The organism is Streptomyces kronopolitis (assembly GCF_050953795.1).
Taxonomy (GTDB): Bacteria; Actinomycetota; Actinomycetes; order Streptomycetales; family Streptomycetaceae; genus Streptomyces; species Streptomyces kronopolitis_A.
Map to the genome: position 1 here is coordinate 1,706,847 of NZ_CP191850.1, position 56,661 is coordinate 1,763,507.

Sequence of the window (56,661 nt, forward strand, 5' to 3'; positions counted from 1 at the left end):
CACCAGGCCGTCGGTCGGCTTGATGCCGATCTTCGGGTTCAGGCCCGCGCCGATCAACGCCTTGGCGGTGCCCTCGACCTCGACGCGGCTGCCGACCTTCTGCCCGGCGACCGCGGCCAGCACCTTCGGCGGGAGCTGCTGCTGCTGAACCTGGTCGTTGATCTCGGTGACGATCTGCGGACGCGGGCCACCGGGCTTGGCGCCCGGCTGCGGCGTCCAGCTGCTGCCGAGGTTCTGGCCCTTCATCGACTGTCCCGAGTAGTCCAGCCGGACCAGGTCACCCTTGTTGACGGTGGCGCCCTTGCCCTCGCTGAGGGTCTTGGTGACGACCTTGTCGGCCGGTTTGGCGCCCTTGGGCACCGTGATCTTGGGCTTCGCCCCTGCCTTGCCATCGACCTTGACGACCGCGTCGCCCGCCGAGCCCTTGCCGTCGTCGTTCCCGCAGGCGGCGGTGAACAGCAGGACGGGCACGGTCAGCGCCGCCGCGGCGGCGCGGCAGGTGTTCTTCGTGAGGTTCATCAGTCCAACTCGGGCTCGTGGGGAAATGGGCAATGCCCGCCACTCTACGACCTGTGTCGCCGGGCACCTCCCGGCACAACAGAGCAATGTGCCGGGAGCCGCGAGGGCTCCCGGCACACCTCCGCATTCCCCGCGGGTCACATACCGGCGATCAGCTTTTCCACCCGGTCGTCGACGGACCGGAAGGGGTCCTTGCACAGGACCGTGCGCTGCGCCTGGTCATTGAGCTTGAGATGCACCCAGTCGACCGTGAAATCACGGCGTTGCTCCTGGGCACGGCGGATGAAGTCGCCGCGCAGCCGTGCGCGGGTGGTCTGCGGGGGCACCGACTTGCCCTCGAAGATCTTCAGGTCGTTGCAGATCCGCGCGGCCTGTCCCTTCCGCTCCAGGAGGTAGTAGAGCCCCCGGCGGCGGTGGATGTCGTGGTACGCGAGGTCTATCTGCGCCACCCGTGGGTGGGACATGGTGATGTTGTTCTTTGTCCGGTACCGCTCGATGAGCTGATGTTTCATCACCCAGTCGATCTCGGTGGAGATGCGGTCCAGCTCCTGGTCCCGGATCGCCTCCAGCGTCCGGCCCCACAGCTCCAGCACCTGCTCGACGATGCCCGTGCGGATGCCGCGGCGGTCGACGAAGTCCACGGCCTTGTCGTAGTACTCCTGCTGGACCTCCAGCGCCGAGGCCTCGCGCCCGCTGGCCAGCCGCACCTTGCGCTGCCCCGTGATGTCGTGACTGACCTCACGGATGGCCCGGATCGGGTTCTCCAGCGTCAGATCGCGCATCACCGTGCCCGCCTCGATCATGCGCAGCACGAGATCGGTGGCACCGACCTTCAGCATCATGGTCGTCTCGGACATGTTGGAGTCACCGACGATGACATGCAGCCGCCGGTAGCGCTCGGCGTCGGCGTGCGGTTCGTCGCGCGTGTTGATGATCGGCCGGGACCGCGTCGTCGCCGAGGAGACGCCCTCCCAGATGTGCTCCGCGCGCTGGCTGACGCAGTAGACGGCGCCCCTGGGGGTCTGCAGCACCTTGCCCGCGCCGCACAGCAGCTGACGGGTGACCAGGAACGGGATGAGGATGTCCGCGAGCCGGGAGAACTCACCATGACGGGCGACGAGATAATTCTCGTGACATCCGTAGGAGTTCCCCGCCGAATCGGTGTTGTTCTTGAAGAGATAGACGTCGCCCGCGATTCCCTCCTCGTGCAGGCGGCGCTCGGCGTCGACGAGCAGGCCTTCGAGAATGCGCTCGCCGGCCTTGTCGTGCGTGACCAGCTCGGTCACGTTGTCGCACTCGGGAGTTGCGTATTCCGGGTGCGAACCCACGTCCAAGTACAGGCGGGCGCCGTTCCGCAGGAAGACATTGCTGCTGCGGCCCCATGACACGACACGGCGGAAGAGGTAGCGCGCCACTTCGTCAGGCGACAGTCGGCGCTGTCCCCTGAACGTGCACGTGACGCCGTACTCGTTCTCCAGCCCGAAAATGCGGCGGTCCATGACTGAACATTACGCCTGACGGCCTGCTCTGAAACCGGGTTCGGCCGCCCCGTTTCGATCATTTTCCGTCGTGTGCGTATCAGCTGTGGGCTGGACGGGATCTCCGAGGAATCGCTTCGTCGACAAAAGGACCAGCACGGCGGCGAGTCCGCCGGCCGCGGCCACCGTGAATCCCGCCACCGCGCCGCCGCGCTCGACCGACGGCCCCACCACCGAGGCCCCCATGGCCGAACCGACCCCGAAGGTCGTCACCAGCCACGAAAACGCCTCCGTCACGGTGCCCTTGGGCGCATGCCGGTCCACGACCACGAACGCGCAGGCCAGCGCCGGCGCCAGAAACACCCCGGCGACCCCGGTGAGCAGCGTCATCCCGACGACACCCGGCACCAGCACCAGCGGCAGATAGCCCAGTGCCAGCATGCCGATCAGCAGTCGCAGCCGCCCCTCCGGCCGCCCCGGCCACTCGCGGGCGCCGTAGACCACCCCGCCGACCAGCGCGCCGGCCCCCAGCGCGGAGAGCAGCCAACTGGAGATCATCCCGCCGCCGTGCTCATCGGCGTACGCCACCGCCGCGACCGCGATCGACCCCAGCGCCAGCCCCACGAAGAAGAACGCTCCGATCAGCACCAGCAGGCCCTTGGAGCGCAGGGCCCCCAGCCAGTGCGCCTCGCGGGGGCCGCTGCGCCACTGCCGGGACGGCTCCGAGACCACGACGGAGAGCGCGCCGAGCACCCCGATCAGGTTGATCACCAGCAGCGCGCCCCGCTCCGACCAGACCGCCACACACAGCGTCACCAGCAACGGGCCCACCGCGAACATGACTTCCTGCGCGACCGCGTCCAGCGCGTAGGCGGCGTGCACCCGGTCCGCGCGCCGCAGGACGCCGGGCCACAGCGCCCGCAGACCACCCTCCAGGGGCGGGGTGAAGAAACCGGCGATCACCATGGCTGCGTAGGCCATCCAGAGCACGTCCAGGCCGACGGCGGTGAGCAGCGCCGCGCCGAGCGCCGAGACGACCGAGGCGGGCAGCATCACCCGCGGCTGGCCCCAGAGGTCCACCGCCCGGCCGAGCAGCGGCTGGCCGACGGCGTTGCACAGTCCGTATACGGCGGAGAGCGCGCCGGCCAGGGCGTAGCTGCCGCCCTCGGCCCGTACGAAGAGGACCACCGCCAGCGCCGCGGTGGCGTTCGGCAGCCGCCCGGCCAGCGTCCCCGCCAGGAGCCGGGCCGCGTGCCGGGTTCTGAGCAGCTCCGCATATCCCGAGGCCATCCCCGCCCCTTTCGGTCCGGCCCGGCCGGACGTGATACGTATAACTTCCGGGGTTATACGTATCATGACGGCACTCCGCGGTCCACCCGCGGCGGCCGCACACAAGGAGCGAAACAGCCGGTGACCAGCGACGAGGCCCCCACACCGCCCGGTGCGAGCACCGCTCCCCGCGCGCTCGGATCCGCCCGGGCAGGGGAGGCCCCCGCCGGAGCGGCCGGCGCCGCGCACCCCGGCAGCCGGGCCACCGCCCGCACCACCAGCCGGGACGTCGCCCGCCTCGCCGGCGTCTCGCAGGCCGCGGTCTCCCTCGTACTGGGCGACAAGTGGCACGGCAGGGTCTCCCCCGGCAAGGCCGAGGCCGTCCGCGACGCCGCCCGCACGCTGGGCTACCGCCCCAACCTCGCCGCCCGCAACCTGCGCATGGGCCGCACCCGCACCGCGCTCCTCGTCGTCCCCGCCCTGACCACCGAGTTCTTCGCCCGCGTCTACACCGGCGCGGCCCGGGTCGCCGCCGAGCACGGCTTCGGTGTGGTCCTCTACCCCTCCCCCGAGGGCATCGGCCCGGCCCGCGACCCCTTCGACTCCGCCGCGGCCACCCTCGACGGCGTGATCGCCTCGTCCATGGCGGCCGACGCCCTCACCACCCTGCGCGACGCCGGCCTGCCGCTGGTCATGCTCGACAGTGACCCCGGCGACCGGCGGGCCACCGCCACCGTCAACCTCGACATCGCCGACGGGGTACGGCAGCTGACCACCCATCTGGTCGCCCTCGGGCACCGCCGCATGACCCATCTCGCGGCCGCGGTGGGCTCCTGGACCTTCGAGGTCCGCTCCCGGGCGCTCACCGAAGCCCTCCACGACGTCCCCGGGGCACAACTGCGGCGCGAGCCGGCCGCCCTGGACATCGACGCCGGGCTGCGGGCCGCCCACGCCGCCCTGACCGGCCCCGGCCCCCGCCCCACGGCCCTGCTCTGCGACGACGACATCATCGCCGCGGGCGCCTGCAAGGCGGTGCGCCGGCTCGGGCTGCGGATCCCCGAGGACGTCTCCGTCACCGGATTCGACGATCTGGCCCTGGCGGTCGCCGTCGAGCCGGAGCTGACGACCGTACGGCTGCCGGCCGAGGAGTTCGGCGAGGCCGGGATGCGGGCCCTGATGGCGGTGCTCGACGGCCACCCGGCGCCGGCCCCCGCGCTGCCGGTGGAACTGGTCACCCGCGGCTCCACCGCCCCGCCCGCAGACGCCCCCGGCAACGCCGCGCGCCCCGGCGGGGGGTGACCCACCGGGGCGCGCGATCCGGATATCGGCCCGGAAAACCGTGTCTCAGAGCAGCGGGCCGGACTCCCCCTCGGAGTCGTCCTTGCCGCCGGCCTTCCCGCCCTTGGCGCCCTTGTCGGACGCCCCGGACTCCCCGGCACCGGTGTCCGCGTCCACCTCCGCGCCGACGGGGTCCCCGGCGTCTGCGGCGTCCCCGGTGGCGTGCTCGTCCAGCAGCCGGGAGAGCTGCCGGCCCAGGATCCGCTTGAACTTGCGCTGCTGCGGCCGCGTACGGTCCAGCGTCGCGACCTCCAGCTGCTCGGCGGTCAGGGTGCGCTCACCGCCGTTGTTGTCCCTCGACAGCGACTCCACCGCGAGCTTGAGCGCCTCGGCCAGCGTCATACCGTCGCGGTGGCGCTGGTCGAGATAGCTGCTGATCTGGTCGGCGTTGCCGCCCACCGCCACCGAACCGTGCTCGTCCACGATCGAGCCGTCGTGCGGCAGCCGGTAGATCTGGTCGTCCTCGGGGGCGCTGCCCACCTCGGCCACGATCAGCTCGACCTCGTAGGGCTTCTCGGCGGCGCTGGAGAAGATCGTGCCGAGCGTCTGGGCGTAGACGTTCGCCAGCCCGCGCGCGGTCACGTCCTCACGGTCGTACGTATAGCCCCGCAGATCCGCGTAGCGCACACCGCCGATCCGCAGATTCTCGAACTCGTTGTATTTGCCGACCGCCGCGAAGGCGATGCGGTCATAGATCTCGCTGACCTTGTGCAGGGCGCGGGAGGGATTCTCGGCGACGAAGACCACGCCGTCGGTGTACTGCAGCACCACGACGCTGCGTCCGCGCGCGATGCCCTTGCGGGCGTACTCGGCGCGGTCGGCCATGGCCTGCTGGGGTGAGACATAGAACGGCGTCGACACCGGCTATCCGTCCCTTCCTGTCAAAAGCTCTCTCACTGGCGAATGCATAGCGGACCATCCGTCCCGTCAGAGCAGCGCCGCGCGCGGGCCGTCGGGCTGTTCCAGGCGGCGTTCGTACACGGAACGGGCGATCTCCGCGACCTCCGTCTCGGCCAGCCTGCGGAAGCCGTCCTCGGTGATCACCGTGACGATGGGGTAGATCCGCCGCGCCATATCGGGCCCGCCCGTCGCCGAGTCGTCGTCCGCGGCGTCGTAGAGCGCCTGGACGACGGCCGTGGCCGCCTGATCCTCCGTGAAGTCTTCCTTGAAGAGCTTCTTGAGGGCACTGCGCGCGAACACCGAGCCGGAGCCCGTCGCCGCGAAACCGTGCTCCTCCGAGCGCCCGCCGGTCACGTCGTACGAGAAGATGCGGCCCTTCTCGCGGTCGAGGTCGAAGCCCGCGAACAACGGCACCACGGCCAGGCCCTGCATGGCCATGCCGAGGTTGCTGCGGATCATCGTCGACAGCCGGTTCGCCTTGCCCTCCAGGGAGAGTTGGGCGCCCTCGACCTTCTCGAAATGCTCCAGCTCCAGCTGGAAGAGCTTGACCATCTCCACCGCGAGGCCCGCCGTGCCCGCGATACCGACCGCCGAATACTCGTCGGCCGGGAATACCTTCTCGATGTCCCGCTGCGCGATGACATTGCCCATCGTCGCCCGCCGGTCACCGGCGAGCACCACGCCCCCCGGGAACGCCGCGGCCACGATCGTCGTGCCGTGCGGCGCCTCGATGGCACCCTGCACCGGCGGCAACGGGCGGCTGCCCGGCAGCAGATCGGGCGAGTGCGCACCGAGAAAGTCCATGAACGACGAGGAGCCGGGCGTCAGGAAGGCAGCTGGTAGACGCCCGATGCTTCGAGTGTTGGCTTCCACACGTTTCCTTCCGGATATGCGATGGCCCTGCGCGGATGCGCCGGGGTCATCCCTCAACTTGCCGAGTGCCGAGTTGCAGTTGAAGCACAGTACGACTCGGACCTTACCCGCCCCGTGGCCGTGATCCACATGTTGCGGACCGGGCGAAAGGCCGATCGGGCGGACGCCGGACCGCTCGGTGCACACCGCGGCCCGCCCGTCCGCGGCGCCTTCGTGGCGGCGGATGACCTCACCGCCGTGGGTGCCCCGTGCGGGAGACCCCCGGGGCCCGTGCGGTCTCCCGCACGGCACCCCGGGAGCCCTACGAGGAGCCGGCCGGCACCCGCGCCTGCGGGCACCGGCCGCCGTCCCCGGGCGGCCGGTCCGGGCAGCCCTTACTCTCCGCCCTTTTGCACGAAGGAGCGCACGAAGTCCTCTGCGTTCTCCTCCAGGACGTCGTCGATCTCGTCCAGGACGGAATCCACGTCGTCCGACAACTTCTCCTGGCGTTCCTTGAGGTCGTCCGTGGCCTGCGCGTCCTCGGTCTGTTCCTCGACCTCTTCGGTGGAACGCGTGGCCTTGGCCTGTCCGCCGCCGCTGTCCTTGGTCGCCATGTCCCTCACCCCGCTCGGTTCGCCCCGCTCGATGTGACCTTCAAGATCCGACCCTACAAGCAGGGTCCGACATCGGCCCTGCACTTGCTGCAACGCCCGGGAGTCACCTCGATGATTCCCGCACCGCGGCGCTTTCAGCCCCGGATCGGCTGTGGATCGCCGGGAATTTTGTCGTGCCCCTGTCGTGGTTCAGCGGCCGGAAAGCGTCCTCACCAGCTCTTCTGCGGTGCGGCAGCGGTCCAGGAGCTCCTTGACGTGCTTCCGGGTCCCCCGCAGCGGCTCCAGCGTGGGAACCCGTTGCAGGGAGTCACGACCGGGCAGGTCGAAGATGACCGAGTCCCAGGAGGCGGCCGCGACGTCGTCCGCGTACTGCTCCAGGCAGCGCCCGCGGAAATACGCCCTGGTGTCCTCCGGGGGCTTCTGCTCGGCCCGCTCGACCGTGGGCTCGTCCAGCAGCCGTTTCATCTTGCCGCGGGCCGCCAGACGGTTGTACAGGCCCTTGTCCGGACGTACGTCGGCGTACTGCAGGTCGATGAGGTGCAGACGGGCGGCGTCCCAGTCCAGGCCGTCGCGGCGGCGGTAGCCCTCCATCAGCTCGCGCTTCGCGACCCAGTCCAGCTCGCCGGACAGGCTCATCGGATCGTTCTCCAGCCGGCCGAGCACGTCCTCCCACCTGGTCAGGACGTCCTTGGTCTGCTCGTCCGCATCCGCTCCGTAACGGTCCTCGACGTATTTGCGGGCCAGCTCGAAGTACTCCATCTGGAGCTGTACGCCCGTCAGGGTGCGGCCGCTGCGGAGCGTGATCAGATGTTGCAGGCTGGGGTCGTGCGAGACCTGGTGCAGGGTGCGGACGGGCTGGTCGACGGCCAGGTCGACGGCGATGAAGCCGTCCTCGATCATGGACAGCACCAGTGAGGTGGTGCCCAGCTTCAGATACGTCGAGATCTCGGAGAGGTTCGCGTCCCCGATGATGACGTGGAGCCGGCGGTACTTCTCGGCGTCCGCGTGCGGCTCGTCGCGGGTGTTGATGATGGGCCGCTTGAGGGTCGTCTCGAGGCCGACCTCCACCTCGAAGTAGTCGGCGCGCTGGCTGAGCTGGAAGCCGTGCTCGTGGCCGTCCTGGCCGATGCCGACCCGGCCGGCGCCGGTGATCACCTGACGGGACACGAAGAACGGCGTCAGATGCCGCACGATGTCCGAGAACGGGGTCTCCCGCTTCATCAGGTAGTTCTCATGGGTGCCGTAGGAGGCGCCCTTGTTGTCGGTGTTGTTCTTGTAGAGGTGGATGGGCTGGGCGCCGGGGACCTGGCCGGCCCGTTCGGCGGCCTCGGCCATGATCCGCTCGCCGGCCTTGTCCCACAGCACGGCGTCCCGCGGATTGGTGACCTCCGGGGCGCTGTACTCCGGGTGGGCGTGGTCGACGTAGAGCCGGGCACCGTTGGTGAGGATCACATTGGCCAGGCCGATGTCCTCGTCGGTGAGCTGGCTGGAGTCGGCGTTCTCCCGTGCGAGGTCGAAGCCGCGGGCGTCCCGCAGCGGGTTCTCCTCCTCGAAGTCCCAGCGGGCACGGCGTGCCCGGTGCATCGCGGCCGCGTAGGCGTTGACGACCTGGGATGAGGTGAGCATGGCATTGGCGTTCGGGTGGCCGGGGACGGAGATCCCGTACTCCGTCTCGATTCCCATTACTCGCCGTACGGTCATGCGGCCCTCCTAGCCCGGCGGCGCCCCTGGATGGGGGCGGCGCTCAAGTACCGCTGTGCCTCCGGTCCCTGTGCGTGCCCCACGCCCGCACAGCGTGACGTAGCGGTAGTACCGAAGAGCCTAGAACGCCTTAGCGGCGCTGGGGAGATCATTACAGTCATTGCTCCAGTCCGGTTTTCCCTGATCCATCGCGCTCTTTCGGGGGCGGTTCCGGTGCTCCCGGAAATGCGTCCGGCTGCGGACGCCCCGTGCAGGACATCCGCAGCCGGAGAGCGGTGTTACAGGTATTGGCCGGTATTCGCCACCGTGTCGATGGAGCGGCCGGTGTCGGCGCCCTGCTTTCCGGTGACCAGCGTGCGGATGTATACGATCCGCTCGCCCTTCTTTCCGGAGATCCGGGCCCAGTCGTCCGGGTTGGTGGTGTTGGGCAGGTCCTCGTTCTCCTTGAACTCGTCCACGCAGGCCTGGAGGAGATGGGAGACCCGAAGGCCCTTCTGATTGTGTTCGAGGAAGGCCTTGATGGCCATCTTCTTCGCGCGTCCCACGATGTTTTCGATCATCGCACCGGAGTTGAAGTCCTTGAAATAGAGGACTTCCTTGTCACCATTGGCGTAGGTGACCTCCAGGAAGCGATTCTCCTCGGATTCCGCGTACATCTGCTCGACCACGGACTGGATCATCCCGCTGACCGCGGCCTTCCGCGATTCGCCGTGTTCGGCGAGGTCGTCGGAGTGCAGCGGCAGCCTTTCCGTGAGGTACTTCGAGAAGATGTCCTTGGCGGCCTCCGCGTCCGGACGCTCGATCTTGATCTTCACGTCGAGACGGCCGGGGCGCAGGATGGCCGGGTCGATCATGTCCTCACGGTTCGAGGCACCGATCACGATCACGTTTTCCAGGCCCTCGACGCCGTCGATCTCGGAGAGCAGCTGCGGGACGATGGTGTTCTCCACGTCCGAGCTGACGCCGGATCCACGGGTGCGGAAGAGGGAGTCCATCTCGTCGAAGAAGACGATGACGGGGGTGCCCTCGCTCGCCTTCTCTCTGGCGCGCTGGAAGACCAGCCGGATGTGCCGTTCCGTCTCGCCGACGTACTTGTTGAGCAGCTCGGGGCCCTTGATGTTGAGGAAGAAGCTCTTCCCCGCGGGCTGCCCGGTCACCTCGGCGACCTTCTTGGCAAGGGAGTTGGCGACCGCCTTGGCGATGAGGGTCTTGCCGCATCCGGGCGGGCCGTAGAGCAAGACGCCCTTGGGCGGGCGGAGTTCGTGCTCCTTGAAGAGGTCGGGGTAGAGGTACGGAAGCTCGACCGCGTCCCGGATCAGCTCGATCTGGCCGCCCAGACCACCGATCTTGGTGTAGTCGATGTCCGGGACCTCTTCGAGGACGAGTTCCTCGACCTCGCTCTTCGGGATGACCTCGTAGACGTAGCCGGAGCGGGGCTCGAGGAGCAGGGCGTCGCCGGGGCGGATGGTGATGTCCAGCAGCGGCTCGGCGAGCCTGACCACCCGCTCCTCGTCGGTGTGGCCGATCACCAGCGCCCGCTCGCCGTCCTCGAGGATCTCCTTGAGGGTGACGATGTCGCCGGCGCTCTCGAACTCCATGGCCTCGACCACGTTGAGCGCTTCGTTGAGCATGACCTCCTGGCCGCGCCGGAGGTCCTCGGTCTCCACGCTCGGGCTGACATTGACCCGGAGTTTTCTGCCTCCGGTGAAAATGTCGACCGTGTCGTCCTCATTCGTCTGCAGGAAGACACCGAAGCCGGCCGGCGGCTGCGCGAGCCGGTCGACCTCCTCCTTGAGCGCGACGATCTGGTCGCGGGCCTCGCGGAGAGTATTGGCGAGACGCTCGTTCTGTGCCGAGACGCCGGCCAGGTTGGTCTGCAACTCGACGATCCGCTCTTCGAGAATCCTCGTGTGCCGCGGAGAGTCGGCGAGCTTGCGTCGCAGGACGGCGATCTCCTGCTCGAGATAGGCAACCTGGCCGGCGGGATCTTCAGACCCCCGCCCCGGCCGGATGCCGCGGTTGATGTCGTCGTCGTGGGCTGCCACGGTCCTCACCTCCTCCAAGGAGCTGGACGCTTCCTGACCCTACCTGGGCCGGTGCAGGTTGAAACCCCTAGATCGAAAAGACTGTCGGGGCGTGTCCGATCTTCACCCTTGCGCACGTCCTCACGCCAAGGGAATACCCACCCAACAACATCGGAAAGCGAGCGGTTGTATCGTCGAGTCGGTCAACACCCGTCAGGGCTGGCGCCACTTAGACAAAAACGGTTCACGTACGCAGGGACGGCAGACGAGATGACCGCGCAGGACGAAGCCCCAGAGCTGGAAGTATGGATCGATCAGGATCTGTGCACCGGGGACGGCATCTGTGCGCAGTACGCGCCGGAGGTCTTCGAGCTCGACATCGACGGGCTGGCCTATGTGAAGAGCCCCGACGACGAGCTGCTCCAGGACGAGGGGGCGACCACGCCCGTCCCGCTGAGACTGCTCGCCGACGTGCGGGACTCGGCGAAGGAGTGCCCCGGGGACTGCATCCACGTCCGCCGGGTCAGCGACCGCGTCGAGGTCTACGGCCCGGACGCGGAGTAGCCGGCGGGGCGCGGAACGCGTCCGCCGGCCACATCATGTGACAGATCACGCACGCGCGGTGCCCAGGGCGGCGGGGAGTTCGCTCTGGACGAACTTGCCGCCCTTCCATTGCCACTTGAGCCCCTTGTGCACGTCCGGGCAGCAGCGGGGCACGTCGAGGGTGGAGTAGCCCAGGAACGCCGCCGAGATCGCGCCATCCCTGATCGCGAGGGTTTGGACCGTGAGCTGCCGGGCGGGGGCCACCAGGGTCGCCACGACCCGGGGTGCCGCGCCTGCCCTGGCCGGCCGGGCCAGGACATAGACGCCGGTGGGCGGGGTGCCGGTCCCGCTGTGGCAGCGGACGGCGGCGACCGTCTCGGTCGTCCCGTCGCCGTCGAGGTCGGCGGAGGCCTTCTTCACCACGTCGAGGCGGTTGGGGCCGCAGTCGACCGGGAAGCCGGCTCGGGCCGGATCGGGGGCCGCGGCGGGGGGCCGGCCGCCGGCGGCGTCGTGGGAGGTCGTGGCCGTGGCGTCGGCGGGCTGGAGGAGGGAAGCGGCCGCGACGACCGCCGAAATGGCGGTGGCGGTGGCGAGCCAGTGCATGGGGCGCGGCTGGGTGTGCAAGAGGTCCTGGCCTGCCATGGGCTGCACGCGGGGTAACTCCTGTGAGGTGCTGTGGCGGTGGGAGTGTGCTGCATCGTTCCACAGGAGGGGGCACCAAGGAACCGGCCGGACGGGAGTTTTCCGTGCCGATCCGAGGGAGTTTTCCGGGCGGATCCCGGACCGGTCCCGGGGAGGAATCGCCACGGCGCCGCCGACGGGTGCCCGTACGGGAACTCGTCGGCGGCGCCGGAGGATTCGGTGGCCGGATCCGCGCGGTCGGCCGGGGCGCGGTGGTGCCGGTCAGCCGCGCTCGGCGGTGGTGTCGCCGGCGGCCGCCGCCCGGTCCTTGCCCGGTCCTGCGTAGTCCTCGCCGTAGGCGCCCTTGGCGGGGCGGCGGCGGCGCAGCGGGGGCTCGACGCCGTCGGCGAGGCGGCGGGCGGTGAGCAGGAAGCCGGTGTGGCCGATCATCCGGTGGTCGGGGCGGACCGCGAGGCCCTCTACGTGCCAGGTGCGGACCATGGTCTCCCAGGCCGACGGCTCGTTGAAGGTGCCGTGTTCGCGGATCGCCTCGACCGTGCGGGCCATCTGCGTCGTCGTCGCGACGTAGGCGCAGAGGATGCCGCCGGGGACCAGGGCCTTGGAGACGGCCTCCAGGCACTCCCAGGGGGCGAGCATGTCGAGGATGACGCGGTCGACGTCGGTGTCGGAGAGGTTGTCCTGGAGGTCACCGACGGTCAGCGTCCACGCGGGGTGCGGGCCGCCGAAGTAGCGCTCGACGTTCTGGGTGGCGATCTCGGCGAAGTCGGCACGGCGCTCGTAGGAGTGCAGCATGCCGTCGTCGCCGATGGCGCGCAGCAGGAAGCTGCTGAGCGAGCCGGAGCCCACACCCGCCTCGACGACGCGGGCGCCGGGGAAGATGTCGGCCATCGCCAGGATCTGCCCCGCGTCCTTGGGGTAGACCACGGCGGCACCGCGGGGCATGGACAGGACGTAGTCGGGGAGCAGCGGGCGCAGCGCGAGGTAGGCGACGTTCCCGGTGGTACGGACAACACTGCCCTCGGGAGCACCGATCAGCTCGTCGTGGGGGAAGGCTCCCTTGTGGGTGTGGAAGCTTTTTCCCTCTTCGAGCGTGAAGGTGTAGTGGCGTCCCTTGGGGTCGGTGAGCTGGACCTGGTCCCCGACCTTGAAAGGCCCGCGACGGCGGGCGGCACCGGTCGGTTCGGACATGTGACCAGCCTACCGGGCCGTGGGTGCGCCGAGGACCAGTGGGCGGCCGCCGGGCGGCCCGGGGGACGGCGGGCGGGCCGCGGCGGGGGTCAGGGGCGGCGGGCCATGGCGGAGACGAAGGCCCGCTCGACGTCGGCGGTGGACAGCACCCCGTAGATCTCGCCGGTCTCCTCGACGACGAGGTACTCGGTGGCGGGGGTGGCGCGCAGGTACTCCAGCAGATCCTCGCCGGCGAGTTCGGCGGAGACCCGCATCCCCTCGCGGAGATCCTGGGCGAGGGTGCCCACCGTGACCCAGGGGCGGCGGTGGTCGGGGACGCCGACGATGGCGGCCTCGCGCACGAGGGCGGTGGGCCGGCCCTGGCGGTCGACGACGACCAGGGCGCGGGCGCCGGAGTCGTTGGCCCGGCGGAGCCCTTCGGACAGCGGGGTGTCGGCCTCGACGGGGACGGCCCGCCGGGTCAGGGTGCGGGCGGTGAGGTCGGGGAGGCGTTCGCGCAGCCGGGCCATGCGCAGGCTGTTGCCGGCGCCGGTCCAGATGATGGCGGCGAGGATCGCGGCGAGCAGGGCGTCGGTGAGCGAGTCGGCGCCGCCGATCTCGGGGCGGGCGGTGCCCAGGGCGCCGGTGTGGGTGAGCAGCGGCAGGCCGATCAGGACGGTCACGGCGAGCGCGCGGCCGACCCAGGCGGCGGCGACGGTGCCGCTCATGGGGCGTCCGGTGATCTTCCAGACGACGGCGCGCAGCATCCGGCCGCCGTCCAGCGGGAGGCCGGGCAGCAGGTTGAAGACCGCGACGATGAGGTTGGAGAGCATCAGGCCGGCGAGCAGCACGCCGGGGACCGTGTCCGGTTCGACCAGGGTCATCCCGGCGTAGAAGAGGCCGGCGAGGACGAGCGAGAGCAGCGGGCCGACGAAGGCCAGGACGAACTCCCGGCCGGGCGTCTCGGTCTCCTTCTCGATCTCCGAGACACCGCCGAAGAACTGGAGCTGGATGCGGCGTACGGGCAGCTTGAAGCGGAGTGCGGCGACGGTGTGCGCCAGCTCGTGGACGAGCACCGAGGCGTAGAAGGCGACGGCGAAGAAGAGCGAGACGAGGTAGCGGGCGGCGCCGAGCTCGGGCAGCACCCGCTCCAGCTGGCCGCCGAAGACCCAGGTGATCAGGGCGGCGACGAGGAACCAGCTGGGGGCCACGTACACGGGCACGCCGAAGGGACGGCCCATCAGGATGCCGCCTCCGCTGCCCTTCCTGCCCGGCGCGGGTGCCTTGGGCGGGTCAGGCTGCTCGGGCGGTTCGGGCGGCTGAGGCCGCACGGACTCCTGGGGGTCCTGCGACTTCCCGCTCTGGTCCACGGCGTCCCCTCATCGACTACGGCATTCGCCCCGTCCGGCCTGGTGTCTCGATCATCCAGGGCGAAAGGGTCCAGCGTCGATGGTATGCGGAGTGCCCCGGCCCGACCTGCTGCGGGGCCCTTGCGGCTACCGCGGCGTCACGGGCTGTCAGTGGCGGGCCGTAGGGTTTTGCGGCATGGGATGGAGTGCGGAGCAGACCGAGGCGGTCACGCGGGGCGAACCCGGCGGGCCGGGGACGGACACCGCCGGGGCGGGGACCGGGGAGGCCGGGGCGGCGGCGGAGGCTGCCGGGCCGCAGCCGCAGACCGCCGGGGACGGGGCCGGGAGCAGGGAGGGGCCGCGGGCGCCGGTGGCGCTGTCGCCGTCGCGGGCCGGCGATTTCATGCAGTGTCCGCTGCTCTACCGCTTCCGGGTGATCGACCGGCTGCCGGAGAAGCCGAGCCCGGCGGCGACGCGCGGCACGGTCGTCCATGCGGTGCTGGAGCGGCTCTTCGACGCTCCGGCGGCGGAGCGCACGGCGGCCGGGGCGCGGGCGATGGTGCCCGGCGAGTGGGAGAAGCTGCTCGTCAAGCGGCCGGAGCTGGCCGGACTGTTCGCGGACGCCACCTCGGACGACACCGGCGCCGGCCCGTCGGACGACGCCGCGGGCGAGCGGTTGGCGACCTGGCTGGCCGAGGCCGAGGCGCTGGTGGAGCGGTGGTTCACGCTGGAGGATCCGACGCGTCTGGAGCCGGCCGACCGTGAGCTGTATGTGGAGACGGTGCTGGAGTCGGGGCTGCGGCTGAGGGGGTTCATCGACCGGGTGGACGTCGCGCCGACCGGCGAGGTGCGGATCGTCGACTACAAGACCGGCAAGGCGCCGCGCCCGCAGTTCGCCGAGGGCGCGCTGTTCCAGATGAAGTTCTACGCCCTGGTGATGTGGCGGCTGCGCGGGGTGGTGCCGCGGCGGCTCCAGCTGGTCTATCTGGGCAGCGGCGATGTGGTGACCTACGACCCGGGCGAGGCCGACCTGCGGGGCGTGGAGCGGAAGTTGCTGGCGCTGTGGGAGGCGATCCAGCGGGCGACGGCGACGGGCGACTGGCGGCCGCGGCCGACCAAGCTGTGCGGCTGGTGCGACCACCAGGCGCACTGCCCCGAATTCGGCGGCACTCCCCCGGTGTACCCCCTGGAGGTGCGCCCGCCGGACGGCCCGGTGGTGCCGCAGGGCAGAATGGAACAGATCTAGTGAGCCCGCTCGCGGTGCTCGCGACCCGTTTCGCGAGTGCCCCGGCGGGGGCCTGACGAAGGAGAGCTCGTGGCCATCCGCGTCCTGCTGGTCGACGACCAGCCCCTGCTGCGTACGGGATTCCGGATGATTCTGGAGGCGGAGCAGGATCTGGCGGTGGTCGGAGAGGCCGGTGACGGCCTGCAGGCGCTGGAGCAGGTGCGGGCGCTGCAGCCGGACGTGGTGCTCATGGACATCCGGATGCCCCGGATGGACGGGGTCGAGGCGACCCGCCAGATCACCGGCCCGGCGAAGGACGGCCCGGCCAAGGTCCTGGTGCTGACCACGTTCGATCTGGACGAGTACGTCGTCGAGGCGCTGCGCGCGGGCGCCAGCGGCTTTCTGCTCAAGGACGCGCCGGCCGATGAGCTGGTCCAGGCGATCCGGGTGGTGGCGGGGGGCGAGGCGATGCTCGCGCCGAGCATCACCCGCCGGCTGCTGGACAAGTACGCGGGCCATCTGCCGTCGGGCGAGGAGGCGGTGCCGGACACCCTGCACACCCTCACCGAGCGTGAGGTGGAGGTGCTGAAGCTGGTGGCGCGCGGGCTGTCGAACGCGGAGATCGCGGCCGATCTGTTCGTGAGCGAGACCACCGTCAAGACGCATGTGGGGCATGTGCTGACGAAGCTGGGGCTGCGCGACCGGGTGCAGGCGGCGGTCTACGCGTACGAGAGCGGGCTGGTGCGGCCCGGCGCGCAGTAGCGGCCACGGCCCGCAGACATGGCGGCGGGGCCGGTCCGGGAGTTCCCGGACCGGCCCCGCCGTCGTGTGTGCGGGCCGCTCAGGCCTCGGCGGACTTGCCGATCTCCCAGAACCGGAAGACGGTCGAGGAGTCCAGGGTCCACTGCAGGCCCGAGACGCCGTCCCGGGCGACCGCGTACTGCTTGCCCTGCCATATCGGTATGACCGGCACGTCCTGGGCGATGATGTTCTGCAGCTCCCGGAAGGCGGGCTTGGTGGCGCCGCGGTCCGGCTGGTCGGCCGTCTTGGGCAGCAGACGGCCGGTGATGGTGGGCGAGCTGTAGTGGTTGGACAGGACGCTGTCCTTGCCGAAGAACGGCTGGGTGAAGTTGTCCGGATCCGGATAGTCGGGGATCCAGCCCTTCACGTAGACGCCGAACCGGCCGGCCTCCACGCCTCGCTCGTACTCCTTGGTGGGCACGCTGCGCACCTTGGCGTCGAACAGACCGCTGGCGTTGAGCTGCTTCGCGATCTCCTGGAAGGCGGGGACGGTGCCGGGGCCGAACCGGTCGGGGGTCGCCCACAGGGTGAGCGGCACCTTGCCCCGGTAGCCGGCGGCGCGCAGTGCTTCCTTGGCCTTGTCGGGCTTGGGCTGGTCGCCGTAGGTGTCGAAGAAGGCGGTGCTGTGGCCGGTGATGCCGGCCGGGACGACCGAGTACAGCGGTTCGGCGGTGTGCTGGTAGACGTCCCGGACGAGCGAGGAACGGTCCAGGAGGTAGGCGATGGCCTTGCGGACCCCGAGCTTGCCGGCGACCGGGTCGTGGAGGTTGAAGACCAGGTGCATCACCTCGGCGCTGCCGCCCTCGACGACCTGGGTGCCGTGCTGCTGCTTCAGGGAGGCGCCGTCCAGGGCGGCGATGTCCTTCATGGACAGGCCGCGGTAGGCGACATCGACCTCGCCCTTCTCCACGGCCTTCTTCAGCTTCTCGGCGCCGTTGAAGAACTTCACGGTCATCCCGGAGTTCTTGGCCTTCGCGGGGCCCTTGTAGGAGCCGTTGACCGCGAAGACGGCCTTGTCGGGGCCGTAGTCCTTGAGCGTGTAGACGCCGGACCCGGTGGCCTTGCCGTCGCTGCGCAGCCGGTCGGCCGGGTAGTCGGCGTGGTCGACGATGGAGCCGGCACCCGAGGCGATCTTCATGGGGAAGGTGGCGTCGGGCGTCTTCAGGTGGAAGACCACGGTCTTCGCGTCCGGGGTCTCGACCTTGTCGAGCGCGGCGAACATCACGGCGGGGCCGTTCTTGTCCTTGATGCGCCGGGTGCGGTCGAAGGAGAACTTGACGTCCTCGGAGGTCAGCGCGTCACCGTTGCTGAACTTGAGGCCGTCCTTGAGGGTGCACCGGTAGGTCGTGCTCCGGCCGTCGGTGAACGAGCAGCGCCGGGCCGCTTCCGGCTCGGGGGTGGTGCCGCCCTTGGGGAAGCTCAGCAGCGACTGGAAGACGTTGTTGAACAACAGCCACGAGTCGGGGTCGTAACCGGCCGCCGGGTCGGTGGCCATGGTCGTGTTCGTCATCCCCATGACCACGGGCTCGCCGTTGCCGGCCGCTTCCGGGTCGTCCGTGCCGCACCCGGCGAGCGCGAGCAGAGCTGTCGCCAGCCCCGCTCCGATCGGGGCAGCCAGCCGCGGGTCACGCTTCCTCACTAAGTGTTCCTCACGTTCTGGGTGGTGCCTGTCGGGCCGCGGTGCGGGGACCGCGGCGGATGTCTGCCGCGTCTGCCGGATGCGCATGGTCAGTCGGCCACGCCGCGGCCGAGCTCCCACATCTGCAGCGACGAGGAGGAGTTGAGGGCCCATTCCACGCCGGTGACGTCGTCGCGGGCGGCGACGTACTGCTTGCCCTGCCACAGCGGGATGATCGGGACGTCGTCGGCGAAGGTGTCCTGGGCCTGCTTGAAGCCGGCCGCGGCGGCGTTGCGATCGGTCTGCTGCCGGGTCTGGGGGATGACCTGGGACTCGATCGTGGAGCTGCGGTAGGGGGAGTTGAGGAAGTTCCCCTTGCCGACGAACGGTGCGATGTAGTTGTCCGCGTCCGGGAAGTCGGGGAACCAGCCCATGCCGTAGGCGGCGTACTTGCCGGCCGTGGAGTCGGTGCGGAACTGCTGCCAGCCGTCGATGCCCTTGATGTCGACGTCGAAGAGCTTGCTCTGGTTGAGCTGGCGCTGGAGCGTACGGAACTCCTGGACGGTGCTGGAGCCGTAATGGTGGGTGGTGTACGTCAGCGTGAGCTTCACCGGGGTGTTGATGTGCGCCTGCTGCAGGGTCTTGCGGGCGGCGGAGACGCTGGGGTTCCCGTACTTGGTGAAGAAGGAGTTGATGTGGCCGGTGAGGCCGGTGGGGACGATCGAGTAGAGCGGGTCACCGGTGTAGGAGTAGACGTCCCGGACCAGCTGGGAGCGGTTGACCAGCTGCGCCATCGCCTGCCTCACGGCCTTGTCGGACACCGCCGAGGCCTTCGTGTTGAAGGCGAGGTAGCGGATCTCCTGGCCGGGCATCTCCTGCAACACGATGTGGTTGTTGCGGGAGTTCTCCAGGCCCCGGACCTGGGTGGGCGACAGACCACGGTTCATCAGGTCGATCCCGCCCGAGCGCAGCGCCTTCTCCATGGCGCCGGAGTCGTCGAAGAAGCGCATCTCGACGGTCTCGCTCTTGGGCTTCTCCCCGCCCTTGTACGAGGGGTTCTTGGTGAAGACGGCCTTGGTGACACGGCCCTTCTTGCGCTCGGTCTTGAGCGTGTAGGGGCCGGAGCCGACCACGTTGAAGCCGTTGTAGAGGCGGGTCTTGGGGTAGACCTCGCTGTCGACGATGGCGGCGGCCGGCGTCGCGAGCTTCTGCGGGAAGGTCGCGTCGGGCTTCTTGAGGTGGAAGACCACCTCGGAGTCGCTGGGCGCCTCGACCTTGTCGATGCCGCTGAGCAGCGACACCGGACCGTTGCCGTCGTTGATGGCACGCATCCGGTCGATGGAGAACTTCACGTCCTGCGCGGTCAGGGCGTGGCCGTTGGAGAACTTCAGGCCGCTGCGCAGGGTGCAGCGGTACTGCTCGTTCTGGGTGTCGCGGAACCCGCAGGACTCGGCCGCCTCGGGCACGGGCGCGGTGCCGGTCCGGGGCAGGCGCATCAGGGTCTGGAGGGTGCTGCGCAGCACGTTCCAGGCGTCGACGTCATAGGCCTGTGCCGGGTCGAGGGGGGCGGGTGCTGCCTTGGTCGCCTCGATCTGGGAGGCGACTCCCACGACGATGGGATTGCCGCCGTCGCCCGAACCGCCCGAACCGCCGCAGGCAGTGAGAACGGGGGCCAGGAGTCCGGCCAGCGCCGGCAGCACCAAGGTCTTGCGATTCATCGTCGGCAGGTTCCTTATCAGCGCAGAGGTGTTGCTCGCGTCGAGATTAGTAGGAACGGCCAGCCGCGCTGAGACACAAAGGAGTTGAATCGATATGGCGTATGGATAACGGGGGTGGCAGAACCGATATCCGGATGGGGGAACGATTCGCGCGTTGCTCCACCAATCCGGACACTTACCCCCGTAGAAACCCCCCGGGAAGCCCCCTGGATCACCTGATGGCCCCGCTGTCGACGGGCTGGCGCGTGAGAAACGTCACGCATTCACGGTCCCGTGACGCCGCCGCAATTCGATCAGCGCATTCGTCACGGAAAATGAGCGGGCCGTTCCCCTCGGTTCCCGGGGGCTTTCTCCGGGACACGCTCAGTGCACGGCCCGGCGGCTTTCCGTGATGAGCGTCCGGAGAAATGGGAGATCGACTTCTTCCAGCGACGGCACGATCGTGCGGCCCGCGGCCGGGGGCACCGGCGCCACCGACGGCACCGCGACGACGGGGCAGCCCGCCGCCTCACCTGCGGTCACGCCCGTCATGGTGTCCTCGATGACGGCACAGCGCGCCGGGTCCACACCCAGCCGCGCGGCGGCGGTCAGATACGGGTCCGGGTGCGGCTTGGTGCGCGGCAGGTCGTCGCCCGCCAGGGTCAGCCGGAAGTTCTCCCGGCCCAGGGAGCGCAGCATCTGGTCGACGATGGCGCGGTGCGAGGCGGAGACCAGCGCGGTGGGCACGTCGTGGGCGGCGAGTTCGGCCAGCAGCCGGCGCGCGCCCGGCATGAGCGGGACGCCCCGGCCGATCCGGGCCAGGAAAGCGGCGTTGAGCAGCACGCTCAGCTCGGTCAGGCTGAGGTCGACGCCGGTGACCTGGAGGAGATAGCCGGCGCTGCGGGTCATCGGCCCGCCGACGACGACCTCGCGGTGGGCGTCGTCGAGGATGTGCCCGAGTTCGGCGAAGACCTCCGCCTCGGCCTCCCACCAGAAGCCCTCGGTGTCGACGAGGGTCCCGTCCAGATCGAGGAAGACGGCCTGGAGGGTCGCGGCTTCGGCCGTTCGCGGGCCGACTGCGGGGATGCTGCTGGTCATCCATCCACCTCCGTTGCCACGTCCCCGAAGGGACGAAAGGGCCGGCCGCCCACCCCGGTGGGGGGAACGACCGGCCACTACCGGACCGACAAGTGTACGACGGCGCGCACCGGAATGCGTGGTGTGCCTGGTCACGGTTCTCCGGGGGCGGCCGCGGCCCGGGCGCGCGGCCCGGACCGTCTCCGTGCCCGGCCGGCTACCGTGCGTTGAAGTACTTGGCCTCCGGGTGGTGGATCACGATGGCGTCGGTGGACTGCTCGGGGTGGAGCTGGAACTCCTCGGAGAGCTCGACGCCGATCCGCTCCGGCCGCAGCAGGTCCGCGATCTTCGCGCGGTCCTCCAGGTCGGGGCAGGCGCCGTAGCCCAGCGAGAAGCGGGCGCCGCGGTACTTGAGCGCGAACATGTCCTCGACGTCGGCCGGGTCCTCGCCCGCGAAGCCCAGCTCCGCGCGGACCCGGGCGTGCCAGTACTCGGCGAGTGCCTCGGCCAGCTGGACGGACAGGCCGTGCAGTTCGAGGTAGTCGCGGTAGGAGTTGGCCTCGAAGAGTTCGGCGGTGGCGGCGCCGATCCTCGAGCCGACGGTGACGACCTGGAGGCCGACGACATCGGTCTCGCCGGACTCCTCCGGGCGGAAGTAGTCGGCCAGGCACAGCCGGCGGCCGCGGCGCTGGCGGGGGAAGGTGAAGCGGGTGCGCTCGGTGCCGTCCTCGTTCAGCAGGATCAGGTCGTCGCCCTTGGAGTGGCACGGGAAGTAGCCGTGGACGACCGCGGCTTCGAGGAGGTTCTCGGTCTGGAGCTTGTCCAGCCAGCCCCGCAGCCGCGGCCGGCCCTCGGTCTCGACCAGCTCCTCGTACGTCGGCCCGTCGCCGGTACGGGCCTGCTTGAGGCCCCACTGGCCCTTGAAGAGCGCGCCCTCGTCCAGCCAGGACGCGTAGTCGGCGAGCTGGATGCCCTTGACGACCCGGGTGCCCCAGAACGGCGGCTCGGGCACCGGGTTGTCGAGGGCGACGTCGGAGCGCACCGCGCCCTCGGGCTCCTCGACCTCCGGTACGGCGGTGTCCCGCTTGGGCACCCGGCGCTGCTTGAGCTCGGGGAGGGTGGCGCCGGGCACTCCGCGCTTGACGGCGATCAGGGCGTCCATCAGCCGCAGGCCCTCGAACGCGTCGCGGGCGTAGCGGACCTCGCCCTCGTAGATCTCGTGGAGGTCCTGCTCGACATAGGCGCGGGTGAGGGCGGCGCCGCCGAGGATGACGGGGAAGTCGGCGGCCATCTTGCGCTGGTTGAGCTCCTCCAGGTTCTCCTTCATGATCACCGTGGACTTCACCAGCAGGCCGGACATCCCGATGACATCGGCGCGGTGCTCCTCGGCGGCCTCCAGGATCGCCGAGACCGGCTGTTTGATACCGAGGTTGACCACGTTGTAGCCGTTGTTGGAGAGGATGATGTCGACGAGGTTCTTGCCGATGTCGTGCACATCGCCGCGGACGGTGGCCAGCACGATGGTGCCCTTGCCCTCGTCGTCGGACTTCTCCATGTGCGGCTCCAGATGCGCCACCGCGGTCTTCATCACCTCGGCCGACTGGAGCACGAACGGCAGCTGCATCTGGCCGGAGCCGAACAGCTCGCCGACGACCTTCATCCCCTCCAGCAGGGTCTCGTTGACGATTTCCAGCGCGGGACGGTCCACCAGGGCGGCGTCGAGGTCGGCCTCCAGGCCGTTCTTCTCGCCGTCGATGATCCGGCGCTGGAGCCGCTCGTCCAGCGGCAGGGCGGCCAGCTCCTCGGCCTTGCCGGCCTTCAGGGACTTGGCGGTGGCGCCCTCGAACAGCTCCATCAGCTTCTGCAGCGGGTCGTAGGCCGGCTCGTCCCCCTGCGCGGGGCGGCGCCGGTCGTAGACGAGGTCGAGGGCGGCCTGGACCTGCTCCTCCTCCAGCCGCGCGATCGGCAGGATCTTCGAGGCGTGCACGATCGCGGAGTCCAGACCGGCCTTGACGCACTCGTCGAGGAAGACGGAGTTCAGCACGATCCGGGCGGCCGGGTTGAGGCCGAAGGAGATGTTGGAGAGGCCGAGCGTGGTCTGCACGTCCGGGTGGCGCTTCTTCAGCTCGCGGATCGCCTCGATGGTGGCGATGCCGTCCTTGCGGGACTCCTCCTGGCCGGTGCAGATCGTGAACGTCAGGCAGTCGATGAGGATGTCCGACTCGTGGATGCCCCAGTTGCCGGTCAGGTCCTCGATCAGCCGCTCGGCGATGGCGACCTTGTGCTCGACGGTACGGGCCTGGCCCTCCTCGTCGATGGTCAGCGCGATCAGCGCCGCACCGTGCTCGGCGGCCAGCGCGGTGACCTTCGCGAAGCGCGACTCGGGCCCGTCGCCGTCCTCGTAGTTGACGGAGTTGAGGACCGCGCGGCCGCCGAGCTTCTCCAACCCGGCCTGCAGGACGTTCAGTTCGGTGGAGTCCAGCACGATCGGGAGGGTGGAGGCGGTGGCGAACCGGCCGGCCAGCTCCTCCATGTCCGCGACGCCGTCGCGGCCCACGTAGTCGACGCACAGGTCGAGCATGTGGGCGCCCTCGCGGATCTGGTCGCGGGCCATCTCGACGCAGTCGTCCCAGCGGGCCTCCAGCATCGCCTCGCGGAACTTCTTCGACCCGTTGGCGTTGGTCCGCTCACCGATCGCCAGATACGAGGTGTCCTGCCGGAACGGCACCGTCTGGTAGAGGGAGGCGGCGCCCGGCTCGGGGCGCGCCGTACGCGCGGGCGGGGCGATGCCGCGCACCCGCTCGACGACCTGCCGCAGATGCTCCGGCGTGGTACCGCAGCAGCCGCCGACCAGCGAGAGGCCGTACTCGGCGACGAAGGTCTCCTGCGCGTCGGCCAGCTCACCGGCCGTCAGCGGATAGTGCGCGCCGTTCTTGCCCAGGACGGGCAGGCCCGCGTTCGGCATGCAGGCCAGCGGGACGCGCGAGTGGCGGGCGAGGTAGCGCAGGTGCTCGCTCATCTCGGCCGGGCCGGTGGCGCAGTTCAGGCCGATCATGTCGATGCCCAGCGGCTCCAGCGCCGTCAGCGCCGCCCCGATCTCCGAGCCCAGCAGCATGGTGCCGGTGGTCTCGACGGTCACCGAGCAGATCACCGGGAGGTTGGCGCCGGTGGCCTTCAGGGCGCGGCGGGCGCCGAGCACGGCGGCCTTGGTCTGCAGCAGGTCCTGCGTGGTCTCCACCAGCAGCGCGTCCGCACCGCCGGCGATCATGCCCTCGGCGTTCTGCTGGTAGGCGTCGCGCAGCGTCACGTAGGGGGCGTGGCCCAGGGTCGGCAGCTTGGTGCCCGGGCCCATCGAGCCCAGGACGTAGCGCTGCTGGCCGGTGGAGGCGGTGAACTCGTCCGCCACCTCGCGCGCCAGCCGGGCGCCGGACTCGGACAGCTCGAAGACCCGCTCGGGGATGTCGTACTCGGCCAGCGCGGCGAAATTCGCGCCGAAGGTGTTGGTCTCGACGCAGTCGACGCCGACCGCGAAGTACTCCTCGTGCACCGACCGCACGATGTCCGGCCGGGTGATGTTGAGGATCTCGTTGCAGCCCTCCAGCTGTTGGAAGTCCTCCATGGTCGGATCCTGCGCCTGCAGCATGGTGCCCATCGCGCCGTCCGCGACGACCACCCGTGAGGCCAGGGCCTCGCGGAAGGATTCGACGCGGGTGCTGCTGATGGGCGATGGCGTGTTCGAGGCCATGGAGATGCTCCCGTGGTTGCGACGGCTGTCGGCTTTGCACCCTCCTCCAGAGAGCGCACCCGGCCAGCCTAGCTGCCGGTCCGGTACACGTGTTCCCCGTTCCACGCCCTGGACAGCACTGCGCCACCCCACTGCGGGCACCGGGCGTGATCGTTGACAGACTCCAGCTTCTCTCACCGAGTCGCGTCAGTTCGCTGACTCCAGTCGGCATGGACCGATATCGTTCAGCATTGTCGAACCGCTCACTTCGGAGGTTGCCCGATGGCACGCACCATCCAGTCGCTGGAGCGCGCCGCAGCGATGCTGCGGCTGCTCGCAGGAGGGGAACGGCGGCTGGGACTCTCCGACATCTCCTCCTCGCTGGGACTGGCCAAGGGCACGGCCCACGGGATCCTGCGGACGCTGCAGCAGGAGGGCTTCGTCGAGCAGGACGCCGCCTCCGGCCGCTACCAGCTGGGCGCCGAGCTGCTGCGGCTGGGCAACAGCTACCTGGACGTGCACGAGCTGCGCGCCCGCGCCCTGGTGTGGACCGACGACCTGGCCCGCTCCAGCGGCGAGGCCGTCTACCTGGGCGTGCTGCACCAGCAGGGCGTACTGGTCGTCCACCACGTCTTCCGGCCGGACGACAGCCGGCAGGTGCTGGAGGTGGGCGCGATGCAGCCGCTGCACAGCACGGCGCTGGGCAAGGTGCTCTCCGCGTACGACCCGGTCGCGCACAGCGAGGTCGTCGAGGCGGAGCGGGCGGCGTTCACCCCGCGCACGGTGACCGGCCTGGGGGACTTCGAGGGGCTGATGGACCTGACCCGGGCGCGCGGCTGGTCGGCGGACGTGGAGGAGACCTGGGAGGGCGTGGCCTCGGTGGCCGCGCCCATCCACGACCGGCGGCGGATGCCGGTGGGTGCGGTGGGGATCACAGGGGCGGTCGAACGGGTCTGCCAGGACGGCGAACTGCGGCCGGAAATCGTCGCTGCCGTGAGGGATTGCGCACGTGCGGTGTCCCGTGATCTTGGCGCAGGGCGATTCTGACCGGATTCGCCCCATAAGTTCACCTAAGTTTTTGGCCACGGAACCCTTGACGGGGTTCTGACGGTGAACAAAACTGCCGTTCGTCGGTCGGCATTGTCGAACACCTAACGGCAATATTCGCTATGGTGGGGCATTGCCGCGGGCCGATCACCGCCCTCTAGGAGGGCGCGGACCACCGGACGGGACCCGGGGTCCGCCTTCCCCTGGACGAAGGACAAAGGAGTCGCGGGTGTCCAGCTCCGACATCTTCATCAGCGAGACCATCGGTACCGCTGTTCTGATCTTGCTCGGCGGTGGCGTCTGCGCCGCCGTCACATTCAAGCGCTCCAAGGCGTTCAACGCCGGATGGGTCGCCATCGCCTTCGGGTGGGGCTTCGCCGTCCTCACTGGTGCCTACATCGCCGCGAAGTCCGGCGCCCACCTCAACCCCGCGGTCACCATCGGCCTCGCCATCAAGGGCGCGATCCAGTGGAGCCAGGTGCCGGTGTACTTCGGCGGCGAGATGCTCGGCGCCATGATCGGCGCCGTGCTGGTGTGGATCGTGTACTACGGGCAGTTCCGTGCGCATCTGACCGACCCCGAGGTGCTGGCCGATCACTCCGGCCACGAAGGCCTGGTCGACCAGGCCACCGCGCCGCAGGCCGGCCCGGTGCTGGGCATCTTCTCCACCGGCCCGGAGATCCGCAATGCCGTGCAGAACCTGGCCACCGAGATCATCGCCACCGTCGTGCTGGTGCTCTCGATCCTGACGCTCGGTCTGAGCGACAACGGCAAGGGCGTCGGCGTCATCGGCACGCTGCTGGTCGCGCTGGTCGTCACCGGCATCGGTCTGTCGCTGGGCGGCCCGACCGGGTACGCCATCAACCCGGTCCGCGACCTCGGTCCGCGCATCGTGCACGCGTTGCTGCCGCTGCCGAACAAGGGCGGTTCAGACTGGGGCTACGCCTGGATCCCGGTCGTCGGCCCGCTGATCGGCGGCGCCATCGCCGGAGGCATCTACCAGGTGGCGTTCGCCTGAGCCGCCTGACCGCCCCGTCCGCCCGCACCGACTTCTTGGAGCACACACCATGAGCGACACCCCCAGCACCTCCTCCCACGGGCACGGTCCGTTCATCGCGGCCATCGACCAGGGGACGACCTCCAGCCGCTGCATCGTCTTCGACAAGGACGGCCGGATCGTCTCGGTCGACCAGAAGGAGCACGAGCAGATCTTCCCGAAGCCGGGCTGGGTCGAGCACGACGCCACCGAGATCTGGACCAACGTCCAGCAGGTCGTCGACAGCGCCGTCCACAAGGCCGGGCTGAGCGCCGCCGACGTCAAGGCCATCGGCATCACCAACCAGCGCGAGACCACCGTGCTGTGGGACCGCACCACCGGTGAGCCGGTCCACAACGCCATCGTCTGGCAAGACACCCGCACCGACGCGCTCTGCAAGGAGCTCGGCCGCAACGTCGGCCAGGACCGCTTCCGCCGCGAGACCGGCCTGCCGCTGGCCTCGTACTTCGCCGGCCCGAAGATCCGCTGGCTGCTCGACAACGTCGAGGGCCTGCGCGAGCGCGCCGAGCGCGGCGACATCCTCTTCGGCACGATGGACTCCTGGGTCATCTGGAACCTCACCGGCGGCGTCGACGGGGGTGTGCACGTCACCGACGTCACCAACGCCTCGCGCACCATGCTGATGAACCTGCACGGCCTGCGGTGGGACGAGAAGATCCTCACCTCGATGGACATCCCGGCCGCCGTGCTGCCGGAGATCAAGTCCTCCGCCGAGGTCTACGGCCACGCCGCCGGCGGCGTGCTGGCCGGCGTCCCGGTCGCCTCGGCGCTCGGTGACCAGCAGGCCGCGCTGTTCGGCCAGACCTGTTTCGAGCAGGGCGAGGCCAAGTCCACGTACGGCACCGGCACCTTCATGCTGATGAACACCGGCCACGAGCCGGTCAACTCCTACAACGGGCTGCTGACCACCGTCGGCTACCGCATCGGCGACGAGCAGCCGGTCTACGCCCTGGAAGGCTCCATCGCCGTCACCGGCTCGCTCGTCCAGTGGATGCGCGACCAGATGGGCCTGATCAACAGCGCGGCCGAGATCGAGACCCTGGCCAGCACGGTCGAGGACAACGGCGGCGCGTACTTCGTGCCGGCCTTCTCCGGCCTGTTCGCCCCCTACTGGCGCTCGGACGCGCGCGGCGTCATCGCGGGCCTGACCCGCTACGTCACCAAGGCGCACATCGCGCGCGCCGTGCTCGAGGCCACCGCCTGGCAGACCCGCGAGATCACCGACGCCATGACCAAGGACTCCGGCGTCGAGCTGACCGCGCTCAAGGTCGACGGCGGCATGACCTCCAACAACCTGCTGATGCAGACCATCTCGGACTTCCTGGACGCGCCCGTGGTGCGCCCGATGGTCGCCGAGACGACCTGCCTCGGCGCGGCCTACGCGGCCGGACTGGCCGTGGGCTTCTGGTCCAGCACCGACGAGCTGCGCGCCAACTGGCGCCGGGCCGCCGAGTGGACCCCCCGGATGGATGCGGCCACCCGTGACCGCGAGTACAAGAGCTGGCTCAAGGCTGTGGAACGTTCCATGGGCTGGCTCGATGACAGCACTGTCGAGGAGTAAAAATGAGCACCCTGCAGAGCGCCCCGGCACTCGGGACGCACCCGGCCAATGGTTCGCACGCGAGCCGCGCCGAGACTCGGGAGCAGCTTTCCAAGGCGACGTACGACCTCCTGGTGATCGGCGGCGGCATCCTGGGCATCTCCACCGCCTGGCACGCCGCACAGGCCGGACTGCGGGTTGCCCTGGTGGACGCCGGTGACTTCGCCGGCGCCACCTCCTCCGCCTCCTCCAAGCTGCTCCACGGCGGTCTGCGCTACCTGCAGACCGGCGCGGTCAAGCTGGTGGCGGAGAACCACTTCGAGCGGCGTGCGGTGTCCCGTCAGGTGGCACCGCACCTCGCCAACCCCCTGACCTTCTACCTGCCCGTCTACAAGGGCGGCCCGCACGGCGCGGCCAAGCTGGGCGCGGGCGTCTTCGCCTACTCGGCGCTGTCCGCGTTCGGCGACGGCGTCGGCCACGTCATATCCCCGGCCAAGGCGCAGCGTGACGTGCCGGAGCTGCGGACGGACAACCTCAAGGCCGTGGCCGTGTACGGCGACGACCAGATGAACGACTCCCGGATGGCCCTGATGACCGTCCGTGCGGCGGTCGCGGCCGGCGCCACGGTCCTCAACCACGCCGAGGTCACCGGGCTGCGCTTCACCCAGGGCCGGGTCACCGGCGCGGAGCTCAAGGACCGCATGGAGGGCGAGGAGTTCGGCGTCAACGCCCGCCTGGTCCTCAACGCCACCGGCCCGTGGGTGGACCACCTGCGCAAGATGGAGGACGCGAACGCGGCCCCCTCCATCCGCCTGTCGAAGGGCGCGCACCTGGTCCTCAAGCGCACCGCCCCCTGGAAGGCCGCGCTGGCCACCCCGATCGACAAGTACCGCATCACGTTCGCCCTCCCCTGGGAGGACATGCTGCTGCTGGGCACCACGGACGAGGAGTTCGAGGGCGACCCGGCGGATGTCGCGGTCACCGAGAAGGACACCGCCCAGATCCTGGACGAGGCGGCGTTCTCCGTCCGTGACCAGCAGCTGTCGCGCGATCTGATCACGTACTCCTTCGCGGGTCTGCGGGTGCTGCCCGGCGGCCCCGGCGACACCTCCAAGGCCAAGCGCGAGACGGTCGTGACCGAGGGCAGCGGCGGCATGCTGTCGGTGGCCGGCGGCAAGTGGACGACCTTCCGGCACATCGGCCGAACCGTCATGAACAAGCTCGCGGCGCTGCCCGGCCACCCACTGGCCGAGGACATGGAGCCGATCGCGCACCTGCCGAAGAAGCTCCCGCTGCCCGGTATCGCCAACCCGAACGCGGTGGCGCACCGGCTGCTCATCGACGGCGGCACGCCCGGCCCGCGGATGGCCCCGGAGACCGCCCGGCACCTCGCCACCCACTACGGTTCGCTGTCCTTCGACATCGCCCGGCTGGCGAACGAGAACCCGGCGCTGGCCGAGCGCATCCACCCCGACGCGCCGGAGATCTGGGCGCAGGTCGCCTACGCCCGCGACCACGAGTGGGCCGAGACGGTCGACGACGTGCTGCGCCGCCGCACCACCCTGACCATCCGCGGCCTGGACACGGAGGACGTCCGGACCAAGGTCAAGGACATGCTGGAGGGCTGAGCACGGCGCCGGCGGCGCCGGCGGCCGACAGTGCGTCACGGTGACGTACGGCCTCTGACGAGGGGGCGGTCCACACGGGCCGCCCCCTCGCCGTCTCCCCCGCCGGACCGTCGTTCCCCTCGTGGTCCGCGGGCCTCACCGGCCATACTGGACTCAGACATCGGAGGTCTGAGCCGGGCGTCCGGAGGGCGAGATCCGGGCGGATCCGGACGGGGAGGTCGGCATGACGGTCACCGACGAGGCCATCGGGAAGATCAAGGGCATGATCGTCTCCGGCGCGCTGCGGCCGGGCGACCGGCTGCCGAGGGAGAGCGAGCTGGCGGCCGAGCTGGGCCTGTCCCGCAACTCCCTGCGGGAGGCGGTGCGCGCGCTCTCCCTGATCCGCATCCTGGACGTGCGCCAGGGCGACGGCACCTACGTCACCAGCCTGGACCCCACGCTCCTGCTGGAGGCCATGAGCTTCGTGGTGGACTTCCACCGCGACGACACGGTGCTGGAGTTCCTCGCCGTGCGCCGGATCCTGGAACCGGCCGCCACGGCCATGGCGGCGGGCCGGATCCAGGACGGGGAACTGGACGCCCTGGAGGCCCGGTTGAACGCGCTGGGGCCCTCCCCGTCCGTCGAGGAGCTGGTCGCCTGCGATCGGGAGTTCCACCGCGGGATCGTCGCGGCCACCGGCAACTCCGTACTCTGCTCCCTGCTGGAGGGGCTGTCCGGGCCGACCACCCGGGCCCGGGTCTGGCGGGGACTGGCCCAGAAGGACGCCGTGGTGCGCACCCTCGCCGAACACCGGGCGATCCTCGGGGCGCTGCGCGAGGGGGACGTGGAGGCGGCGCGGGCCTGGGCGACGGTGCACATCGCCGGCGTGGAGGAGTGGCTGCGCTCCTCGCTGTGACCTCCCGTAGGGGGTGTCCGCCCCGCGCTCCCGCCGGGCGGACACCCCTACGGCGCCCCGATCCCGTACACCCGCCCGGCCGTGCCGCCGAAGACGGCCGCCCGCTCGGCCTCGGTGAGCCGGCCGGTGGCCGCCTCCGCGAGGGCGACCACGTCCTCGTACCCGACTGGCCGGCGTGCACACCGGCCAGTCGGAGCCGAACATCACCCGGCCGGGGCCGAAGGCGTCCAGCACGTGCCGGGCATAGGGCAGGATCTGCTGCGGCCGCCAGGCCTCCCCGTCGGCCTCGGTGACCAGGCCGGACAGCTTGCAGCTGACGTTCGGCAGGGCGGCCAGCGCGGTGATCGCGGCCGCCCACGGCTGCCAGTCGCCCTTCGCCACGGCCGGTTTGCCGGCGTGGTCCAGGACGAAGGCCAGCTGCGGCAGGGCGCGGACGGCGGCGTGCGCGGCGGGCAGTTCGCGCGGGGTGACCAGCAGGTCGTAGACCAGCCCGGTGTCGGCCAGGGTGCCCAGGCCGCGCAGGACGGCGGGGCGGGTGAGCCAGTCGGGGTCCGGTTCGTCCCGCACCCGGTGGCGGACGCCCACGAGACCGGCCGGCAGCGCCGCCAGCACCCCGTCGAGCGCCGGGTCGCACAGGTCCGCCCAGCCGACGACTCCGGCGACCGGCCCCTCCCCCGCGGCGAGGGCGAGCAGTTCGGCGGTCTCCTCGCAGGAGGTCGAGGACTGGACCACGATCGTGGCGTCGATGCGGTGCCCGGTCAGAAGCGGGGTGAGGTCGGACAGCGAACGGCTGCGGCGCATCGGATCGGCCCGGGGCGCTTGCGTCCACGGCTGACCGCGCCGGCTCGGGTCCCACAGGTGGTGATGGGCGTCGATACGCATCAGGGGTGCGCTCCGGGGCGGACTCGGTGGTGCAGGGGCAGCGGCGGATCGGGGCCGAGCGGGCCGCGGGCGACGAGCGTATGCCACGACGCGTCCCGGATCCGCGGGGCGGCCGGTGTGAGCGGCCCGTCGAACTCCGCGCAGAACGCGTCGAGTTGCCGAGTACCGCCGAGCAGTTAGGCGGGGGTGGGAGGGAAGTTGCGGGGCGCGCCCTGTGCCGGGTGCGCCCGCAGGCCGGATTGGTCGACCCCGCCGACGGTGACGGAGGTGCCGCGCCGGACACACACCGGCAGCAGGTCATCGACGGCGGTGCGCTCCGGCAGGGTCCGACGGCCGGAGCCGCCGCAGCAGCCGCCACCGGTCGTCAGGGCCGAGCCGGTCGGGCGGCGGACGGTGAGGTGGGGCGCGAGCGGCCGGATCGCGGCGGTCATGACCTCGTGGCCGCGTCCTAGGGTGAGGCGGCGGCCGTGCCCCTGCGGGCCGCCGGTGGCGCGGAGCACGTCGTGGGCGGCAGGGTGGTCGGGTCCGGGTGCATGGCGTCCGAGCCGTCGAGCCGGTGCGAGGTGGGGAAGCGGATGTCGTGGCATGCGAGGGCGGTGAGGGTATCGGAACCGGCCATGCGCATGCCCCCTGAGAGGGTGGGGAAGAACATCGGACCTTTCCGGGTCATCCGATGTATAGGCCTTCGCGCGAGGCGGAACCCCACCTATGTACGGGAGTTGGGCGGACAAAACCCCGGACAGGTCGGATGAATCATCACCGCTTCCCGGAAAGGGGCTGCAGAGGGGCACCACGGAAGCCGTAGTGTTGGGACCGCACGCAATGGAACTGCTGCCGGCGGCCGCCCCAGGCGGCCGGACCGGTCGGAAGGAGGCGCTGGGTGATCGAGCTCGAGGGGGTGCCCGAGCTGATCGACCCGGTCATGGTGGCCGCGTTCGAAGGCTGGAACGACGCCGGCGACGCCGCCTCCGCCGCGGTCGCGCATCTGGACCGGGAGTGGAAGGGCGAGGTCTTCGCCGCGCTCGACGCGGAGGACTACTACGACTTCCAGGTGAACCGTCCCACCGTCTTCCTGGACGGCGGCGTACGCAAGATCACCTGGCCCACGACCCGGCTCTCCGTCGTCCGTGTCGGCGACGCGAACGGCAAGGGGCGCAAGCGGGACCTCGTCCTGGTCCGCGGGATCGAGCCCAGCATGCGCTGGCGCTCGTTCTGCAACGAGATCCTCGGTTTCGCCCATGAGTTGGGGGTGGAGATGCTGGTGGTGCTGGGCTCGCTGCTCGGCGACACCCCGCACACCCGCCCGGTCCCGGTCAGCGGCGTCACCTCCGACGCGGAACTCGCCGGCCGGCTGGATCTGGAGGAGTCGCGCTACGAGGGCCCGACGGGCATCGTCGGCATCCTCCAGGAGGCGTGCACGCATGCCGGCGTCCCGGCGGTGAGCCTGTGGGCCGCGGTGCCGCACTACGTGTCGCAGCCGCCCAACCCGAAGGCCAGCCTCGCCCTGCTCAACCGCCTGGAGGACCTCCTCGACGTGCGGATCCCGCTCGGCGAGCTGAGCGAGGACGCGCGGGCCTGGCAGCTGGGCGTGGACCAGCTGGCCGCCGAGGACAGCGAGGTCGCCGAGTACGTCCAGTCCCTGGAGGAGGCGCGGGACACCGCGGACCTCCCGGAGGCGTCCGGCGAGGCCATCGCCCGCGAGTTCGAGCGGTATCTGCGCCGCCGGGACCCGCAGACCGGCCCCGGCGTGGCGACCGAGGGCGGGCTCACCGACAGCTCCTTCCACCGCGACCCCGCCGGCGGCCGCACCCGCCCGCCCCGTACGGCGCCCAAGGAGCCGCGCGAGCACCGCCCCGGCGACGACACCGGCACCGGCCCCCAGGAAGCGGGCCCCGACAAGGGCGCCGCGGACTCCGGCGGCGCGGCCCCGGCGGGCGGCGCGGACGCCACCGACTCCGCGACCCCGGAGGACGGCTCCGAGGACAGCGGGAGCTGACCCCGTGCGCCGGGCGCCGGACCGGCCGTCATGCCGGCCCGGCGCCCCGCTCGGCACTCAGCGCGCACAGTGCAAGCGCGCCCCCGCCCAGTCACCGTGATCGCCGGACTTCTTGCCGTCGGTGTCGGTCACCTTCAGCCGCACGTGCCGGGCCCCGGCGAGCGGCACGTCCACCGCCACCGGCGCCGAGGCCCCGGTCATCGTGGGTGAAGTCCACCGCACCTTGCCGTCCGCCTCCACCGAGAAGGCGACCTCGCCGTAGTCGGCGATCTCGTCGTCGATGCCCACGTCCGCGGTGAGGGACGTGCAGCGCCCGCCGGTGAAGAACTCCAGGTCCGAGTCGGCGTGCGCCCCGATGCCCTTGGCGTAGGTCTTCCCGGCGAGGGTGAGCCGGGCACCGTCCGCCGCCCCCGACTCCCCGTTGCTGCGGTCGCGTTCGGCCGGACCGTACCCGTTGGCGGCGCTCAGCCACTCCAGATCGCTCGCCCAGGTGTCCCCGGCGGGCGCCCGCGGCACGGCCCGTACCCCGAACCGGTGGACCGCCGTCCGCCACGCCCCGGCCGCGCGGTAGCGGACGGTCGCGGTGACGGTGACCGGGTCCGCGCTGACGGCGTCCCGGGGGGCGGTGAGCGTCTGTGTCTCCTGCCGGGTGGTGCCGGCCGCGATCCGCCGCCGGTGCGCCGGCGCCGAGACGGTCCAGCCCTCGGGGGCGGACAGCGCCACCGAGACGTCCCGTGCGTCACGGGTGCCGGCGGTCACGGCGGTCCGTACGGCCGTCGGCGCGCCCTTGGTCACCTCTTGGCCGCCGGGGGTGTCCACGACGGCAGCGGCGCCCGGTGTCCGGCCGCCGACGGCGCTCGCGCCCTTCAGCGTCAGGGCGAAGGCGCGGGCGGTGGTGCGGGTGGCGGTCTTGATCTGTACGACGCCCGCGCGGTCCGCGGGGTCGTAGCGCCACCCCTCGCCGGCCGCCCGGAACGCCCGCGCGGAGCGCAGCTGTTGCAGCGGCCGCCCGGCCAGTTCGACGGCGCGCGGCGCGTCCCCGGTGTGCACACTGAAGCGGTAGGGCCGGGCCGTCTGCTTGCCGTGGTACGCGCCCCGCAGGGCGCCCACCTCGATCCGCACGTCGCCGCCGCCGGAGCGCGGCGCCCTCACCCGCACCCGCTGGGTGGCACTGGCGCCCGACCGGTGCGCGCGGGTGACGCCGTCGTCCTCGTAGAGCGTGAAGGAGGAACGGCCCTGCGGATAGACGTCCCAGGTGAGCGGCGAGTGCGCCGTGCGGTCCTGGTAGGACCTGATGCCGGGCCACATCGGGACGGCGGCGCCGGCCCGGACGAACAGCGGCAGGGTGTCCAGCGGGGCGCTGTAGCCGTTGACGGTCGTCGGGCCCCGGTAGACGCGGCCGGACCAGTAGTCGGTCCAGGTGCCCTTCGGCAGGTAGATGCCGTCGCGGGTGTCGGTGTCCCGGTAGACGGGTGCGACGAGGAAATCCCGCCCGGAGAGGAATTCGTACTTCGCCGCGTCGGTGCCGGCTTTCGGGTCACCGGGGTATTCGAGCCACAGCGGACGTACCGGACCGACGCCGGTGCGGGTCGCCTGGGCCGCGTGGGAATACATATAGGGCAGCAGCGACTCCTTGAGCTTCAGGTATGTCCGGTTGACGGAGGTGTAGGGCTCGCCCTGTCGGTAGGGCTGTTTGTCGGCGGCCGCCCAGCCGTCCATCGTCATCATCGCCGGGAGGAAGGACTTCCACTGCAGATCGCGGGCGTACGTCTTGGGGCTGCCGCCGAAGATGCCGTCCACGTCGCCGGTCGTATAGGCCAGTCCGGACATCGTCGCGCCGGCATAGGTGGGTATCTGCCAGCGGATGTAGTCCCAGCTGCCGCTCTGGTCGCCGGACCACTGGACGCCGCAGCGCTGGGCCCCCGACCAGCTCTCCGGGGCCCAGGTGAAGCCCCGCGCGTCGCTGTTGTCCTCGATGCCCCGGTAGGCGTCCTTGCAGCCGTCCAGGGCGAATTTGTAGCCGTCGCCGACCCAGGCGACATCGAGTTTCGCGATCCGCTGGCCCGCCTTCACCTGGTCGGCGAGTTTCGCGATGCCGTCCTCGGTCCACAGCCCGAGTTTCATCTTCCGCGCGGCCAGGCCCTGTGCGGTCTCGGCGAGCTGCTCATAGCCGCAGCCGTAGCCGTCGTTGACCAGCATCCAGCCGTTGGGCAGGTCGTTCTCCGGATATCCGTCGGCGACCTTCAGCGCGTCGAGGGTGTGCCGCTCGCCGCGGTTCGCGTTGTGCAGATAGCAGTCCGAATCGCCGATCTCCAGGCCGTACAGCGGGGGCAGAAAGGGCTTTCCGGTCAGCGAGGTGTACTGACCTATGACGTCCTTGGCGCTGGGCCCGGCGAAGTAATAGGCGTCGAAGCGCCGTTCCCGCGCGCTCGTCGTCACCGGGTCCCGGAAGGCGTAGGTGTTGGGCACGTAGGTGTTGCGGAAGACGCCGTAGCCGGCGGAGGAGAGGTAGAAGGGGACGGAGTTGGGGTGCCCGCCGTCGTCCCAGTGGTAGTCCACCCCGACCTCGGTGGTGTGGCCGCGGTGGGAGGTGTTGCCGCGGCCGTTTTGCATGCCGGCGCCGTAGAACTGCTCGTCGGCGCCGCGCGCGAGGGTCTGGGTGGTGGAGGTGTCGTCCCAGCTCAGCCCCTTCGTCTCGGACCACACCAGGGAGCCGTCGGCCCGCCGCAGCTCGAAGCGCAGCGGCGCCTTGAAGGCCCGCAGGGTGACCTGGGAGGTGCTGAGTTCATAGGCGTCCCCGGCGTCCCGCCAGTGGGTGGCGGGCGGTGCGCCCTGGGGCAGCACGATGTCCTTGCCGGTGGGATCGGAGAAGGTGCCGTCGGGGGCGAGTTCGAGACGGAAGGTGCGCGGGGTGACGAAGCTGACGCGGGCCTCGGCGCGGCCCGCGTGCAGACGGTAGACGGGCCCGTCCGCCGCGAAGCCGGTGATGTCGCCGACGGTCCATGCGGGCGCCCGGCCGTCGGCCCGTACGCTGCCCGCCGGCCCGGCGGCCGTCAGCGCGAGCCCGAGCAGCGCGGCAACGACCGCCGCCCGCAGTCTGGTTGGTGTCCTCATGACCGCAAGCTCTAGCCCGCCCGCGGGGCCCGCCACCATGGACTCTTGCGGCGGACTGCTGGATTTCCGGTGCCCGGCCCACGCGAAGGGGCGCCCTCACCGGCCGGTGAGGGCGCCCGTGGGAGCGCGGAGGGCAGGGTGTTACAGGGCCACGCCGAGGAGCGCGTCGACCGCACGGGAGGCGAGCCCGGGGGCGCCCTCGTCGGTGCCGCCGCCGTCCTGCTGGGCCGCGGCCCAGCGGTCCACGGCCGCCAGCGCCGCCGGGGAGTCCAGGTCGTCGGCGAGCGCCGTACGGATCTCCTCGACCAGGGCGTCGGCGGACGGGCCGTCGGGACGGGAGACGGCGGCACGCCAGCGCGCCAGCCGCTCCACGGCCTGCTCCAGCACGGCGTCGGTCCACTCCCAGTCGGCCCGGTAGTGGTGGGCGAGCAGCGCCAGCCGGATCGCGGCGGGGTCGGTCCCCGCGCGCCGGACCGTCGAGACGAAGACGAGGTTGCCCTTGGACTTGGACATCTTCTCGCCGTTCAGGCCCACCATCCCGGCGTGCACGTACGCCTTGGCGAACGGGTGCTCACCGGTGAGCGCCTGGGCGTGCGAGGCGCCCATCTCGTGGTGCGGGAAGGCGAGGTCGGAGCCGCCGCCCTGGACGTCGAAGCCCATGCCGAGGTGGTCCAGCGCGATGGCGACGCACTCGATGTGCCAGCCGGGGCGGCCGCGGCCCAGCGAGCCGCCGTCCCAGCTCGGCTCGCCGTCCCGGGCCGCCATCCACAGCATCGGATCGAGCGGGTTCTTCTTGCCCTCGCGCTCCGGGTCGCCGCCGCGCTCGGCGGACAGCAGCCGCATCGCCTCGGCGTCCAGCCGGGAGACCTCGCCGAAGTGCGGGTCGGACGCGACGGAGAAGTAGATGTCGCCGTCCAGCTCGTAGGCGGCGCCGGCCTCCCGCAGCCGTTCCACCAGCGGGACGATGCCGGGTATCGCCTCGACCGCGCCGATGTAGTGGCGGGGCGGCAGCATCCGCAGGGCCGTCATGTCCTCGCGGAAGAGGGCGGTCTCGCGCTCGGCGAGCGCCGTCCAGTCGTCGCCGGTGGCCACGGCCCGCTCCAGCAGCGGGTCGTCGACATCGGTGACGTTCTGCACGTAGTGCACCTGGCGCTTCGTGTCGAGCCACACGCGCTGAACCAGGTCGAACGCGTTGTAGGTCGCCGCGTGCCCCATGTGGGTGGCGTCGTACGGCGTGATGCCGCAGACATAGATACGGGCGACGGGACCGGGGGCGAGGGTCACCCGTCCGCCGGTCGCGGTGTCGTGGATCCTCAGGTCGCGGCCCTGACCGGGCAGGGCGGGGACCTCAGAAGCGGGCCATGCATGCATGCCCTGAGCCTAACCGGACGGACGTTCCGCATACGAACCGGACCGGGACTCTTGGCCGGAAAAGCGGTCTTGTGTTCGACGGACGGGCGTGCCACGAGGCGGCTCGGTTCCCCGCCCGGTGCCCACCCCGTGCCCGTCCGGTCAGACGGGCGGCCAGGGGATGGCGGGCCACTCGCCGCTCGGCTCCGGGTGCCGGCCACTGTCCAGCAGCCGGGCCACCCGCGCCCGCAGCGCCTCGGTCTCCCGCTCCGTGATCAGTTCGGCCAGTCGGGCGGCGAGCGGCCCGCCGTCCGCCAGCGACGTGCGCAGGTCCCGCAGGACCGCGAGCGCCTCCTCGGTCAGCGGCTCCCCCGCCCATCCCCACAGCAGCGTGCGCAGCTTGTCCTCGGCGTGGAAGGAGACGCCGTGATCGATGGCGAAGAACGTTCCGTCGGCGCCGGGCAGCAGATGGCCGCCCTTGCGGTCACCGTTGTTGATCACCGCGTCGAGCACCGCGAGCCGCCGCAGCCGCGGGTCGTCGGCGTGTACCAGCAGCGCCGTGCCGCCCTCGCCGGTCTGCGCGAGGCCCACCGCCTTCCAGCCCGGCCCCGGCTCCTCGCCGTCGACCAGGGCCAGCAGCTCGGGCACCGCGTCGTCGCTCTCCGGCGCCTCGATCCACTCCTGGACCATACCGGTGCCGTACGGCCCCTCCCGCAGCACCGTCGGGGGGATCAGGTCCCAGCCGCAGGCCCGGGAGACCTCGTACGCGGCCACCTCGCGCTGGGCGAGGGTGCCGTCGGGGAAGTCCCACAGTGCGCGCTCGCCGGCGACCGGCTTGTAGACACAGGCGCCGCCGGTGCCGTCGTGGGCGACCGTGCAGTAGAGCACCGCGTTGGACGCCTCCTGGATGCGGCCGCGCACGGTCAGCTCCCCTTCGGCGAGGAGGACGCGCGGATCCGGGGCGGCGGACGGCGCGGCCGGTCGTGCCCTTGACGGGGACTGCGGATCGGCGGGACCGGGCAGCGGCGCGGCCGGGCGGGCGGCGGGCTCCATGGCGCTCAGGCGTCCCGCCGGTATCCGTTCTGGCGCGGGCATACGTGTCCCTCCGGGTCGAGCGGCAGGCTGCACAGCGGACACGGCGGGCGGCCGGCGTTGACGACCTCCAGCGCCCGCTTGGCGAAGGCCCTGGCCATGGTGCCGGTCAGGCGCACCCGCAGCATCGGCGGACCGTTCTCGTCGTCCTGGAGCAGCCGCTCCTCGGCGTCGGCCAGCTCCTCGTCGTCGTCCGCGTCCAGCTCGACCAGGGCCTGCGCCTCGACGATCATCCGCTCGTCCTCGCCGTCCCAGGCCAGCGCCATCGTGCCGACCCGGAATTCCTCCTCGACCGGGCTCTCCAACGGGGCGGCGTCGGCCAGCTCTGCGGGCGAGACCGCGGGCACCGGAGCGTTGCCGCCGCTGCGCCGTACGACCTCGTCCAGCAGCTCGTCGATCCGCTCCGCGAGGGCCGCGACCTGGGTCTTCTCCAGGGCGACGCTGGTGATGCGGCCGGCCGCGGTGGCCTGGAGGTAGAAGCTACGGCGGCCAGGCAGCCCGACCGTACCGGCCACGAAGCGGTCCGGCGCGTCGTAGAAGAACACCTGACGGGACAACGTCCTGCTCCGATTGCTCGACTGCGGGGTCACTGCGGTCGCTGCACGTCCTGCGGTCACTGCGCGGATCGCAGGGGCGTGGCGGGCAGCGCCGTCGCACCACCCTACTGCGCCGACTGATCACGCTGCTCCCGCACCACCACCGACGGCCGCGTCCCGGTCGGCCGCCGCGGCGCCGCCGTCCTCCCTGGGCGCCAGCGAGCCGAAGTCACCGGTGTCCCCGAGCCGTACGAGGTAGGGGCGCAGCCGCGTGAAGCGGATCGCGGTGACCGAGCAGGGCTCGACGGAGATCCGCTGGAAGAGGTCGAGGTGCATGCCCAGGGCGTCGGCGACCAGCGCCTTGATGATGTCTCCGTGCGCGCACATGGCGTAGGTGGCCTCGGGGCCGTGCGTCTCCTCGATCCGGGCGTTCCAGTCGCGTACCGCGTCCACCGCCCGTGCCTGCATGGCCCGCATCGACTCACCACCGGGGAAGGCGGCCGCGGAGGGGTGCCGCTGGACGATCTCCATCAGCGGCTCGTCGCCCAGTTCGGCGAGTTTGCGGCCCGACCAGTCGCCGTAGTCGCACTCGTTGATCCGGTCCTCGATGTGCAGGGGCAGCCACGGCCGGGCGTCCAGCAGCGGCTGCACGGTCTCCCGGCAGCGCTGCAGCGGGCTGGAGACGACGGCGGTCAGCGGGACCTGGGCCAGGCGGGCGGGCAGCGCGGCGGACTGGGCGGCGCCGCGCTCGTCGAGGGCGACTCCGGGCGCCCGCCCGGCGAGCACCCCGGCGGTGTTGGCGGTGGAGCGGCCGTGCCGCACCAGGATCAGCGTGGGCATGGCCGCCAGCCTACGTTCCGCGGACGTCTTTCTGGCAGGTGGCCGGACGAGGGGCGAGAATGCCAGGTGTGATCGTGGACTGCGCCATCTACCGGGAGGGCCGTCGCAACGAGTGCGCGACGGACTTCTCCGACGCCCTGCACGCGGCGCGGGCCGAGGGGCGCTCCTTCCTGTGGTTGGGGATGTACGAGCCGACGGAGGAGGAGTTCGCGCGGGTCAGGTCCGAGTTCGCCCTGCACCCGCTGGCCATCGAGGACGCCCTCAAGGCGCACCAACGGCCCAAGCTGGAGGTCTACGACGATTCCCTGTTCATGGTGCTGAAGCCGGTCACCTACGACGACCGGGCGGACACGGTGACGTCGTCGGAGCTGATGGTCTTCGTGGGCGACTCGTTCGTGGTGACCGTCCGCCACGGGGAGGCCAGTCCGCTGGCCGCGGTGCGCCACCGCCTGGAGGAGCACCCGGAGATCCTGCGGCACGGCCCGGGCGCGGTGCTCTACGCGGTCAGCGACGCGGTGGTGGACCACTACATCGATGTGGCGGCCGAACTCCAGGTGGACCTGGAGGAGTTGGAGGCGGAGGTGTTCGCGCCGGTGCGCGGCCGGGACACCCGGAACACCGCGGCCGAGATCTACGCGTTCAAGCGCGAGGTGCTCGAATTCCGCCGGGCGACGGGCCCGTTGGCGGAGCCGATGGCCCGCCTCCAGAATCCGGGGGTGCCGTTCGTGCACGATCACGCCCGCCCGTTCTTCCGCGATGTGGAGGACCATCTCACCCGCGCCAACGAGTCGGTGGAGGGCCTGGACCGGCTGCTCTCGGACATTCTCGCCGCCCATCTCGCGCAGATGGGTGTCCGGCAGAACGACGACATGCGCAAGATCTCGGCCTGGGCGGCGCTGGCGGCCGTCCCCACGCTGATCGCCGGCATCTACGGCATGAACTTCCAGGACATGCCGGAGCTGTCGTGGCACCTGGGGTACCCGACGATCCTGGGCCTGATGGCCGTCATCGAGGTGTCGCTGTACCGGCTGTTCAAGCGCCGCGGCTGGCTGTGACCCCGGCGCCACGGGCCCGCCCGGGCAGCGGCGGGCTCAGGCGAACTCCGGCGCCGAGGTGGCCGGGCCGCCCAGCGCGTCGCGCCGCTCGGGCATCCGGAGGCTGACCATCCGCCGCCAGCCGCCCAGCCGCTCGTAGCCGTACATCGCCCGGATCCCGGTGGCGAGCGCGGCCGATTTCGTCCTCGGCCAGGCCAGGATGTGGCCCATGTGGTCCATCACGGCCAGGCTGACGTCCCGGTAGACGACGATCTCGGCGCGGGCGCACTCGTGCAGGATCCGCTGGATGGTCCGGCCGTGCCCGGCGCCGGCCAGCCGCAGCAGCTCCTCGTGGCAGTAGGCGAGGTGGTTGTCCTCGTCCTGGGAGATCATCCGGATCGCCTTGCCCACCTCGGGGTGGTCGCCGAAGTGGCGGGTGAGCATCTCCATCTGGTCGGCGGCGCGTTGTTCGGTGACCCGGCTGTGGGCGAGGTAGGTGATGATGTCCAGCTCGGTGAGCGGCTCGTTGCGGCGCAGCTTGTCGTGCGCCAGACCGATGCCGTGCCGCTCCAGCAGGGCGGTGTAGTCGGTCTCCTCGGGCACGGTGGTGGGCGTCAGGCCGCGCTTGCGCATCAGGGCGTGGAAGATCCGGCCGTGCTTGTCCTCGTCGGCGCCGTGCCGGGTGACCTTGGGTGCCAGCGTGCGCAGGGACGCGGGGATCAGTGCGGCGATCCGGCCGTTCTCCCAGCCGCCCTGGGCCTCGCCGCTGGCCGCGATGGAGCAGAACAGTCGGTAGGAGTCGTCGTTGTCGACGATCTCCTGGAACAGGCTTCGGGCCGAGAACATCTGCGCCACCTCCGAACGGACACACCCGCACGGACCGAGTCAAGTGGGCTGCCCGACGAGCGGCAACCGCAGTCGCGGTCCCTTGGGCCGTTCGGGCGCGACTGCCCCCGCTGCGGGCGTGACCGGCGTGCCCGTCACGGCGTTGTGCAGCGCGACGGCCGTGGCGGGGAGGACCCCCGAGCCCCCACCACGGCCGCGGTGTGTGTCCGGTCCGGCGCCCTGGCGCCGGACCGTGACGGAACGGGCCCGACGGCCCGCGACCGGCACCCGGCGCGCAGCGCCTCCGACGCTCCGCTACGCCAGCCCCGCGTGCTCCAGGGCCTCGGTGCCCGCCCGCAGCGACGCCAGCCGGTCCTCCAGGGCGAAGCCCGCCGGCGCCAGCGTCAGGGTGGTCACCCCCGCCGCGGCATAGGCCTGCATCCGCTCGGCGATCCGCTCGACGGAACCGAGCAGCGTGGTCTGGTCGATCAGCCGCTCCGGGATCGCGGCGGCCGCGCCCTCCTTGTCGCCGTCCAGGTACTTGTCCTGGATCTCGGCGGCTTCCTTCTCGTATCCCATGCGCCGGGCCAGCTGGTTGTAGAAGTTCTGCTTCCGGCTGCCCATGCCGCCCACGTACAGGGCGGTGTACGGGCGGAACATGTCGGCCAGCGCGCTGACGTCCTTGTCCGCGCCCAGGGCCAGCGGCAGCGTCGGACAGATGTCGAAGCCCTCCAGCGTCTTGCCCGCCTTCTCGCGGCCGGCGCGGAGGTGGGTGACCGCGGTCTCCTCCAGGTGCTCGGCGGCGGGGAAGATCAGCAGCGCGCCGTCGGCGATCTCGCCGGTCTGCGTCAGGTTCTTCGGCCCGATCGCGGCGATGTAGAGCGGGATGTGCTCGCGCTGCGGGTGCACGGTCAGCTTCAGCGGCTTGCCGGGGCCGCCGGGCAGCGGCAGGGTCCAGTGCTCGCCCTCGTAGGACAGCCGCTCGCGGGTCATGGCCCTGCGGACGATGTCCACGTACTCACGGGTGCGGGCCAGCGGCTTGTCGAACTTGACGCCGTACCAGCCCTCGGAGACCTGCGGGCCCGAGACACCCAGGCCGAGCCGGAAGCGGCCGCCGGAGAGCGAGTCCAGGGTCGCGGCCGTCATCGCGGTCATCGCGGGGGTGCGCGCCGGGATCTGGAAGATCGCCGAACCGATGTCGATGCGCTCGGTCTGCGCGGCGACCCAGGAGAGCACCGTGGCGGCGTCGGAGCCATAGGCCTCGGCGGCCCAGCAGACGTCGTATCCGAGGCGGTCGGCCTCCCGTGCCACCGCGAGATTGTCGGAGTCCATCCCGGCGCCCCAGTAGCCGAGGTTGATGCCAAGCCTCATGCCGCTCCCCTTACCGATCGGTAACGTCGCTGTTCCGGGGACTGTAGCGCGCGCCCGCGCCGAACGTCATCGGCGGGTTGTCCACAGGTCCCCTGATCCTCGCTCCCGGCCAGTAATCTCAAGGCTCATGGAGCAAAGGCACCTCGGCCGAACGGGCCTGCGCGTGACCCGCCTCGGGCTCGGCACCCTGAACTGGGCCCGCGACACGGACGAGCAGGAAGCCGCCGACCAGCTCAAGGCGTTCTGGGAGGCCGGCGGCACCCTCGTGGACACCGCCGACATCTACGCCGACGGCGGTGCCGAATACCTCCTGGGCCGCCTGACCGAAGACCTCGTACCGCGCGCCGATCTGGTGATCGCGACCAAGGCCGGCAGCGTCCTGGAGGCCGACCGCCGGGTCGACTGCTCCCGGCGCCACCTCCTCGCCGCCCTGGACGCCTCCCTGGAGCGGCTGGGCACGGATTACGTCGACCTCTGGCAGCTGCACGCGTTCGATCCGCACACCCCGCTGGAGGAGACCCTGGCGGCCCTCGACCTCGCCGTCAGCAGCGGCCGGGCGCGCTATGTGGGGGTGTCGGACTTCTCCGGCTGGCAGCTCGCCAAGGCGGCCACCTGGCAGCTCGCGGCGCCCGGGGTGCGCAACCGCCTGGCCGGCACGCAGATGGAGTACTCCCTGCTCCAGCGCGGGGTGGAGCGGGAGGTACTGCCCGCGGCGCTCGATCTGGGCATCGGCCTGCTGCCGTCCTCGCCGCTGGGCCGCGGTGTGCTGACGGCGAAGTACCGCCACGGGACCCCGGCCGATTCGCGGGGCGGCTCCGAGCACATGGCGCCGTTCGTCGCGCCCTATCTCGACGAGACGGCCGGCCGGGTCGTGGACGCGGTCGCCACCGCCGCCGACGGACTGGCCGTCACCCCCCTTCAGGTCGCGCTCTCCTGGGTCCGCGACCGTCCCGGAGTGACCGCGCCGATCCTCGGCGCCCGCACGGCACAGCAGCTCGGCGCGGCGTTGTCAGTGGAGGCCCTTAGTCTTCCTGACGAGATCCGCCGGGCGCTGGACGATGTGTCGGCTCCGGTGCACCACTACCCCGATCAGGACTGGAGCACGCTGTGAGCACCGACCGCCTCGCCGGCGACACCGCGCCCGAGCAGGAGGCCGCGCCCGGGACCACGGATGCCCAGGCGCCCGGCCCCGCGGCGGCGCCGGGCGGGACCACCGACGGCCCGGCAGACACAGCGGCCCCCAGCGGCGAAGCGGCGCCTTCCGCGGTGGCCACGGCATCCGACGACGGCACGACGGTCCCGGAGGGCGGGGCGCGGGAGGAGGCCGCGGTGAACGGCGCTCCGGACGCGGCTCCGGACGGCGGGGTTTCGGACAACGGGGTCTCGGACGACGGGGCCCCGACCGAGGCACCCGGCGACGGAGAGACGGCGCAGGCTTCGGGCGAGACCCCCGCGGCGGCGAACGGAGCGCAGGCCCCGGCGCCGGGCGACGGCGAGGCAACGCGAGCTTCCGGAGAGGCCCCGGCGCCGGGCCCGGAGTCCCCCGCCGCTCCCACCGGTGCGGCCCAGGGCACCGCGGCGTCCGGATCGGCGAAGGCGTCTGCGGAGGCGCTGGCCGCGGCGGTGCGCGCCGTGGAGACCGGCGAGCGCTCGGCCGCCTCCTTCTTCGCCGACACCCCGCGCCCCGCCAAGCCGGCCACAGCCCCCCGGCGGCCCGACGCCGGCCCCGCGTCCTCCGGCGGCCCCGCACCGCAGCAGCAGCGCCCGGCGGGCCCCGCCCCTGAACCGTCCCGGCAGCATCCCACCGCCGGGGCCGACGGCCCGGCCCGGCCCCCCGTGGACGGCGGCAGCGCGGCACCGTCCGTCCCCGCCGGGCCCGCGGCAGCCCCCGGCCCGGCTGTGTACGCACCCGGAGCCGACGGCGTACGGCAGGTCCTCGCGGCCGGCGGCGCCCCCGAGGCACTGGCGGACCGGGCCGCGGAGGTGCTCGGCGAGCAGGCCGCCGAGGCACTGCGCGAGGACCCCTGGCAGCTGCTCGCCGTGCCCGGCGTGCGCCCCGAGCAGGCCGACGGCTTCGCCCGCGCGCTGCTCGGCCCCGCCTGCGGGCCGGACGACGAGCGGCGCGCGCAGGCGCTGGTCGGCTGGCTGCTGGAGCAGGCCGCCGTCGCGGGGCACTCCGCCCTGGAGGCCTCCGCGCTGCGTGCGGCGCTCGCCCAGCGCGCGGTGCCCGACCCCGACGAGGCCCTGCAGACCGCCATCGCGGACGGTGCCGTGCTGGTCTTCCAGGACGCGATCGAGGAGCCGGGCAGGCCCCGTCCCGCCCCGGGTGGGGACGAGGAGGACGCACAGCCGGTCCGGATCCTGCTGGGCCTGGACCGGTTCGCGATGGCCGAGGAGAGCGTCGCCGACGGCCTGGCCCGGCTGCTGAACACCTTCGAAGCCGTCGCCGGGCCGCAGGCGGAGACCGCCGACGCCCCGGCCGGGGACGCCACCGCGGCGGAACCGGCGGCCGACGAGGACCGCACGACCGCCGGGGACGACACCGCCCCGGCACCCGACGCCGAGGACGGTGCCGGACCCGAGGCGCCCGAGGCGCCCGGCCGGGCCTCCGCCCCGCCGTCCGGCCCCACCGAGGACTTCACCCCCGCCCGCCCCGCGCGGCCCTCCGCCGCCGCGTGGGACGCCGCCGCGGCCGCCGCACCCTCACCCTCGGCCGCCGAGCTCCTGCGCGCCGCCGCCCACAGCGGCGTGGTGGCACACACGGGCGCCGAGGCGGCCCGTGCCGAACCGGCCGCGTTGATCGCCGCGGCCCGCGCGCTGGGCCTGCGGGCCTTCGGCGCCACCGCTACCGAGAACGGCCGCCGGCGCCTGGCCGCGGACCTCGCCGCCTGCGCGCCCGGCACCGTGGCCCCCGGCACCGCCCCGGACGCCGCCGACACCGCCGCCGTGACCGTCTCCGGCCTGCTCTCCGGCCGGCAGGGCCCCGGCCGGGACACCGACGGCGCCCTCGCACTCGATCTGCTGGTGGTGCTGGACGCCCCGCAGCTGGATCTGGAGACCGCCGCGCTCCTCGTCGAGTCGCTGCCCGACGGGACCCGGCTGGTGCTCAGCGGCGACCCGGGCGTCCTGTGGTCGGCCGGTCCCGGACGGCTGTTCGCCGATCTGCTCGCGGCCCGCTTCTGCCCCCAGGTCGCCTCCCGCACCCCGGACTTCGGGCCGATCGGCGAGCTGGTGTCCGGCATCGGCATCGGCGAGCTGAGCCAGGTCGAGGCGCCCGGCAAGGAGGTGGTGATCGTCCCGGCGCGCGATGCCGGTGAGGCGGTGCACCGCACCGTCCAACTGGTCGCCGACTCCGTGCCCCGGGCACTGGGGGTCCCCGCGGACCGGACACAGGTGATCACGGTCGGCCACGGCGGCGCGGCCGGCACCCGCGCGCTGAACGCCGCCCTCAAGGAACGGCTCAACCCCGGCCCCGGCCGGTTCGGCGGCTTCGACCCCGGCGACCGCGTGGCCTACGCCCCCGCCCCCGGCCGTACGGTGCCCGGCACGGTCACCGGCGCGGACGCGTCCGGGCTGCGGCTCGACTGCGAGGGCGCCGCGGTCGTGGTGCCCCGCGAGCAGGTCGGCGCGGGTGCCGTACGCCACGGCTGGGCGCTCACGGCGCACCAGGCCGCCGGGATGCGCTGGCCCGCCGCGGTGGTCGTGCTCCCCGGGGATGCCGCCGGCGGTCTGACCCGCGCCTGGGTCTACACCGCCTTCAGCCGCGGCGAGCGCCATCTGTCGGTGGTCCAGGGCGTCGACCAGGCGCTGCCCCGGGCGGTCGCCGAGGTGCCCGTCAAGGAACGCACCACCCGGCTGCGCACCCTCCTCCAGCAGAGCGCGCAGACCACCCAGGAGCCCTCGGCGGACCACTGACCCCTGCCGGGCCCGTACGCCCGGTGCCCCGGCTTGTCGGCAGGATCCTGCCGACAAGCCGGGGCACCGTCGTCTCCGGAGCCGGGTGCGCCACCACGGCGGCGCACCCGCCCTCGCTCACCGCTCGTGGTCGAGCGGCTCCAGCAGGTCGTCGTCGCCGAGCTCCTCGTCGAAGACCGCGCTGACGTCGAAGCGGCAGACGACCCGCTGCGGATCGGCCTGGTCGAACGGCGCGGACAGCCACTCCCCGGGCTCGGCCGGATCGTCGGCGGCCGCCACCCACAAGGTGGAATCGCCCTCCTCCAAGCCGAACTCCTTGTGCCGGGAGGCGATCTCGTCCGGTTCGAACTCGCCGAACAGCACCCCCAGCGCGGCATGCACGCTGGTCCCGACGACCGCGGCGGCATCCGCGCCCCCGGCCGCGGCGTCGTCGGCCGCGTCCGGATCGAGGTCGGCGACGCGCTGTGCCTGGTGCAGCAGCCGCTGCGGCTCGGCAACGGTGTAGTCGCGCCGGATCAGCACGCTCAGCGCGCTCGGCTCCTCCGGGCCCGCGTAGGCGGGCAGCGCGTCGTTCCCGGGGATCTCGAAGGGGGTGACCTCGTCGTAGGTGTCGTAGAGCAGCTCGTCATAGACCTCAGCCGCCGCGGCGAGCTCGTCGAACGCGGCGTAGACGGCCGGATCGTCCTCCCCCGAGCGGCGTTCGACCGCGTCGAGGTGACGGTCCAGCGCGGCTTTGACCGCCTCGGCGGCGGCACGTACCTCGGCAGCGGAAGGCTGCGCAGCATCAGACATAGTGCAGACGCTATCCGTACCGGGGCCGGTCCCGCACAATAGATGCGATGCCGGAATACGAATTCTGCGATGTGTATGTGCCCCGGGGTGTGTCCCGGAAGGCTGCCACGCGCCTGCTGACCGACCATGCCGAGTACGGACACTGGGAGTTGGACCGCCTGCGTCTGAATCCCGACGGGAGTCGCAGGGTGCGCCTGCGCCGCCGGATCATCCGGCAGCTGCGCGCCACGTGGTGACCGCCGCCAGCGGCGGCTGAGGACAGCAGAGCGGGCCCCGCCGAGGCGGGGCCCGCTCCGTCGTGCGCCTGGTGCGCTATCCGCGGCCGGTCACCGACGTGCGGCGCGCGCCCTGCGGTAGAGCACGGCGCCACCGAGCAGCAGCCCGGCGCTGGCCGGCACCGCGTACCCGATCGAGCCCGCGCCGGTGTGCGCGAGCTGCCCCACGGGCTTGGCGGGCTTGGCCGGCGTCACGTGCGGGGTGTGCCCACCGGTCTGCGGGTGGGTGCCCGGCGTGTGCTGGCTCGGCGTGCCCGGGTGGTGCGGCGTCACCGGGCGCTCCGGCGTGCCCGGGTGATGGGGCTTGCCGGGGTGGTGCGGCGTGACCGGGTGGTGCGGCCTGCCGGGGTGCTGCGGTACACCCGGACGGGTCGGCGTCTCGTTGGCGCAGTGGTTGCCGAAGGCGGGGTTGAGCAGTCCGCCTCCCGAGACCTGGTTGCCGCAGGCGTTCACCGGAACGTCGACCGGAGCCTGGACGTTGTTGCCCGACACGATGCCCGGCGAGTTCGACGCCTGGCCTGCCGCGCCCGCGCCGCCGCCACCGGTGTGGTGACGGCCGCCGTGCGCTGCGCCACCGCCGCCGTTGGCGCAGCGGTTGCCGAACGCGGGGTTGAGCAGCCCGACGACATTGACGGTGTTACCGCAGGCGTTCACCGGTACGTGGACCGGGACCTGGACGTTGTTGCCGGATCCCACACCGGGCGAGTTGGCCGCGCCTCCGGCGGCTCCCGCGTCGGCGTGTGCATAGCCGGCGGCCAGGGCGAGTACGCCACTGGCGGCCGCCGCGGTGATCAGGCCCTTTCGTGCGACCTGTCTCATAGGTAGTTCCCCTGCCTAGTGCCTTACAGGAACGCGGACGGGTGACGATCCTCGAAAGGACCCACCCGTCCGCCTAAATATCCTCAGCGGCTCCGGAATGCAGAATTCGCTTTCCACAGCTGCGCCGAGTCGGACCCTTACGGGTGCAGATACAACGCCAAAGGACGTCGGAAAGTCACTTGTTGACGCAGTACTCGCCGAAGGAGGGGTTCAGCAGGCCGACCACGGAGATCGTGTTGCCGCAGACGTTCACCGGAACGTGCACCGGAACCTGGATGGTGTTGCCGGACACCACACCGGGAGAGTTCAGCGACGCACCCTGGGCACCCGAGTCCGCAACGGCCAGGCCAGCACCGGCGAGCACGACACCACCGGCCAGTGCCGCAGCAGCGGCGACCTTCTTGATCATTATTCCTCCTTGTAGGCAATACGATCCCAGCCGCGGACCGCACACACTGCAACGAAGAAAAGGCCGTTGAAGCTACGAACACATCGGCGTGTTCACTCGTTTCAGCGAACTCGGTGCCGGAGACAGGAGATTCCTACCGAATTCAGCTCTGCTCGATGAACCGGTCGAGCACCCGCACCCCGAACTTCAGTCCGTCGACGGGCACCCGCTCGTCCACCCCGTGGAACATTCCTGCGAAGTCCAGCTCCGGCGGGAGTTTCAGCGGGGCGAAGCCGAATCCGCGGATGCCGAGATCGTCGAAGGACTTGGCGTCCGTACCGGCGGAGAGCATGTACGGCACGGCCCGGGCGATCGGGTCCTCGGCCTGCAGCGCCGACTGCATCGCCTCGACCAGCGCGCCGTCGAAGGTGGTCTCCAGCGCCTTGTCGGCGTGCACGTCCTCGCGCTTGACCCGCGGCCCCAGGAGCCGGTCCAGATCGGCCAGGAACTCCTCCTCGTGGCCCGGCAGGAACCGGCCGTCGACGTGCGCGGTGGCCTGGCCCGGGATGACGTTGACCTTGTAGCCGGCGCCCAGCTGGGTCGGGTTGGCGGTGTTCTTGAGCGAGGCGCCGATCAGCTTGGCGATCCCGCCGAGCTTGGCCAGCGTGGCGTCCATGTCCTCGGGGTCGAGTTCGGTGCCCAGCGCGTCCCCGAGCTGATCGAGGAAGGACCGCAGCGTCTTGGTCACCCGGACCGGGAACTCGTGGCGGCCCAACCGGCCGACCGCCTCGGACAGTTCGGTGATCGCGTTGTCCTTGTGGATCATCGAACCGTGACCGGCGTTGCCGTCCACGGTCAGCTTCATCCAGTGCATGCCCTTCTGGGCCGTCTCGATGAGGTAGAGCCGCACCTTCTCGTTGACGGTGAAGGAGAAGCCGCCGACCTCGCTGATCGCCTCCGTGACGCCCTCGAAGAGGTGCGGGTGGTGATCGACGAGGTAGCGCGCGCCGTAGGTGCCGCCGGCCTCCTCGTCGGCGAGGAACGCCAGCACGATGTCGCGCGGGGGCTTGCGCCCGGAGCGCAGCCGGTCACGGACGACGGCCAGCGTCATCGCGTCCATGTCCTTCATGTCGACCGCGCCGCGGCCCCAGATGCACCCGTCGGCGATCTCGCCGGAGAAGGGGTGGTGGGTCCAGTCCTCGGCGTTGGCCGGGACGACGTCGGTGTGCCCGTGGATGAGCAGCGCGGGCCGCGAGCGGTCCTCGCCCTCGATACGGGCGACGGTCGAGGCGCGGCCCTTGTGCGACTCGAAGATCTGCGGCTCCAGGCCGACCTCGGCGAGCTTCTCCGCGACGTACTCGGCGGCGGCCCGCTCCCCCGGGCCCGAGTGGTCGCCGTAGTTGCTGGTGTCGATCCTGATCAGGTCCCGGCACAGGTCGACGACCTCGTCCTCACCGGTGACCGCACGGCCCGACTGCGGCTCACTCATGCCGAAACCTCGCTTCGCCCGGCCTCGCCCGCGCGGGACTCGCACCCTTCCACGGTTCGCTCGCGGTGCTCGCTCACACTGCCTCCTCTGGGTTCACGGCCGCGTCTCGCACCCCCGGGGAGCACGGCCCGCGGCGGGGTCCACCGCCATCCTCCACCCGCCACCGCCTGTGCCCAAGGGCGCCGTACTCCCGACATGCCCTGGTCACAGCCGCGAGCGGGGCGCCTGGTGCGGGTGATCGACCACCCGCGAAGGTTTGCTATTGTTTTCCACGTCGGAACGGCCCAGGCCGCACCGGCAGACACCTGGTCCGGGTGGCGGAATGGCAGACGCGCTAGCTTGAGGTGCTAGTGCCCTTTATCGGGCGTGGGGGTTCAAGTCCCCCCTCGGACACATAGAAGCAGACAGTTCGGCGGGCGGTGACCGTATGGTCACCGCCCGCCGAACTGTTTCCGCACGTCCGTCCCCGCTGCTATCGCTCGGCCCCCTCCGTGGGGGTCGGTTCGATGGGGCTGGCCATGTCGAGCAGGAGCAGGGCGTCGTGGTCGGGGGTGCCGGGCGGTGCCTGGTAGCTGACGAGGCGCTGGCCGTTCGTGCGGAGGATCTCCATCACCTCGAAGCTGAGGCGCATCGAGCCCACCTCCGGGTGCCGGAAGTGTTTGTGGCCGCCGCCGCGGGCCCGTACGTCGTACCGCGCCCACAGCCGGGCGAACTCCGGGCTCTTCAGGACGAGTTCGCCGACCAGCCGGTCCAGCTCGGGCATGTCGGGGCCGGCGCCGGCGATGGCCCGCAGGTGGGCCGCGCTGTGCGCCGCCATCTCCTCCCAGTCGCGGTACAGGCTGCGGCCCATGGGGTGCAGGAACATGTAGCGGGTGAGGTTGCGGCGCTCCGTTGGCCAGTCCGTGATGCCGGGGAGGAGGCGCAGGCCGGGACGGTTGGCGGCCAGCAGGTCGTTGGCGCGGCTGACGACGTAGGCCGGTGAGGGGCGCAGCGTCTCCAGCAGGGTGCGCACCGACTCCCGTACCGCGCGCGCCGGGCCCGGGGACGGCGCCGGTGCCTGGCCCCCGGCGAGCGCCACCAGCTCGTGGAGCCGCCGCAGGGCGTCGGGGGTGAGCTGGAGCACCTCGCCGAGGGCGGCGACGACGGCGGGCGAGGGCCGGGTCTCGCGGCCGCGCTCCAGTCGCGTGTAGTAGTCGACGCTGACCCCGGCCAGCGTCGCCAGCTCCTCGCGGCGCAGCCCCGGAGTGCGGCGGATGCCCGTACCGGCGGGCAGGCCGACCTCCTGCGGGCCGATCTGCCCGCGGCGGGCGCGGAGGAAGCGGCCCAGTTCGGTGCCTTCGCTCATCCGACAAGTGTGGCAAATGATGACGCCTCCAGGGGAGCCGTGTCAGGGCCAGGAACGCCGCTCCCCCGTACGGCTCGGTCTGCCGCGGGGCCCGGTGCGCCGAGCAGGCTGTTTTCGTCTCCGCACCCGGCGGGGCAGGACGGAGAGGGACGAGGGAGATGCGTGGGACGCGGTCCGTGGCGGACGTGGGAGGGGGCGCGGGAAGAGGCGCCCGGGGCGTGCGGGACGGGAGCCGGGGCGCGGCGGAGCGGCCGGGATCCGCCGGTGCGGCGCTGACCGCCGCCGTCCTCGGCTTCTTCGTGATCACGCTCGATGTCTCCGGCGTCAATGTCGCGCTGCCCGCCATCGGGCACACGTTCGGCGGCTCCCTGGCGGGCCTCCAGTGGGTCGCCGACAGCTACACGCTGATGTTCGCGGCGCTGATGCTCTCCGCCGGCGCACTCTCGGACGCGGTCGGCGCGCGGCGCGCGTACGGCTGGGGGCTCGGCGTCTTCACCCTCGCCTCGCTGGCCTGCGGCGCGGCGCCGACGCTCGGGGCGCTGACGGCGGCGCGGGTGGTGCAGGGCAGCGCGGCGGCGGTGATGGTGCCCGCCTCCCTGGCGCTGATCCGGCAGGCGTTCCGCGAGCCGGGAGCCCGGGCGCGGGGCGTCGCGCTGTGGACCGTCGGCGGCGCGCTGGCCATCGCCGCCGGGCCCGTCCTGGGCGGGCTGCTCACGACGGTGTGGACCTGGCGCGCCGTGTTCTGCCTCAACGTCCCGGCCGGGATCGCCGCGCTCCTGATCCTGCTGCGGGCGGGGCGCTCGCCGCGCCACCGTGCCGCGTTCGACCTGCCGGGGCAGCTGACGGCGGTGCTCGCGCTGGCCGCGCTGACCTTCGCCGTGATCGAGGGCGGGCACGGCGGGCTCACCGGTACCGTGGCCGTCGCCGCCGGGGTCGCGGTGCTGTCCGGGGCCGGATTCGTGACCGTGGAGGCGCGGCGGCGGGCGCCGATGCTGCCGCTGGAGCTGTTCCGGCGGCGCGGCGTCGTGGTGCCGGTCCTCGCCGGTTTCGCCGTCAACACCGCTTTCTACGGCGGGGTGTTCGTGTTGGGCCTCTTCTTCCAGGAGCAGCGGGGGCAGTCGGCGCTGTCGGCCGGGCTGATGTTCGTGCCGATGGCGGCGGTCACCACGCACTTCAACTACCTCTCGCCGCGGGCGGTTTCCCGCTTCGGTGCGCGGGGGGTGGTCGTCTCGGGCCTGCTGATCTGTGCGCTGGGCTGCGGTGAGCTGCTCGCCGTGGACACCGGTACGCCCGCGTGGGCGGTCGCCCTGCTGATGGTCCCACTGGGCGTCGGCGGCTCCCTCGCCATGCCGGCGCTGACGTCGCTGATGCTCGACAGCCTCGCCCCCGAGCGGGCCGGCACGGCGGCGGCGCTGCTCAACACCGCCCGCCAGACGGGCGGCGCCCTCGCCATCGCCGTCTTCGGCGCGCTCCTCGCGGGGGGCTTCATGCCGGGGATGCGGGAGAGCCTGGTGCTCGCCGCGGCGCTGCTGGTGGCCGTGGCGGTGGGGGCGGCGGCGCTGCTTCCGCGGCGGTGAGGAAGGCCGCGGTGGCCGTGGGCGCGGCGCCGGGCCGGGCGCGCGTCCATCGTTCGCCCCTCCCCCGCCGGACCCCGTCGGCGGCCCGCGCCGCCGGCCGTGACTTGAGTCCCCGGCCCTCCGGGTGTTCTCTTGCCGCGTGAGACGTAGATCCCCTGTTCCCCGTGCGCCGCTTCCGCAGCGGGACGGTATCGATCCGGTGCGGGTGCGGTTACCCGCTGATCCGGAGGGGCGGTGGGGGACGGTGCGGGAGCATCTCGTGGAGCGGTTCGCGGGGGCGGTCGGGGCCGGGCGGGTGGCGGAGATGTTCGCGGCGGGGCGGTTCTTCGGGGTGGGTGGGGTGCTCCGGGGCGATGAGCCGTATGTGGCGGGGGCCTATGTCTGGTTCCACCGGGACTTCGTGCCGGAGGTGCCGGTTCCGTTCGAGGTGGGGGTCGTGTACCGGGACGACCGGATCGTGATCGCCGACAAGCCGCACTTTTTGGCCACGACGCCGCGCGGGCGGCACATCACCGAGACCGCGCTGGCGCGGCTGCGCCGTGCGCTGGGGCTGCCCGCGCTGCAGCCCGCGCACCGGCTCGACCGGCTGACGGCGGGGCTGGCGCTGTTCGTCGTACGGCCCGAGGACCGGGGTGCGTACCAGGGGCTGTTCGGCGCGCGGCGGGTGCGCAAGGAGTACGAGGCGGTGGCGCCGTACGACGGGCGGGTGGCGCTGCCGGTGACCGTGCGCAGCCGGATCGTGAAGGAGCGCGGGGTGATCGCCGCGCGCGAGGAGGCCGGGGCGCCCAATGCGGAGAGCCGGATCGAGCTGGTCGAGCGGCGCGGCGGACTCGGGCGGTACCGGCTGCTGCCCACCACCGGCCGTACGCATCAGCTGCGGGTGCACATGAACGGTCTCGGGCTGCCGATCCTCCACGATCCGGTGTATCCGGTGGTCCTGGATCCGGCCCCGGACGACTTCTCGGCGCCGCTGCAACTGCTCGCCAGGGTGCTGGAGTTCACCGATCCGGTCGACGGGCGGGAGCGGCGGTTCGAGAGCGGGCTGCGGCTGGCGGAGTGGGAGGACGGGGCGCCGCCGCGGGCGTGAGGTGCGGGCGGCGCCCGTCCGGTCCGGCCCCGTGGGTGGGCGTGTGTGCCGGGGGGCGAGCCGGGGTGCGTTTTCCACCGTCCGCGGTGAATTTCCGGTGCGGGCCGGCCGGGTGCCTGCATAGGGTGCGCGGGTCGGTGACATGGGAAAAGGCGGGGCCGCGGATGCTGATCTTCGATGCGGATGACACGTTGTGGGAGAACAACGTGATCTATGAGCGGGTCATCGACGAGTTCCTGGAGTGGATGACCGCTCCCGGGCTCGACCCGGCCGGGGTGCGGGCCGTGCTCGACGGGATCGAGGCGGCGAACGCGGTGACCCTCGGCTACGGCAGCAAGGGCTTCCTGCACAGCCTCGGGCAGTGTGTGGCCCAGCTGCGGGGGCGGGCCACGACGGCCGCGGAGTCGGCGCGGATCGCCGGGTGGGCGGCGGCCTTCGCCGGGGACCGGGTGGAGCTGATGCCCGGGGTGGCCGGGACGCTGGCCGAGCTGGCGCGGCGGCACGAACTGCTGCTGCTCACCAAGGGCGACACCGAGGAGCAGCAGCGGAAGGTGACGGCGTCCGGGCTGACCGGGCACTTCCGGGGCGTGCACATCGTGGCGGAGAAGAACACCGCGACGTACGAGGAGCTGCTCCGCGCCTACGATCTGGTGCCGGCCGCCACCTGGATGATCGGGAACTCCCCGAAGTCGGACATTCTGCCGGCCCGTTCGGCCGGCCTGAATGCGGTGTTCATCCCCCATCGGCACACCTGGGTGCTGGAGCACGGCGCACTCGACCCTGCCGACAAGAAGGTGCTGCGGCTGTCGGCGTTCGGCGAGCTGCTGCGGCACTTCTGAGGCGGGAGAGGGCGGAGAGAGGACCTGGCTGCTGTGGGTGGTGCAGGAGTCGAGGGGCCAGGGTGCCCTGTGTGTTCGCGTGTCATGACGGTGGTGGGCGGGTGTTGCCGGCCCGGCGCGGCGCGGGGGCCCGGGACGAACCGGGGACCTGGGACTACGGCGCGGGGGCGCCGGAGTTCGGTGAGTCCTTCGAGACGGCCGTGGCGCGGGAGGTGCACGAGGAGTACGGCGTGCGGCCGCTCGGCATCGAGCAGATCGGGGTGCGCAACGTGCTGCGGTGGCCCGGTCGGCTCGCACCGGGTCGCGGTGGTCTTCGCCGCACGGGTGGAGCCGGACGCGGTGCGGATCGGCGAACCGCACACGTGCGACGCGCTCGCCTGGTCCGCGCCC

Annotated in this window: 47 protein-coding genes, 1 tRNA gene and 3 pseudogenes (2 of these 51 running past the window's edge); 20 read left to right on the forward strand and 31 right to left on the reverse strand. The window is 71.8% G+C overall.

Going from position 1 to position 56,661, the window contains the following annotated elements:
* The 3 genes from ACQP17_RS07460 to ACQP17_RS07470 form a co-directional block, all read right to left on the reverse strand.
* Nucleotides 1-519 carry the 5' portion of an FKBP-type peptidyl-prolyl cis-trans isomerase gene (locus ACQP17_RS07460; protein WP_433855547.1) on the reverse strand. The gene continues 471 nt to the left of window position 1, outside the view, so the window shows 519 of its 990 coding nt (coding positions 1-519); it begins with the start codon at nt 517-519; its stop codon lies beyond the left edge, outside the window.
* Nucleotides 520-656: 137 nt separating this feature from the next.
* Entirely contained in the window at nt 657-2,018 is a 1,362-nt protein-coding gene (gene pafA / locus ACQP17_RS07465) for a Pup--protein ligase (protein ID WP_189101397.1), read from the reverse strand.
* Nucleotides 2,019-2,027: 9 nt separating this feature from the next.
* Complete coding sequence (locus ACQP17_RS07470) at nt 2,028-3,287, reverse strand: MFS transporter (protein WP_433855548.1); 1,260 nt, start codon at nt 3,285-3,287, stop codon at nt 2,028-2,030.
* Nucleotides 3,288-3,407: 120 nt separating this feature from the next.
* On the opposite strand from ACQP17_RS07470, the gene ACQP17_RS07475 reads away from it, so the two are divergent.
* Nucleotides 3,408-4,565, forward strand: coding sequence for a LacI family DNA-binding transcriptional regulator (locus tag ACQP17_RS07475; RefSeq protein ID WP_433855549.1), 1,158 nt, complete (start codon nt 3,408-3,410; stop codon nt 4,563-4,565).
* Between the two features lie 45 nt (nt 4,566-4,610).
* Here ACQP17_RS07475 and prcA read toward each other — a convergent pair whose 3' ends face one another.
* The 6 genes and pseudogenes from prcA to arc form a co-directional block, all read right to left on the reverse strand.
* A complete protein-coding gene (prcA, locus tag ACQP17_RS07480) occupies nt 4,611-5,465 on the reverse strand; it encodes a proteasome subunit alpha (RefSeq protein ID WP_433855550.1) in 855 nt (284 codons plus the stop codon).
* Nucleotides 5,466-5,531: 66 nt separating this feature from the next.
* A complete protein-coding gene (gene prcB, locus ACQP17_RS07485; RefSeq protein ID WP_364878085.1) occupies nt 5,532-6,377 on the reverse strand; it encodes a proteasome subunit beta in 846 nt (281 codons plus the stop codon).
* Nucleotides 6,378-6,473: 96 nt separating this feature from the next.
* Nucleotides 6,474-6,668: pseudogene (locus ACQP17_RS07490) on the reverse strand (hypothetical protein); the annotation flags it as partial.
* A gap of 83 nt (nt 6,669-6,751) precedes the next feature.
* Nucleotides 6,752-6,970 carry a ubiquitin-like protein Pup gene (locus tag ACQP17_RS07495; protein WP_433855551.1) on the reverse strand — a complete coding sequence of 73 codons (219 nt, stop codon included), beginning with the start codon at nt 6,968-6,970 and terminating at the stop codon, nt 6,752-6,754.
* A 189-nt stretch (nt 6,971-7,159) separates the two neighbouring features.
* On the reverse strand, nt 7,160-8,671 hold the full coding sequence (dop, locus tag ACQP17_RS07500) for a depupylase/deamidase Dop (protein ID WP_364994623.1): 1,512 nt from the start codon (nt 8,669-8,671) through the stop codon (nt 7,160-7,162).
* Nucleotides 8,672-8,949: 278 nt separating this feature from the next.
* The gene (gene arc / locus ACQP17_RS07505) at nt 8,950-10,716 is read right to left on the reverse strand and encodes a proteasome ATPase (protein WP_189101405.1); all 1,767 of its coding nucleotides are present in this window, start codon (nt 10,714-10,716) and stop codon (nt 8,950-8,952) included.
* Between the two features lie 249 nt (nt 10,717-10,965).
* Here arc and ACQP17_RS07510 point away from each other — a divergent pair, with 249 nt between their 5' ends.
* On the forward strand, nt 10,966-11,259 hold the full coding sequence (locus tag ACQP17_RS07510) for a ferredoxin (protein ID WP_433855552.1): 294 nt from the start codon (nt 10,966-10,968) through the stop codon (nt 11,257-11,259).
* A gap of 45 nt (nt 11,260-11,304) precedes the next feature.
* Here the strand turns inward: ACQP17_RS07510 and ACQP17_RS07515 are convergent, their stop codons facing one another.
* From ACQP17_RS07515 to ACQP17_RS07525, 3 genes are all read right to left on the reverse strand, one after another.
* Nucleotides 11,305-11,880: a hypothetical protein gene (locus ACQP17_RS07515; RefSeq protein ID WP_433859844.1), complete on the reverse strand. Its 576-nt coding sequence runs from the start codon at nt 11,878-11,880 to the stop codon at nt 11,305-11,307.
* A 261-nt stretch (nt 11,881-12,141) separates the two neighbouring features.
* Nucleotides 12,142-13,068: a tRNA (adenine-N1)-methyltransferase gene (locus ACQP17_RS07520; protein ID WP_433855553.1), complete on the reverse strand. Its 927-nt coding sequence runs from the start codon at nt 13,066-13,068 to the stop codon at nt 12,142-12,144.
* Nucleotides 13,069-13,157: 89 nt separating this feature from the next.
* Entirely contained in the window at nt 13,158-14,417 is a 1,260-nt protein-coding gene (locus tag ACQP17_RS07525; protein WP_433855554.1) for a site-2 protease family protein, read from the reverse strand.
* Between the two features lie 175 nt (nt 14,418-14,592).
* Between ACQP17_RS07525 and ACQP17_RS07530 the strand changes: the two genes are divergently transcribed.
* The gene (locus tag ACQP17_RS07530; protein WP_433855555.1) at nt 14,593-15,642 is read left to right on the forward strand and encodes a RecB family exonuclease; all 1,050 of its coding nucleotides are present in this window, start codon (nt 14,593-14,595) and stop codon (nt 15,640-15,642) included.
* Nucleotides 15,643-15,711: 69 nt separating this feature from the next.
* Nucleotides 15,712-16,383: a response regulator gene (locus ACQP17_RS07535; protein ID WP_433855556.1), complete on the forward strand. Its 672-nt coding sequence runs from the start codon at nt 15,712-15,714 to the stop codon at nt 16,381-16,383.
* A 79-nt stretch (nt 16,384-16,462) separates the two neighbouring features.
* Here ACQP17_RS07535 and ACQP17_RS07540 read toward each other — a convergent pair whose 3' ends face one another.
* From ACQP17_RS07540 to metH, 4 genes are all read right to left on the reverse strand, one after another.
* The gene (locus ACQP17_RS07540) at nt 16,463-18,061 is read right to left on the reverse strand and encodes an ABC transporter substrate-binding protein (RefSeq protein WP_433855557.1); all 1,599 of its coding nucleotides are present in this window, start codon (nt 18,059-18,061) and stop codon (nt 16,463-16,465) included.
* 89 nt (nt 18,062-18,150) lie between these two features.
* Nucleotides 18,151-19,758 (reverse strand): ABC transporter substrate-binding protein, encoded by a 1,608-nt coding sequence (locus tag ACQP17_RS07545; RefSeq protein ID WP_433855558.1) that lies wholly within the window; start codon nt 19,756-19,758, stop codon nt 18,151-18,153.
* Nucleotides 19,759-20,121: 363 nt separating this feature from the next.
* On the reverse strand, nt 20,122-20,835 hold the full coding sequence (locus tag ACQP17_RS07550; RefSeq protein WP_433855559.1) for an HAD family hydrolase: 714 nt from the start codon (nt 20,833-20,835) through the stop codon (nt 20,122-20,124).
* Nucleotides 20,836-21,031: 196 nt separating this feature from the next.
* Complete coding sequence (gene metH / locus ACQP17_RS07555; RefSeq protein ID WP_433855560.1) at nt 21,032-24,559, reverse strand: methionine synthase; 3,528 nt, start codon at nt 24,557-24,559, stop codon at nt 21,032-21,034.
* A 261-nt stretch (nt 24,560-24,820) separates the two neighbouring features.
* Here metH and ACQP17_RS07560 point away from each other — a divergent pair, with 261 nt between their 5' ends.
* The 5 genes from ACQP17_RS07560 to ACQP17_RS07580 all read left to right on the forward strand — a co-directional run bounded on the left by ACQP17_RS07560 (nt 24,821) and on the right by ACQP17_RS07580 (nt 30,705).
* On the forward strand, nt 24,821-25,585 hold the full coding sequence (locus ACQP17_RS07560; protein WP_364877834.1) for an IclR family transcriptional regulator: 765 nt from the start codon (nt 24,821-24,823) through the stop codon (nt 25,583-25,585).
* A gap of 229 nt (nt 25,586-25,814) precedes the next feature.
* Complete coding sequence (locus ACQP17_RS07565) at nt 25,815-26,603, forward strand: MIP/aquaporin family protein (protein ID WP_433855561.1); 789 nt, start codon at nt 25,815-25,817, stop codon at nt 26,601-26,603.
* Nucleotides 26,604-26,652: 49 nt separating this feature from the next.
* Nucleotides 26,653-28,203 carry a glycerol kinase GlpK gene (gene glpK, locus ACQP17_RS07570; protein ID WP_433855562.1) on the forward strand — a complete coding sequence of 517 codons (1,551 nt, stop codon included), beginning with the start codon at nt 26,653-26,655 and terminating at the stop codon, nt 28,201-28,203.
* A gap of 2 nt (nt 28,204-28,205) precedes the next feature.
* Entirely contained in the window at nt 28,206-29,810 is a 1,605-nt protein-coding gene (locus ACQP17_RS07575; RefSeq protein ID WP_433855563.1) for an FAD-dependent oxidoreductase, read from the forward strand.
* 223 nt (nt 29,811-30,033) lie between these two features.
* A complete protein-coding gene (locus ACQP17_RS07580) occupies nt 30,034-30,705 on the forward strand; it encodes a FadR/GntR family transcriptional regulator (protein WP_433855564.1) in 672 nt (223 codons plus the stop codon).
* Nucleotides 30,706-30,752: 47 nt separating this feature from the next.
* Here ACQP17_RS07580 and ACQP17_RS07585 read toward each other — a convergent pair.
* The 3 genes and pseudogenes from ACQP17_RS07585 to ACQP17_RS07595 all read right to left on the reverse strand — a co-directional run bounded on the left by ACQP17_RS07585 (nt 30,753) and on the right by ACQP17_RS07595 (nt 32,206).
* Nucleotides 30,753-31,587: pseudogene (locus tag ACQP17_RS07585) on the reverse strand (amidohydrolase family protein).
* A 176-nt stretch (nt 31,588-31,763) separates the two neighbouring features.
* Nucleotides 31,764-32,018 (reverse strand): hypothetical protein, encoded by a 255-nt coding sequence (locus tag ACQP17_RS07590; protein WP_433855565.1) that lies wholly within the window; start codon nt 32,016-32,018, stop codon nt 31,764-31,766.
* Nucleotides 32,019-32,035: 17 nt separating this feature from the next.
* Entirely contained in the window at nt 32,036-32,206 is a 171-nt protein-coding gene (locus ACQP17_RS07595; protein ID WP_433855566.1) for a hypothetical protein, read from the reverse strand.
* A 261-nt stretch (nt 32,207-32,467) separates the two neighbouring features.
* On the opposite strand from ACQP17_RS07595, the gene ACQP17_RS07600 reads away from it, so the two are divergent.
* Nucleotides 32,468-33,583 (forward strand): PAC2 family protein, encoded by a 1,116-nt coding sequence (locus tag ACQP17_RS07600; RefSeq protein WP_433855567.1) that lies wholly within the window; start codon nt 32,468-32,470, stop codon nt 33,581-33,583.
* A gap of 57 nt (nt 33,584-33,640) precedes the next feature.
* Here the strand turns inward: ACQP17_RS07600 and ACQP17_RS07605 are convergent, their stop codons facing one another.
* The 5 genes from ACQP17_RS07605 to ACQP17_RS07625 all read right to left on the reverse strand — a co-directional run bounded on the left by ACQP17_RS07605 (nt 33,641) and on the right by ACQP17_RS07625 (nt 40,515).
* Nucleotides 33,641-36,697, reverse strand: a complete 3,057-nt coding sequence (locus ACQP17_RS07605) for an NPCBM/NEW2 domain-containing protein (protein WP_433855568.1) — start codon at nt 36,695-36,697, stop codon at nt 33,641-33,643.
* Nucleotides 36,698-36,838: 141 nt separating this feature from the next.
* Nucleotides 36,839-38,068 carry a cysteine--1-D-myo-inosityl 2-amino-2-deoxy-alpha-D-glucopyranoside ligase gene (gene mshC / locus ACQP17_RS07610; RefSeq protein WP_433855569.1) on the reverse strand — a complete coding sequence of 410 codons (1,230 nt, stop codon included), beginning with the start codon at nt 38,066-38,068 and terminating at the stop codon, nt 36,839-36,841.
* A gap of 141 nt (nt 38,069-38,209) precedes the next feature.
* Nucleotides 38,210-39,142, reverse strand: coding sequence for an SCO1664 family protein (locus ACQP17_RS07615; protein ID WP_433855570.1), 933 nt, complete (start codon nt 39,140-39,142; stop codon nt 38,210-38,212).
* Entirely contained in the window at nt 39,106-39,696 is a 591-nt protein-coding gene (locus ACQP17_RS07620) for a DUF3090 domain-containing protein (protein WP_433855571.1), read from the reverse strand. The genes ACQP17_RS07615 and ACQP17_RS07620 overlap by 37 nt, the downstream gene beginning before the upstream one ends.
* Before the next feature lie 120 nt (nt 39,697-39,816).
* Nucleotides 39,817-40,515: a histidine phosphatase family protein gene (locus ACQP17_RS07625; RefSeq protein WP_433855572.1), complete on the reverse strand. Its 699-nt coding sequence runs from the start codon at nt 40,513-40,515 to the stop codon at nt 39,817-39,819.
* Nucleotides 40,516-40,574: 59 nt separating this feature from the next.
* Between ACQP17_RS07625 and corA the strand changes: the two genes are divergently transcribed.
* Complete coding sequence (gene corA / locus ACQP17_RS07630) at nt 40,575-41,570, forward strand: magnesium/cobalt transporter CorA (RefSeq protein WP_433855573.1); 996 nt, start codon at nt 40,575-40,577, stop codon at nt 41,568-41,570.
* Between the two features lie 36 nt (nt 41,571-41,606).
* On the opposite strand, the gene ACQP17_RS07635 is transcribed toward corA, so the two are convergent.
* Both ACQP17_RS07635 and ACQP17_RS07640 read right to left on the reverse strand, forming a co-directional pair.
* The gene (locus ACQP17_RS07635; RefSeq protein WP_433855574.1) at nt 41,607-42,395 is read right to left on the reverse strand and encodes a ferritin-like domain-containing protein; all 789 of its coding nucleotides are present in this window, start codon (nt 42,393-42,395) and stop codon (nt 41,607-41,609) included.
* Between the two features lie 294 nt (nt 42,396-42,689).
* Nucleotides 42,690-43,745, reverse strand: coding sequence for an LLM class F420-dependent oxidoreductase (locus tag ACQP17_RS07640; protein WP_433855575.1), 1,056 nt, complete (start codon nt 43,743-43,745; stop codon nt 42,690-42,692).
* A 127-nt stretch (nt 43,746-43,872) separates the two neighbouring features.
* Between ACQP17_RS07640 and ACQP17_RS07645 the strand changes: the two genes are divergently transcribed.
* A complete protein-coding gene (locus tag ACQP17_RS07645; protein ID WP_433855576.1) occupies nt 43,873-44,856 on the forward strand; it encodes an aldo/keto reductase in 984 nt (327 codons plus the stop codon).
* Nucleotides 44,853-47,660, forward strand: a complete 2,808-nt coding sequence (locus ACQP17_RS07650) for a helix-hairpin-helix domain-containing protein (RefSeq protein WP_433855577.1) — start codon at nt 44,853-44,855, stop codon at nt 47,658-47,660. Before ACQP17_RS07645 ends, ACQP17_RS07650 begins: the two co-directional genes overlap by 4 nt.
* A gap of 117 nt (nt 47,661-47,777) precedes the next feature.
* Here the strand turns inward: ACQP17_RS07650 and ACQP17_RS07655 are convergent, their stop codons facing one another.
* Nucleotides 47,778-48,452, reverse strand: a complete 675-nt coding sequence (locus ACQP17_RS07655) for a hypothetical protein (protein ID WP_433855578.1) — start codon at nt 48,450-48,452, stop codon at nt 47,778-47,780.
* Between the two features lie 47 nt (nt 48,453-48,499).
* On the opposite strand from ACQP17_RS07655, the gene ACQP17_RS07660 reads away from it, so the two are divergent.
* Nucleotides 48,500-48,688: a DUF5703 family protein gene (locus ACQP17_RS07660; RefSeq protein ID WP_018537156.1), complete on the forward strand. Its 189-nt coding sequence runs from the start codon at nt 48,500-48,502 to the stop codon at nt 48,686-48,688.
* A 90-nt stretch (nt 48,689-48,778) separates the two neighbouring features.
* Here the strand turns inward: ACQP17_RS07660 and ACQP17_RS07665 are convergent, their stop codons facing one another.
* The 3 genes from ACQP17_RS07665 to ACQP17_RS07675 all read right to left on the reverse strand — a co-directional run bounded on the left by ACQP17_RS07665 (nt 48,779) and on the right by ACQP17_RS07675 (nt 51,423).
* Entirely contained in the window at nt 48,779-49,546 is a 768-nt protein-coding gene (locus ACQP17_RS07665) for a chaplin (RefSeq protein ID WP_433855579.1), read from the reverse strand.
* 175 nt (nt 49,547-49,721) lie between these two features.
* Nucleotides 49,722-49,955: a chaplin gene (locus tag ACQP17_RS07670; protein ID WP_364877798.1), complete on the reverse strand. Its 234-nt coding sequence runs from the start codon at nt 49,953-49,955 to the stop codon at nt 49,722-49,724.
* Nucleotides 49,956-50,097: 142 nt separating this feature from the next.
* Nucleotides 50,098-51,423: a M20/M25/M40 family metallo-hydrolase gene (locus tag ACQP17_RS07675; RefSeq protein WP_433855580.1), complete on the reverse strand. Its 1,326-nt coding sequence runs from the start codon at nt 51,421-51,423 to the stop codon at nt 50,098-50,100.
* A gap of 308 nt (nt 51,424-51,731) precedes the next feature.
* Between ACQP17_RS07675 and ACQP17_RS07680 the strand changes: the two genes are divergently transcribed.
* Nucleotides 51,732-51,816: transfer RNA gene (locus tag ACQP17_RS07680), tRNA-Leu, on the forward strand.
* A gap of 79 nt (nt 51,817-51,895) precedes the next feature.
* Here the strand turns inward: ACQP17_RS07680 and ACQP17_RS07685 are convergent.
* A complete protein-coding gene (locus ACQP17_RS07685) occupies nt 51,896-52,768 on the reverse strand; it encodes a helix-turn-helix transcriptional regulator (protein WP_433855581.1) in 873 nt (290 codons plus the stop codon).
* Nucleotides 52,769-52,926: 158 nt separating this feature from the next.
* Between ACQP17_RS07685 and ACQP17_RS07690 the strand changes: the two genes are divergently transcribed.
* From ACQP17_RS07690 to ACQP17_RS07710, 5 genes and pseudogenes are all read left to right on the forward strand, one after another.
* Nucleotides 52,927-54,345 carry an MFS transporter gene (locus ACQP17_RS07690; protein ID WP_433855582.1) on the forward strand — a complete coding sequence of 473 codons (1,419 nt, stop codon included), beginning with the start codon at nt 52,927-52,929 and terminating at the stop codon, nt 54,343-54,345.
* 244 nt (nt 54,346-54,589) lie between these two features.
* Nucleotides 54,590-55,432, forward strand: coding sequence for a pseudouridine synthase (locus ACQP17_RS07695; protein WP_433855583.1), 843 nt, complete (start codon nt 54,590-54,592; stop codon nt 55,430-55,432).
* 164 nt (nt 55,433-55,596) lie between these two features.
* Nucleotides 55,597-56,271 carry an HAD family hydrolase gene (locus ACQP17_RS07700; protein ID WP_433855584.1) on the forward strand — a complete coding sequence of 225 codons (675 nt, stop codon included), beginning with the start codon at nt 55,597-55,599 and terminating at the stop codon, nt 56,269-56,271.
* A 101-nt stretch (nt 56,272-56,372) separates the two neighbouring features.
* A pseudogene (locus ACQP17_RS07705) lies at nt 56,373-56,471 on the forward strand (RNA pyrophosphohydrolase); the annotation flags it as partial.
* Nucleotides 56,472-56,577: 106 nt separating this feature from the next.
* Nucleotides 56,578-56,661 carry the 5' end (the start) of a hypothetical protein gene (locus ACQP17_RS07710; RefSeq protein ID WP_433860086.1) on the forward strand. It continues 99 nt past the right edge of the window, so only the first 84 of its 183 coding nucleotides appear in the window; it begins with the start codon at nt 56,578-56,580; the stop codon falls past the right edge of the window.

Excerpts from the sequence above, each read along its gene's own strand:
- ACQP17_RS07625 (WP_433855572.1), bottom strand. The coding sequence starts at position 40,515 with ATGCCCACGCTGATCCTGGTGCGGCACGGCCGCTCCACCGCCAACACC.
- ACQP17_RS07670 (WP_364877798.1), bottom strand. The coding sequence starts at position 49,955 with ATGATCAAGAAGGTCGCCGCTGCTGCGGCACTGGCCGGTGGTGTCGTG.
- ACQP17_RS07605 (WP_433855568.1), bottom strand. The coding sequence starts at position 36,697 with ATGAGGACACCAACCAGACTGCGGGCGGCGGTCGTTGCCGCGCTGCTC.
- ACQP17_RS07635 (WP_433855574.1), bottom strand. The coding sequence starts at position 42,395 with ATGTTCTCGGCCCGAAGCCTGTTCCAGGAGATCGTCGACAACGACGAC.
- ACQP17_RS07575 (WP_433855563.1), top strand. The coding sequence starts at position 28,206 with ATGAGCACCCTGCAGAGCGCCCCGGCACTCGGGACGCACCCGGCCAAT.
- ACQP17_RS07590 (WP_433855565.1), bottom strand. The coding sequence starts at position 32,018 with ATGACCGCCGCGATCCGGCCGCTCGCGCCCCACCTCACCGTCCGCCGC.
- ACQP17_RS07675 (WP_433855580.1), bottom strand. The coding sequence starts at position 51,423 with ATGAGTGAGCCGCAGTCGGGCCGTGCGGTCACCGGTGAGGACGAGGTC.
- dop (WP_364994623.1), bottom strand. The coding sequence starts at position 8,671 with ATGACCGTACGGCGAGTAATGGGAATCGAGACGGAGTACGGGATCTCC.
- ACQP17_RS07700 (WP_433855584.1), top strand. The coding sequence starts at position 55,597 with ATGCTGATCTTCGATGCGGATGACACGTTGTGGGAGAACAACGTGATC.
- ACQP17_RS07495 (WP_433855551.1), bottom strand. The coding sequence starts at position 6,970 with ATGGCGACCAAGGACAGCGGCGGCGGACAGGCCAAGGCCACGCGTTCC.
- ACQP17_RS07515 (WP_433859844.1), bottom strand. The coding sequence starts at position 11,880 with ATGGCAGGCCAGGACCTCTTGCACACCCAGCCGCGCCCCATGCACTGG.
- ACQP17_RS07645 (WP_433855576.1), top strand. The coding sequence starts at position 43,873 with ATGGAGCAAAGGCACCTCGGCCGAACGGGCCTGCGCGTGACCCGCCTC.
- ACQP17_RS07550 (WP_433855559.1), bottom strand. The coding sequence starts at position 20,835 with ATGACCAGCAGCATCCCCGCAGTCGGCCCGCGAACGGCCGAAGCCGCG.
- ACQP17_RS07545 (WP_433855558.1), bottom strand. The coding sequence starts at position 19,758 with ATGAATCGCAAGACCTTGGTGCTGCCGGCGCTGGCCGGACTCCTGGCC.
- ACQP17_RS07560 (WP_364877834.1), top strand. The coding sequence starts at position 24,821 with ATGGCACGCACCATCCAGTCGCTGGAGCGCGCCGCAGCGATGCTGCGG.
- ACQP17_RS07520 (WP_433855553.1), bottom strand. The coding sequence starts at position 13,068 with ATGTCCGAACCGACCGGTGCCGCCCGCCGTCGCGGGCCTTTCAAGGTC.
- ACQP17_RS07470 (WP_433855548.1), bottom strand. The coding sequence starts at position 3,287 with ATGGCCTCGGGATATGCGGAGCTGCTCAGAACCCGGCACGCGGCCCGG.
- pafA (WP_189101397.1), bottom strand. The coding sequence starts at position 2,018 with ATGGACCGCCGCATTTTCGGGCTGGAGAACGAGTACGGCGTCACGTGC.
- ACQP17_RS07580 (WP_433855564.1), top strand. The coding sequence starts at position 30,034 with ATGACGGTCACCGACGAGGCCATCGGGAAGATCAAGGGCATGATCGTC.
- ACQP17_RS07510 (WP_433855552.1), top strand. The coding sequence starts at position 10,966 with ATGACCGCGCAGGACGAAGCCCCAGAGCTGGAAGTATGGATCGATCAG.
- glpK (WP_433855562.1), top strand. The coding sequence starts at position 26,653 with ATGAGCGACACCCCCAGCACCTCCTCCCACGGGCACGGTCCGTTCATC.
- ACQP17_RS07665 (WP_433855579.1), bottom strand. The coding sequence starts at position 49,546 with ATGAGACAGGTCGCACGAAAGGGCCTGATCACCGCGGCGGCCGCCAGT.
- ACQP17_RS07595 (WP_433855566.1), bottom strand. The coding sequence starts at position 32,206 with ATGGCCGGTTCCGATACCCTCACCGCCCTCGCATGCCACGACATCCGC.
- ACQP17_RS07530 (WP_433855555.1), top strand. The coding sequence starts at position 14,593 with ATGGGATGGAGTGCGGAGCAGACCGAGGCGGTCACGCGGGGCGAACCC.
- ACQP17_RS07655 (WP_433855578.1), bottom strand. The coding sequence starts at position 48,452 with ATGTCTGATGCTGCGCAGCCTTCCGCTGCCGAGGTACGTGCCGCCGCC.
- ACQP17_RS07685 (WP_433855581.1), bottom strand. The coding sequence starts at position 52,768 with ATGAGCGAAGGCACCGAACTGGGCCGCTTCCTCCGCGCCCGCCGCGGG.
- ACQP17_RS07640 (WP_433855575.1), bottom strand. The coding sequence starts at position 43,745 with ATGAGGCTTGGCATCAACCTCGGCTACTGGGGCGCCGGGATGGACTCC.
- metH (WP_433855560.1), bottom strand. The coding sequence starts at position 24,559 with ATGGCCTCGAACACGCCATCGCCCATCAGCAGCACCCGCGTCGAATCC.
- ACQP17_RS07660 (WP_018537156.1), top strand. The coding sequence starts at position 48,500 with ATGCCGGAATACGAATTCTGCGATGTGTATGTGCCCCGGGGTGTGTCC.
- ACQP17_RS07690 (WP_433855582.1), top strand. The coding sequence starts at position 52,927 with ATGCGTGGGACGCGGTCCGTGGCGGACGTGGGAGGGGGCGCGGGAAGA.
- mshC (WP_433855569.1), bottom strand. The coding sequence starts at position 38,068 with ATGCATGCATGGCCCGCTTCTGAGGTCCCCGCCCTGCCCGGTCAGGGC.
- ACQP17_RS07615 (WP_433855570.1), bottom strand. The coding sequence starts at position 39,142 with ATGCCCGCGCCAGAACGGATACCGGCGGGACGCCTGAGCGCCATGGAG.
- corA (WP_433855573.1), top strand. The coding sequence starts at position 40,575 with ATGCCAGGTGTGATCGTGGACTGCGCCATCTACCGGGAGGGCCGTCGC.